The organism is Bacillus sp. ISL-77 (genome assembly GCF_018613105.1).
Map to the genome: position 1 here is coordinate 115,344 of NZ_JAGGQY010000043.1, position 51,619 is coordinate 166,962.

Sequence of the window (51,619 nt, forward strand, 5' to 3'; positions counted from 1 at the left end):
TTTCAAAAATGGGGGCAAATGAGTTAGATAATCGAAACTCTTTTTTGCAATCACAAATGATTAAACAAGGTATCACCTTTACTTTGTATAATGAAAATCCGAATGATTCATCATTAGAAAGAACCATTCCCTTTGATATGATTCCTAGAATTGTAACATCAGATGAATGGTCACTTTTAGAAAAAGGATTAAAACAGAGAATTTGTGCATTAAACCAATTTATTTATGATGTGTACCATGAACAAAACATACTTAAAGACAATATCATTCCAAGGAACATGGTTATTACTAACCCTTATTTTTGTAAAGAAATGACAGGAATGAATATTCCAAATAACGTTTATATACCAATATCCGGTATTGATTTAATTCGGAGTGAGACTGGAGATTTTTATGTATTAGAAGATAATGTAAGAACTCCTTCAGGGTTGTCCTATGTTTATAAAAACCGTTCCCTCATGGTAAATCTTTTTTCAGAATTATATTTTAATCACCATGTTAGAGATATTGATCAAAGTTTAAATATTTTATTAAGTAGTTTACGAAGCCTTGCTCCCCAGTCAAAAAAAAATCCTACTGTTGTTTTACTTACACCAGGAATCCATAACTCTGCCTATTTTGAACATACGTATCTCGCTCAAGAAATGGGAATTGAACTCGTAGAAGGGAAAGACTTAATTGTTCATGACCAAAGGGTTTATTTGAAAAGCTTAGATGGACTTCATCAAGTTGATGTAATTTACCGACGTATTGACGATGAATACCTTGATCCCCTTACTTTCCGTCCAGATTCATTGCTTGGGGTTCCAGGACTAATGAATGTTTACCGTGCTGGCCATGTCGCTATTGCCAATGCCCCAGGAACTGGCATTGCCGATGATAAAGCCATCTATAATTTTGTACCAGAGATGATCCGTTATTATCTAAACGAAGAACCAATTTTAAAAAATGTTCCTACCTATATTCTTTCCAATCAAGTTGATAGAGAGTATGTTCTCAATCATTTGCCTGAAATGGTTGTCAAGGAAAGGTCACTTTCCGGTGGATATGGCATGTTAATTGGACCAACTGCCTCTGAACTGGAAATTAGCTCATTTGCTAAAAAGATTATCCGAACACCTGAAAAATTTATTGCTCAGCCCACAATGAAGTTGTCCACTTCTCCATCCGTTACAAATAAAAATATAGCACCCTGCCATATTGATTTACGGGCATTTGTCTTTATGGGGAAAGATGTACATGTTGTTCCAGGAGGACTTACACGGGTAGCTTTAAAAGATGGTTCACTTGTGGTGAATTCATCCCAAGGTGGGGGTACGAAGGATACATGGATATTGGAAAGCCTTAGCAATGATGAAAATAAAAATGAGGTGAAAGAAAAATGATGAATCGTACTGCTGAAAATTTATTCTGGATAGGCCGATATTTGGAAAGAGCAGAAAATTACACGAGAATAATTGATGTAAATTACCATATGCGTCATGAATTAAAAAGTCATGATAATGAATATATATGGGAAAGGCTTATTGCCTCAATTGGTGACATTCATTTTTTTAAAGAACACTTTGAACATGCTAATGAAACGACTGCTCTTCAATTTTTAACGTTTGAGCCGATCAATCAAAATTCCTTGTTTTCTTGTGTTTATTTTGTAAGAAATAATATGCGTGCTTTACGGCAGCTTTTGCCCGGTGAATTATGGGATATAATGAATGAGTTTTATCTTTGGTTAAATGAGCAAGACTTAAGTAGCATGATGATGCAGTCACCGTATAATTTTTTTCAACATTCAAAAGAATGGTTATCCCTTTTTAACGGAACTGCCTATTCCACAATGGTTCGGAATCATGAATGGAATTTTTTTCAATCTGGTAAATCTCTTGAGAGTGCTGAAAACACTGTCCGTATTCTACAAAGCATCTATACTAATTTTACAAAGGACTCCCTTCCTCTTTGTAATCATGCCAAGTATAATCGATTAATTGTATTATTGAAGTCCGTTGGTGGATATGAAGCCTTTCGAAAAGTTTATGCTGATGACGTTACCTTAGCAAAAGTGATTGAATTTTTAATTTTAAATCCTACTTTCCCTCGTTCAGTAAGATATTCCTTGTCTACTTTGGAAATCTTTTTAATGAAGATTAAAAAACAAGACTATCAATTTGATTTACTTGCAGAGAAAGCTATAGAGCTTGTCACAAAATTAAAGCAGAATCTTGCAGGTTTAGATGGTGAAAATTATGAATCTGTTGGATTAGAACTGATTCTTGACATGCTGGAATCTATTAATAGACTCGGAGTAATCATTACAAAAACATTTTTTCAAGAGGAGTTTGTTTAAGCGTGAAATTAAAAATTACTCATCTTACCCAATATACATACAAAGATCCAGTAGTGGCCAGTGTCAATGAGCTCCGGCTTTCTCCCATAAACGATGGACGTCAATCATGTTGTGAGCATACCATTATGATTGACCCGGCCGTTTCATTATTCCCATATACTGATTATTTTGGGAATCTGGTGCATTATTTTACTATTAATTCCCCACATCAACATCTGACAATTAAAATGGATTCCATTGTGGAGACAACTGTGACGGAGCAACGAGAAAGAAGTCAGCTAACCTATGAGGAAGAACGTGCCATCCTTATCAATAAAAAATTCCAAAATAAGTTTGCAGATTATTTAATGGAAACTCCCTATTCTATCATAACACCTGAATTAAAAAAATTCGTTTATACATTTATTGATGAAAATCAATCAAAAAGTATTTATCAATTGCTTGAACAAATTTCAAATGCAATCTATTCAAATTTTACCTACGATCAAAAAGTAACGAACGTAAATACAACCTTAGAAGAAACATTAAGATTAAAACGAGGGGTTTGCCAAGATTATGCCCATATTATGATAGCAACTTGTAGAATATTCAATATTCCATCACGATATGTAAGTGGATATCATTTTATTGGTGATATAGAAAGTAATCAATCTCATTTTCAACACGCTTCCCATGCTTGGGTAGAAGCATACGTACCATCATTCGGATGGGTAGGACTCGATCCAACCAATAATGGTAAAATTGACTTGCGATATGTAAAGCTCTCTTATGGGCGTGACTATAGTGATATCGTCCCAGTAAAAGGTGTTTATAAAGGTTCTAGTAATCAAAATTTAAAAGTTTTCGTTGATATACAATATATACAAGAAGAAGGGAAAAATCTCTGTTAAATTTAAAAGTGTGCTGATTCCTGATTTATATTTAAAAGTAAATATGTTATTTTACTTGCTACTTAAAGAATGATCCGCAACCTTTTCTTTATACACAAAAGTTATTTATAAATAGTTAATAGTGATTTATTAAAAATTTTTCTCAAAAACTGAAAAGAACCAATTACTTTCAAATGCCTTATCCCTACTTAGGTTAGGCTAGAATGTTATCAATGTCTGCTTTTATAACGGAAAAACTAACCCTTTATTTTACATATGCACATTTCAAGGGTTAGTCTGCGTATTATAATTTATTATAAAAAAAACCGCCGCTACTTATGGTAAGGTTCCCCCCGATTAATCCGAAACGCTCTATATATCTGCTCAACGAGAATGAGCCTCATCAATTGGTGGGGGAAGGTCATCCGCGAAAAAGAAAGCTGCTCATTAGATCTTTTTATGACCTCCTCACTCAAGCCCAATGACCCGCCGATCACAAAGGCAATCTTACTTTTTCCATAGGTAGCTAGCTTATCTAGTGAATCAGCAAGTTCCTCGGATGAGCCTAATTTTCCTTGAATCGCTAAGGCAATTACATATGTATCTTGGCTAATCTTTGCTAAAATTCTTTCGCCTTCTTTTTGCTTTACCTGGACCATTTCCAACTCACTTAATATTTCAGGTGCTTTTTCATCGGCAACTTCAATGACATCAACTTTTGCATAGGCAGTCAGTCGTTTTAAATACTCCTCAATACCCTGTTTTAAATATTTCTCTTTCAATTTACCAACCGTAACAATCGAGATATTCACAATCCACAGCCCTTTTCAACTTGATTACAAACAGCTTACAAACAAGATATCCACAGAAGTTATCCACATATTCACATTTTTTATCCACATCTTGTATGGAATCATTTGTTCGCCACAACATATGTAGCCGTATTTTGACAATATTCACAGTTTGTTGATAAGTTATCCACATCTATTTTCGACAAAACGGGAAAAGTCTCAAAATCATCCACAATCGTATCTAAGGCAATATCCACATGTTCCTCACAGCAATAAATCATTTTCTACTTCACCTTTCCTACACTTATACATTTCATTAAAGCTATTGTTTACTTTATATCATCCTGTCATACGAAATAACGCAATAACTTATACATCATAACACAAATAAAAACAGGAAAGTGAACGGTTCACTTTCCTGTTTTGCCCACGCTTTTATTGAGTTGTTTCTGCTGCTAATCTTAATGTCGTTTGCTTCAACTTACCTTCACGGTAATATTTAATCTCCAATTGCTCGCCAATTTTCTTTTTCTGGTACAAATGTTTCCGAAGATCGATGACGTCGTTAATTTTTTGCCCATCCATCTCTACGATGACATCCAACTCTTGCAAGCCTGCTTGAGCGGCTGGAGAATTTGGTACGACTTGTCGTAAGGCTACACCATAATTGATTGATCGAGGCAATTTCAACGCTTCTTCTTGATAGTAGGCTGGAATTTCAGAGACTGATTTTAAATCCACTCCCATATATGGACGTTTAACCGTTCCAAACTTTTCAAGATCATCGATAATTGGCCGGGCCGAATTGATTGGGATGGATAATCCAATTCCTTCAACTGCATTTTGCGCAATTTTCATGGAGTTAATTCCAACTAGCTGGCCAGTAATATTAATTAAGGCCCCGCCGCTGTTTCCTGGATTAATGGCCGCATCGGTTTGCAGTACTTCTGCATTCCAGTCGATTAATCCATCCTGATTAATATCAACCGGAATCGTCCGCTTAAGTCCAGAGATAATTCCTTGTGTGACCGACCCTGAAAAGGTTGCGCCAAGCGGGTTCCCGATCGCGATAACGGGTTCACCCATTTTTAAACTATCGGAATCACCAAATTCAGCTACCTTTTTTATCTTGTCCGCATCGACCTCGAGGACAGCCAAATCAGTCCAGACATCACTGCCGAGCAGCTTAGCAGGGATCTTTGTCCCGTCAATCAAACTTACTTCCAGCTTTGTTGCCCCTTCAACCACATGATGGTTTGTGACAACGAAAGCTTTACCTCCAGCCTTCTTATAGACAACTCCTGAGCCCGTTCCAGCGGCTTCTTCCTCTGAATCGGCTTGATCATCAGACCAAAAGCTGGTGGACTGGATATTATTGATTCCGACCACAGCATCAGCTGCTTTTTCAACTGCCTTCGTTGTATTTGTGTTCACATCATAGGAAACCTGTTTTTGGATGATATTCTGATCATTATTATTGTTAGTTGATTCTACTGCATTGTTTTCATTTGAATCAATTTGGTAGGGGAGGAACCCACGATTGGATAAGGCTGGAATAGCAATAATTACTAAAATTGCACCAAGTATCGCACCAACTACGCTGGCTAGGAAAACTCCACCCCTGTTTCCTTTCTGTTCCCTGAAGCGGTTTTGTGAATGATCATCATAATAACCCACTTTACATCATTCCTCACTTTCCGAAAAGATTGCTACCGTTTATTTTGGCTTATAATTACAATTATACTCGTTCATCTATAAATTACTAAATAATTACCTTGTATTAATAAAAACTTACGACTTTGTTCATAGTTTTTTCATAAATATTGGCCTGTTGATTTGCGCTCCAATCAACATAGCCAATAAAAAAAGAATGAAGTGCCTATACAAAGGCTCTTCATTCTTTTAAAATATCTACACAGCCGTTAAGGCAGTAGGGATTTTCGGGTCTGTATCGTAAAGGCCAAATTGTTCGCCAACAATCAGCCCACGCTCCTGAAGGGTCTGGGCTACTGCCATTTTTGCTAAGTCCTTCATGTTATTATCCATGCTTAAATGGGCAAGATAAATTCGCTTGGTTTGATCGCCAACCACATCACTCATCGCAAAGGCTGCGTCCTCATTGGAGACATGGCCCACATCACTTAAAATTCTTCGTTTAATATTCCATGGGTATCTGCCCATCCGAAGCATTTGAACATCATGGTTGGATTCAAAAATATACACATCTGCATTGGAGATGGTCCCCTTCATCCTGTCACTGACATAACCTGTATCCGTGATTAAGACAAGTTTCTTTCCTCCATGATGAAAAACGTAAAACATGGGTTCTGCAGCATCATGTGATACCCCGAATGATTCAATATCAACAGCACCAAAGCTCTTCACAGTTTCCATATTAAAAACAAACTTTTGCTCCGTTGGAATCGCGCCGACCGAGTGTTCCATCGCCCGCCAAGTTTTTTCATTCGCGTATACAGGCAACTGATATTTACGGGCGAGAATCCCAATTCCTTTAATATGGTCACTGTGCTCATGCGTGACAAAAATCCCGGAAAGTTTACTAATATCACGGTCAATTTGTCCAAACAGTGCCTCCATTTGCTTACCGCTAAACCCAGCATCAACTAGAAACGAATGTTCATCAGACTCCACATAAAGGGCGTTCCCTGTACTCCCGCTTGCAAGAATGCTATAACTTAAAGACATGCTATTTCACTCCAATTTACTATTTTCATCGCTGTTAAATTGAATAATCTGCCCTTCAAATGCGTTCACAAACAGGCTCTCCTTACCATCGACCTCAAAGCGCCAAGTTGGTGCTAATACTTGTGAAGCAGCCAACTGGATGAGTGTGGAGTAGCCAAGCTCTACCCTGGTAATTTTACTCTTCGACTTCAACATCCCTTTCTGGTGCAAGGTTTCAATCGCCTTTAACGGCTTAAGAATTTCTTCTTTTGCTGTTAAAGTTTCCATTTCCTCCAGGAAGGTCTGTTCATAAGATACAATTTGATCAGCTTCATTCACTTTAAATGTGATCATCCCATTAATATTCTTAAACAACGGGAAATTTTCCGATCGTTGATAGTAAGTGATCGTTTGATCTTTGTTACTTTTCTCTCCAAATTGATAATCCTCTCCAAAAAGCACATTATCCGTTAAAAAGGTAGAAAGCTCTGCCGGTTCAAACTTATTAGTTAACTGCAGTGGCTTCTCTAATTTGGCATGAAGAGAGGTTGTCCCGATTCCGCTTAGAACAACAGTCTGTCCCTTAAGTTTTTTAATATCTTCTTGATTAAACATCTTTGGCTTTGCATTGAGGTATTGAGCCTTAATGGGATCCTTGGGAAGGTCCACAAATTTGATTTCATCCGCTTTCAGTTTTTCTTCAAACGAGGCCTCCGTAATCACTTCATATTTATTGGCATCACGGACTTTCATGAATTGAAATAAGAGATAAACATCTAAAATTAAGAACGTTATAATAAAAATTGTTTTAATCTTACTCCAATCCATGCTGCAATCCTCCTAGGTCTTCCATCGTAATCTGTCCCCATGTTTTATCATAGCGATAGAACCAGGCGGGTTCTAAAAGGATTAGCTTATTCTCATCTGAATCCCTTTCCATCCGATAGCCCAAGATCATTTCTTCAAGAAGACTTGGCTTAAAATTCTTTTTGTTTTGTAAAAATTCCAGTGCATCACGCCCCGATGGGCGTGTGACCTTTTTCATTTCCGTTGTAAGGGGAAGCTCCAAAGAAATATTTGGCCGAATATATTGATTGATTTCATCTCGGCCCCAAACCTCACTAATTTCAGCAATCCCGTTTCCGTTAAAGACGGGATAGCCTTCGATGCTGTATAAACGAAAGGTTACGGAGTGATTAAGTTCATTTTTATCAACATAGCGATAAGGGTCTGTCCAGCCGCCATGTTCATTCACAAAGTCAATACTCCGTTTGACTAAATCATAAGAGCTATTAACAAAATTCTCTTCCACGGTTGGATTGACATAGCGAAGGACGTTACTTTCGAAATTCAACGTCATTTTACTAGAATCGTTCGTATATTCCTCCCCTGAAGGGACGAAGCTTTTTTGCACAAAACTAGGATCGCTGAAAAGTGCTTCTTTAAATTCCTCAGAATCAAGATTAACAGGCAAATATTTATAGGTTGTCATTTCTGTTTCAGTTTCTGGAAGAAAAATCGTCCGCCATTCAGAAGCTTCATAGGCGAAATGACGTGGGAACTGCGCTGCATTTTTATAAATATTACGATTAAATTCACTTAAATGAGCAGAAGAAATATGACTTATATATACTTGCTGATGTTCAGTGGAAACAAAATAAACTATCCCATTTTCCTTTTCTGAATTCTCAACATTGACAATGATTCGATTGAAGGTGAAAGAAGGTATTTTTTTACCCTCAATATTTAAAACACTGCGATATAACTCAATCGGGACTTCTCCTGGAAAAATAATTTCCGCATTGCCGCTGCCATGGATTAATTCCTTAATGTTCTTCACTTCGTTTGTATATTTTTTTACATCAAAAAAGGCCCAACTGCTTAATTGCTTGAGAACCTTTTCGATCTCTTCTGTGTTATTGGTTCCATAATGCTGACCCTTCACGTGAAAAAACACCTGGTCAGGCCTGACGATCTTTTGGACCTCTTGTTTTTCACTTAAGGTGACTTCAGCTACCGTATTACTCTTTTCCATCGTGTCATAATTAGGCTGGTAGGTCCAAAGATTCCATGTTAAAAGAATACTAACCAGAACTAAAAAGGTTAAAATCCCTGATTTAATATTTTCGTATCTCATGACCATTCATCCTCTTCAGAACGTTCATATGGGAGCGAAAAGGAAATCTTTGTTCCTTTCCCTTCCTCACTTGTTGCCCAGATTGCCCCACCATGAGCATTAACCATTTCCTTTGCAATCGCCAGACCTAGGCCCGTACCGCCTAGTTTCCGAGTTCTTGCTTTATCGACACGATAAAAACGATCAAAAATCTTTCCAATATTCTCTTTCGGAATCCCCATGCCTTGGTCTGTTACGCTGACAATAATTTTATCGTCCATCTCTTTAATCGAAAATGTAACGTTTCCGCCTTCAGGTGAATACTTTAAGGCATTTGAAATAATATTGTATAAGACCTGTGTCATTTTATCTTCATCAATTTCAACAAATATCACATGATTCGGGAGTTTTCTTTTAAAAGTGACGTTTTGTTCCTTCGACATTTCAAACCTGTCAATGATGCGGTGGAAGAAGTCGACGAAGTTTACCCATTCGATTTTCAGCCTGTAATCCGTACTATCCATTTTTGAAAGCTGGAGCAGGTCATTGACCAAGCGAATCATTCTTTCTGTTTCGGTCCGCGTCACTTCTAAAAATTCCGGAGCAATCTCCTCATCCCGCCAGGCACCATCTGCAAGAGCTTCTAAATAACTCCTCATTGTCGTTAGCGGTGTCCTAAGTTCATGGGATACATTGGCGACAAACTCTCTTCGTTCGGCGTCAATTTTTTCTTGATCCGTGATATCATGCAAAACCGCAATTAATCCATTGACAAAGCCCGTCTCTTTTTGAATCACAGAGAAATTGGCACGCAGGAAATAACGCTCGGTTTTTGTACTGTAATCTAAAATGATCGAATCCTTTTCCTCCAATAAGTCTTCGAAGGAATTGGTATCATCTAAATCTAATAACGATACAATTGGCTGGGTCAGAACTGTTTCACGTGAAACATTCAGCATTTCTGCCGCTGGTTCATTGATTAAAATAACCCGGCCTTTCCGGTCGGTAGCAATTACACCATCCGTCATATAGGACAAAACAGATGACAGCTTCCGACGTTCCCCTTCGGTCATCGCCTGTGCTTCCTGGAGCTTTTTCGTTAAATTATTAAACGTAACGGCCAGTGTCCCAATTTCATCATTGCCATATACTTTTACTTTCCGTGAAAAATTACCCTTGGTCATCGCTAAGGCCTGCTTCTTCATATCAGCAATCGGTCTTGTGATGGTTTGGGCTAATAATATCCCTAATATAGCTGTAATCGATAAGGCAATCGCTGTCCCTGTAGCAAAAATCCCATTAATGGTTTTCATTTGTTCAAAGACATTTTCTATTTTTGCGACAAGGTAGATCGCACCAATTACTTTTTTACCAGACATAATCGGAGTAGAGAGGACCCAAATCCGATGGCCTGTTTGGGGGTCGATTAATATTGCGCTTTGATCCTCTTCTAAAACCATTGATTGTTTGATTCGGAGCTCTGTTGTCCTTTGTCCAACCACCCCTTGGTTACTGGGATGTGAGGTACCAAGAATTTTAAGGGATCTGTTTTCAATCACCCGAACTTCCGAAATATCACCTGCATCAAAGTCTCTGAGGATTTTTTTGATATCCTCTTCGAGTGTTGGATCTTCAGGCGTTCTCTCTTTCTCCATTTCCTCAACCAGATTGTAGGCAAGCAAATCAACCCGTTGCTTTATCGAAGTCTGGAAGTTTGTCCGTAATGTTTCTTCAAGCTGTTTGACAAAATAAACACCGATAATTTGCATGGCTACTAAAATAAGGAGGACATAGATGATAACGAATTTTACGTTTATAGAGCGAAAGAAACCAACCTTTCTCATTCATCTTACTCCTGTTCAGGATTCCGCAAATAGTATCCAACTCCGCGGCGAGTAACAATCCACGTTGGATGACTCGGGCTGTCCTCAATTTTTTCCCGCAATCTTCTAACCGTTACATCAACGGTCCGCACGTCTCCGTAGTAATCGTAACCCCAAACCGTTTGCAGGAGGTGTTCCCTCGTCATCACTTGACCGATATGTTTAGCCAAATAGTAAAGCAATTCAAATTCACGGTGCGTAAGCTCGATTGTCTCACCGCGTTTTGAAACGACATAAGCATCAGGATGGATGATAAGTGAACCAATTTCAATTTCATTGGTTTCGTTCTCTGCATCTGGCTGCGTCAGAATTTGCTGGTGACGGCGCAAGTTAGCTTTTACGCGCGCAATCAATTCTCTTGTACTAAACGGTTTGGTTACATAATCATCCGCACCGAGTTCAAGACCTAAGACTTTGTCAATTTCAGAGTCTTTGGCAGTCAACATAATAATCGGCATTTCATACTTCTTACGGACTTCACGGCAAACTTCCATCCCGTCTCGTAATGGAAGCATAATATCTAAGAGGATTAAGTCTGGTTGGATTTCATCAACCAACTGGAGTGCTTCGTTTCCGTCATAAGCACAATAGACAACGTATCCTTCTTTTTTCAAGTTAAACTGTAAGATATCTGCAATTGGCTTTTCATCATCAACAACAAGAATTTTCTTTTCCATACCATCTCTCCTTATCATTTAGTCGATCTAATCTATTTAACAAATGCTCTAGAAGTCATAACTATACTAGATTACTGTATCATGTTATTGGCATAAATTCACCTATAAGTAGCATTTGGCAAGATTGGAATAACAATATTTTCTATTTATAAAAAAGGCTCTGTTAAACTGGGCTGTTGATTTCCGCCCCAATCAACGTAGGCTTTAAAATCAACAATAACCTTTAACACAGCCATAAAAATAAGAAAAGTCTCTAGTATCATCTAGAGACTTACCTTTTATCTTAAATAGGAAAGTGGATTTACTAGGCTGCCATTCTTATACACTTCAAAATGCAAGTGTATACCTGTTGCATCTCCCGTAGCTCCCATTACACCTATACTAGTACCCTTTGAAACCGTCTGGCCTGCCCTAACTTTGAGCGACGACATGTGTCCATAAAGGGTACGGAAACCATTTTGATGGTCAATGACAATTTTATTCCCATAACCGCCGCCCCAGCCAGCAGAAACAACGACGCCATTATCGGCTGCCTTTATTGTTCTGTTGCTTGGTCTGGCAATATCAATGCCTTTGTGCATTCTGCCCCATCTAGGCCCTTGTTTACTGGATACATACCCACCTACAGTCGGCCAAGCAAAGTTTCCTTCCCCACGAGACGGAATGACTTTTGTTCCTTTGATAACAATCTGATTCACAGGCTGTTCAAGGACTGTCGCATTTGACTCCACTTTCTGCACTGCTACACCATTTTGTTCAGTAATTTTATAGGTAACAGACCGCGAGCCACTATTCCCCTCTTGTTTTACCTTTGTCTCACCTTTTAGCAAGGAAGAGTCTTCAACAACTGTATTTTTAAATGGAATTTCTTCCTTTTTATTTACTTCTTTATCAATAATCACTTCGATAAATGGTTTTGGAACGGTAATATTAATTTTTTCGCCGATTTTTAAGAGCGTATCCCCTTTTAGTCCGGGATTCACTGCTAAGATCTCCGCCAGTGTCAAGTCGTGGTTTTGTGCAATCATTTCGAGCACATCGCCTTCTTTAATCACATATTTCTGTTCTTCTAATGTACCTTTTTGTAAAAAGGTTACTGCTTCTTCGGCTGACATCATTTTTTCTGGAACAATATTTTCTACTGAAAAGGAAACATTTTTTGATAATCGAACGTCTAATAGACGAGACTCATTTTCTTTTAATGCTGGTAATGTCGAATTGACGGAAGCTCTTCTGGCCTTAAGTTCGGTTAATTGATCCTCCGGCACGTATTGTTGGATTAGCTTATTCATAACTTCTTCAGCTGTATTTTGATTATCTACGTAAACAACGGGCTTACCATCAATAATAATCGCAGAGGCCTCTGTTTGAAGTTGGAATATACTCTTAATAGTTCGGACTGTTTCTTGATTGTTTGCAGCAGACGGAAATACTTGATATGGAATGTTTTGCACCTGTTGATCGATATTGTTGCTGTCATCGACTTTTGCAGCAATTATTTTATTTACAACAGCTTTATCTGCAATATTTCCTATATATGTACCATCCAGATATACGTCATAATCCTTGGTTGATTTTGATGTATCTGCAAAAGCAACCGGTCCGTTACTAAATGCAATCAGCGATGATGCGATTGTAGTAGCAATCGTTGTCTTAAGAAATAACTTTTTTGTTTTTGATACCTTATTGAAAAGTAGCATTTTTCCTCCCTAAACCACGGTAAAACCCTCTTAATCTAGTGTTTACCCACTAAAGAATTCCCCAGTATTTTAGACCTTCTATACTTTAACATAATTTTTTGTAAATAGATTAATAGTCTTTATACTGTAACAAAAATGTATAATTACTGACATTTACCTACATTTACGTGAAATATTCTAATTAGATTTCCGTGTTTTTCTTTTTAAAAAGTAGGGGAAAGTCCCTATTAAATAAGGGTTTTTCTAGTTCTGAAGGAGGAGGATATAATTATTACAATAATCGACAAAAACTAATGGTTCCTTTGTAAAAAAGAGGTGGTTTTATTACACTGGGATTACAATCGCAATTTTTAACTAAAAAGAGAAGCCTGCAAATGCAAGCTTCTCTTTTTATGGCTCAGGACGGAATCGAACCGCCGACACAAGGATTTTCAGTCCTTTGCTCTACCGACTGAGCTACTGAGCCACTTATATGGCGGTCTGGACGGGACTCGAACCCGCGACCTCCTGCGTGACAGGCAGGCATTCTAACCAACTGAACTACCAGACCAATATTTAATTGATTGTCAGCAAGGAAACCGTCCTTGCCAGCCTCTTACTGACAATCAAAAGCCATGACCCCTACGGGACTCGAACCCGTGTTACCTCCGTGAAAGGGAGGTGTCTTAACCGCTTGACCAAGGGGCCATATATTAAAAGTTATTTTGCAAAAGCAAAAAACTTTGGTGAGCCATGAAGGACTCGAACCTTCGACCCTCTGATTAAAAGTCAGATGCTCTACCAACTGAGCTAATGGCTCGTACTAAAATGATTCTCTAATCCATTAATTCGCCGGATGCCCACGCCTCAGGAAGCTTATTCAAGTAGCAGCTCGGCGTGTGCCCTGATGCTATTTCAAGGAAGCTTATTCGATCGTGCTCTACCAACTGAGCTAATGGCTCGTACTAAAAACTTTGTCGTATTGTGACGACGCTTTTTATAATATCACGGACTATCTATTCAACGCAATACTTTTTTTAAAAAAACTTTTTAAAAGATTTGAAGCCCTCTAAATCGAGGGCTTCATTTTATCAATTAGATCTATATAACTCCAGCGCCAAGGCGCTTCCGCTTTTAGATTTGTCTCCATGGGCTGCGGACTACATTTGTTTGATTACGATCTGGTCCAACAGAGAACGTAGTTAACGGAATTCCAGTAAGCTGTGTTACACGTTCCACGTAATGACGTGCATTTTCAGGTAATTCATCTAATGTTTTAACTCCAGTAATATCCTCACTCCAGCCAGGTAATTCTTCAAAGACAGGTTCGCACTGTGATAAAACCTTTAAGCTTGCAGGATATTCTGTAATCAATTCATCTTTATAACGATAGGCAGTACAAATCTTTAATGTCTCTATACCCGATAGTACATCAATCGAGTTGAGGGACAGGTCGGTTAAGCCACTTACACGGCGAGCATGGCGAACTACCACACTGTCAAACCAGCCAATTCGACGAGGACGCCCAGTTGTTGTGCCATATTCACGACCAACTTCGCGGATGCGATCGCCGATTTCATCATTTAGTTCAGTAGGGAAAGGTCCATCACCAACACGAGAAGTGTATGCCTTACACACTCCAACCACATGAGTGATTTTAGATGGTCCGACACCAGACCCAATCGTCACACCGCCGGCTACTGGGTTAGATGAGGTCACGAATGGGTATGTACCTTGGTCAATATCAAGCATGACACCCTGTGCGCCTTCAAAAAGAACCCGTTTGCCTTCATCTAAGGCATCATTCAATACAACTGATGTATCACAAACATATTGTTTAATTTGCTGACCATATTCATAATACTCTTCTAGGATTTCTTCCTTCGTAAATCCTGTAGTCTCATAAATACGTTCGAACAAACGATTTTTCTCTTGTAAATTACGATCAAGCTTTTCTTCAAATACATCGTGTTCGAGCAGGTCAGCGATTCTAATCCCCACGCGAGCTGCCTTATCCATATAGGCAGGTCCAATCCCTTTTTTAGTCGTTCCAATTTTATTAGCGCCCTTACTTTCCTCTTCCACTGCATCAAGTTTTAAATGATATGGAAGGATGACATGGGCACGGTTACTGATACGAAGATTATCGGTTGTAACGCCCTTTTCATGTAAGTAGGCAAGTTCGGTTACAAGTGCCTTTGGATCAACAACCATACCATTTCCAATTACACAGACTTTTTCCTTATAAAATATTCCTGATGGAATTAGATGTAATTTGTATGTTTCTCCATTGAACTTAATGGTGTGTCCTGCATTGTTTCCTCCCTGGTAACGGGCAATTGCCTCGGCATTTTCTGAAAGGAAATCGGTAATTTTACCCTTTCCTTCATCTCCCCATTGCGTCCCAACCACTACTACTGATGACATATAAGGCACCTCCAAATTAAATGCGATTTTCTATTTTCCATACACAAGTTTACCAACTTTCATGGCTAAAAGCAAACAAAACACGAACGTTTTATATAAGTACATATTATTATGTTCGTAAAATATTAATTTAGGAATCTATCAATATCGCATCTTGCAAATTTGGATATTTTTCCATAAAATAGAATTATAGTTTCGTAAAATAATAATAAGGATGTGGAATATGATTATTAAACATCGGCAAGAGCGATCGGAAATAATAATTTTAAGATCATTAAATGTTCGAATGAGTTTATCAGATAAGGAAGTAACTAACTATTTAAATCTTAAAAAAGGATACGAAGGGGAGAAAAAGAGTGATGTATGGTTAGAAGGGCTTTCCGAGGATTGGCTTATTATCCATGATTTATTACTTGAGTATAACAATTCTAAATTTCAAATTGATACCTTACTTATTTCGCAGGACACCATTTACCCTTTAGATGTGAAAAATTATGAAGGTGACCACTATGTTGAAGGTGATAAATGGTATATTAGCGCTAAAAAAGACGGAAAGAATCCGTTACACCAATTGAGCCGTTGTGAAACTTTGCTTCGATCCTTGCTCCGCGACCTCGGATATCATTATCCGCTGGAATCCTACCTTATCTTCATTAACCCCGAGTTTCATTTATATCAAACCTCAATAAATCCTTCTATTGTTTTTCCAACACAGCTGAACTGCTTTTTGAAAAAGTTAAATACGAAGCCGGCAAAATTGAATAAAAGACACTTCAAATTAGCTGAGCAATTAGTAGCTCTTCATCTAATCGACCTACCGTACCCGCGCTTACCAGCTTACGCTTATGGCCAATTGGAAAAAGGGACCCTTTGTCCGAAATGCTACTCCTTTTTTTCTGATCTTAAGGGAACGAAATTGGTGTGTGGCAATTGTGGCTGCACGGAGGGAGTAGAGTCGGCTGTTTTACGGAGTGTAACTGAATTGATGCTTCTTTTTCCTGATCGAAAAATTACCACAAAGGCTATTTTTGAGTGGTGTAAGATTATTAAGTCGGAGAAAACTATTAGGAGGATTCTTGCTAGGAACTTTAAATACATAGGGCACGGTAAATCAGCAAATTATGTCTTTTCGAATGATTAGTCAGTCCTAAGTGATACCTTTTATTAAATCATGTGCACTATGTAAATGAATTTAACTCAAAGGGGCGGGAGAGTATCATAAGCTCCTTTGATTAACGTTGAGTCACTTTTTCAACCTCAAAAGGCATCACGCACTTCCTTTGGTTACCGTTCCTCCTCTTGTTCTACTCCAACGGGCACCATAACGCTCCTATGGTTACCGTTCCTCCTCTTTTTTTAATCCAATGGGCACCATACTACTCCTATGGTTACCGTTCCTCCTCTTTTTTTACTCCAATGGGCACCATACCACTCCTATGGTTACCGTTCCACCTCTTTTTTTACTCCAATGGGCACCATACCACTCTCAGGGTTCCGGTTCCACCTCTTTTTCTGCATCCACGGGCATTAGTCGCTTCCACTAATCACCGCTGATCCATTATCTAAGCCTCCACGACCAATAGTCGCTATTAATCTACACACAAAAAAGGCTAGCCAAAAAAACTTGGCTAGCCTTAATCTATGCACCCGGCGGATCATTATACCGTGTCTCGAGGTTGACGAACTTATTATATTCCTTAACAAAGGCTAACGACACTGTTCCGGTCGGGCCGTTACGCTGCTTGGCAATAATGATCTCGATAATATTCTTATTCTCTGATTCCTTATCATAGTAGTCATCACGATACAAGAACGCCACGATATCGGCATCCTGCTCAATACTTCCGGATTCACGGATATCGGACATCATCGGGCGTTTATCTTGTCGCTGCTCGACACCACGGGAGAGCTGAGAAAGAGCAATAACAGGAACCTTTAATTCACGTGCTAATTGCTTTAGGGAACGTGAAATCTCAGAAACTTCCTGCTGACGGTTTTCACCAGATCGTCCGCTTCCTAAGATCAGCTGCAAATAATCAATTAAAATCATGCCTAAACCATGCTCCTGCTGGAGACGGCGGCATTTGGAACGGATATCACTGATTCGAACCCCTGGAGTATCATCGATAAAAATCCCTGAACTCGACAAGCTGCCCATCGCCATCGTCAGCTTACCCCAGTCTTCATCCGTCAGGGAACCTGTACGAAGCCTTTGCGCATCGATATTCCCCTCAGAACAAAGCATACGCATAACCAGCTGTTCGGCACCCATCTCCAGACTAAAAATCGCGACATTTTCATTCGTTTTCGTCGCCACATTGGCTGCAATATTCAAGGCAAACGCTGTTTTACCCACGGAAGGACGAGCTCCAACAATAATTAAGTCATTACGCTGGAATCCTGCTGTCATTCGGTCCAGTTCCGCAAATCCTGTTGAAATACCCGTAATGTCCCCAACACGGTTATGCATTTCCTCAATATTGTCATACGTACGCACAAGTACATCCTTGATATTATGGAAAGCACCGGCATTCTTTCGCTGCGCCACTTCCATAATACTTTTCTCCGCTTCACTTAAGAGAGCTTCCACTTCATCTTCGCGGGAATATCCATCCGAAGCAATGCTTGTTGCGGTACGAATTAATCTTCTAAGTAATGACTTTTCTTCTACTATTCTTGCATAATACTCAATATTTGCTGCTGTCGGAACAGAGGCGGCCAATTCCCCTAAATAACTAACCCCGCCTGTATCCTCAATCAGTTTGGCAGCTGCAAGCTCCTCAGTTACCGTAACTAAGTCAACTGCTTTCCCTTGATCATTTAGACTAAGCATGACATTAAATATTTTTTGGTGGGAAGCACGATAAAAATCCTCAGGAATTAATATTTCTGAAGCTAAAATCAAAGAGGCAGGTTCTAAAAAAATCGCCCCTAACACAGCCTGTTCGGCCTCTATATTTTGCGGCGGCATCCGGTCCGCATATAAGTCATTCATCTATCAAAAACCTCCTATCATGAAGAGGATGATTTATATTAAAATAGCAAAAGCTCAGCAATTATCAAAGTTCTAAACTATCATATCAAATCCAAAAAAGAAAAAAGTGACCAGTTAAGACCGATCACATGGTGTTGATTACATTTTATATTCTATCATGTTCCGCAGCGATTTCGCACTGGGAAAATTTTTATTTTACTTCGGTAACAGAAACGGTTAACGTTGAGACTACTTCATGATGAAGCTTTACTGGAACCTTTGTGTGGCCAAGCGTACGAATCGCATCCGCTAATTCCATTTTGCGTTTATCAATTTTAATACCATGTTTCTTTTGTAATTCTTCAGCAATCTGCTTTGTTGTAATCGAACCAAATAAGCGGCCGCCTTCACCAGCTTTAGCAGTTAATTCCACCGTAATTTGATCCAATACCTCTTTTAATTTTTGTGCTTCCGCTAATTCTTCGGCAGCTGCTTTTTCTTCCTTCTTCTTAAGTGCATCCAGCGTACTAATATTCGCGTTATTGGCTTCCTTTGCTAAACCTTGTTTAATTAAAAAGTTATGGGCATAACCATCAGCTACATTCTTGACTTCGCCCTTTTTCCCTTTACCTTTCACGTCTTTTAAGAAAATTACTTTCATTCTTTTTTCACTCCTTCAAAATATTCATCAATTGCTAGCTTTAATTTACTTTCCGTTTCTGCGATCGATAAACCACTCAGCTGTGTGGCGGCGTTAGTCAGGTGCCCTCCGCCTTTTAAGGCTTCCATAATCACTTGGACATTGATGTTTCCGAGTGACCTTGCACTGATGCCAATGACCCCTTCGCTGCGCTCGGAGATAACAAAGGAAGCAAGCACTCCGTCCATTGTTAACAATGTATCCGCTGCTTGGGCAATAATCACTTGATCATTAAAGTCATTTGCAGTTCCTTTTGCAATGGCAATCCCATCACGGTAAAAGGTAACAGACTCAATTAACTTGGACCGTTTGATATATGTATCAACATCTTCTTTTAAAAACTTTTGAACGAGGATCGTATCTGCTCCATGTGCTCTTAGATAGGAGGCCGCATCAAACGTTCTTGAGCCTGTTCGTAGCGTAAAACTTTTTGTATCGACGATGATACCCGCCAAGAGAGCGGTGGCTTCAATCATTTCGATTTTACCCCGTTTTGGCTGATATTCAAGAAACTCAGTCACCAGCTCTGATGTCGATGAAGCATAAGGTTCCATGTAAACAAGTAAAGGATTAGCAATAAAATCCTCACCGCGGCGATGATGGTCAATCACAACGACATGATCAATTTTATTAAGAAGCCGTTCTTCCATGACCATGGAAGGTTTATGGGTATCGACGACGACGAGCAGGGTTTTATCAGATGCGATTTCAAGCGCCTCTTCCGGACCAATAAAATGTGAAAATAATTGCTCTTGATTGCGGATTTCCGACATGAGCCGTTTGACACCATTGTCGATTTCCTGCATGTTAACAACGATATAAGCATCTTTCTGATTCATTTGGGCTACTTTATAAATGCCAATGCTAGCGCCAATCGAATCCATATCCGGATGTTTATGGCCCATAATGATCACTTTATCACTTGCCATAATTAAATCCCTTAAGGCATGCGAAATGACCCGTGCCCTAACTCTGGTTCTCTTTTCGATTGGATTCGTTTTACCGCCATAGAACTTCACCTTGCCACTTGCCAATTTAATGGCCACTTGATCGCCGCCTCTGCCTAAGGCTAAGTCCAAGCTTGATTGGGCTAAAACCCCCAATTCTGGCAGGGAAGAAACGCCTGTTCCGACGCCAATACTTAAGGTAAATGAGACGTTTTGTTTGGAAGTCATCTCTCTTACTTCATCAAGAATCGTAAATTTACCTTTTTCCAACTTCTGAAGAATTCCTTCACTAAACACAGCCATAAATCGTTCAGATGAAATTCTTTTTAAAAAGATCCCATTATCCTGCGCCCATTTATTCAGGATTGACGTCACCAAATTATTGATGCTGCCACGCATCTGGTCATCCATCCCTTGGGTAAGATCATCATAATTGTCTAAAAAGATAATCGAAATGACAGTTCGGTCATTTTGATACATTTTTTCGATTTCCTTTTGTTCCGTCACATCGAAAAAGTATAAAAGCCGTTCTTCCCGTTTATGAATCACACGGAATTTTCGTTCATGGAGCGTAATGATTTCTGTCTCTACTTCCTGTTTAATTAACGGGATCAGCGTATCTGCGACATCATAAAGTGATCTTCCGACCAAGGTATCCTCATCGAAACAAGAGGCTAGAAATGGATTTGTCCATTCGATATAATACTCATCATTAATAAGCATAATCCCGATTGGCATTTCCATCAATGCTTCTTCGCCCACTCTTTTAACCCGGTAAGAAAGGGTCGCGATGTACTCTTCCATTTCTTTTCTTTGGCGGCGGTCAACAACAAACATATAGTAGAGCGGGAAGAGCATGATAAACAGCCCGGCTGCACTAATGGTCCAATTATAGAAGGACAAGGCAATGATCAATACCACTGTAACGCCTATTAACCCATAAAAAGGGTAACGAATCGACCGCTTTTCTAAAAATGCAGGCAATATTTTCAGCTCCTAGTCGTGAATCTTACTCTTTCATTTCAAATCGCTTTCGAAAATCAAAGCCTAAATCAGTAATGCCTAATAACATTATTATATAACGGACTATTGGAATCATGAAAGTAAGAATTACAACTAACACAGCAAGTCCCTTTGCAACCGACTTTTGGTGGAAAATAAAAAATAAAAGAGCCAGACCCTGAAGCATGATAAATGTCTCTAATATGTACCTGGCGTTAATTAAAATAGAATATAAGTAAGTTCCCTCTTGCGGATGAAAGAGCAGCATCATCCCTAAGGCAATTAAATAATACCATAAAAGGCTTTTAGGCAGGACAAGGTTGCGAAAACTGCCCCATGGCTGTACGTTCACCCCAAACCTCTTCGCAATTGGAAAGCAAATCCATTGAGTAATAAAAGAGGAAAGGATGGAAGCGAAAATCAGAGCACTTGGTGCAAGCGTTACGATTTGCTTAAGCATTAAGGCATTTTGCTCTTTTAAGAGTTCAACTTGGTCTTCTCTTCCCATTGCTTTAAGCATTACCTCAGAGCTTTTAACTGATTCATTTAACGCTACAGTAAGTTCATGGATAATATCGATTTTCATAAAAGCAACCATGACAACATATGAAATCACAAGGCCAGCCATAAATGTAAGGGAACTAGCTATTAATATGAACGTCCGGCTCTTGCCTTTTTGGAGCAAATAGCCAATAACAGCACCAACCGAACCATAAATCAGCATTAAGCCAACTCCCATTAAAGAGCCTGCAATAAATGCAATAAATATGGCGGCTACTAAAAAGGCGGCAATCAGTTTCAGATTATTTTTAACAGAAAACATGATAAATGGCAGCGGCAGTACCAGGTTTAGGATTGATCCAACGACAGGAACATAAATCGTTATTAATAATAGCGCAGCAAAGGCCGCCAAAAGAACAGCACCCTCTGTAAGCTTGCGTACATCTTTCACTACTTCACCCCTAATTTTACAAAGCTATTCTTTATTTTAGCGATATAAGGTGTTCTATTCAACTCTAGAGTATAACAAAAAGGCAGCAGGGATAACCCTAACTGCCTTTTTACTTATCTATTTTTATTCACCTGAAACAAATGGAAGTAATGCCATTTGACGTGAACGTTTGATTGCAACTGTTAATTTACGTTGGTATTTAGCGCTAGTACCAGTTACACGACGTGGTAAAATCTTTCCACGCTCAGAGATAAATTTCTTAAGTAAATCCACATCTTTATAATCGATGCGAGAGATACCGTTTGCTGTGAAATAACATACTTTACGGCGTTTTGCGCGACCGCCTTTACGTCCTCCTGCCATGAAAATTCCCTCCTTTATCATTTTTAGTTTATCGTTCATTTAAGGTTGTTTAGAATGGAAGGTCGTCATCGGAAATATCAATTTGACCATTACCTGCAAACGGATCCTCGTCCATTCTTTGGAAACCATTATTCGTGTTTTGGTTTTGACGTTGTTGATTCTGATTGCCGCCGCCATAAGGATTCCCTTGAGGTTCCCTTGGTGGAGCACCGAATTGATTGTTGTCGTTTCTACCATTTCCGCCTGAAGAACCCCTAGGCTCAAGAAATTGAACATTATCTGCCACAATCTCAGTAAAATACTGACGTTTTCCATCCTGCTCGTAAGTACGAACTTGAATTCGACCATCAACACCTGCTAAGCTGCCCTTTTTCAAGAAGTTGGCAACATTTTCAGCAGCCTTACGCCAAACTACACAGTTAAGAAAGTCTGCTTCACGTTCCCCTTGGGGATTTGAAAATTGACGATTTACTGCAAGAGTAAATGTAGCAACTGCAATGCCATTTGGTGTATATTTCAGTTCAGGGTCTTTGGTTAAACGGCCAACAAGAACAACACGATTTATCATCAGAATCAACTCCTTTTTTTTCAGAAAATGTTTCACATGAAACATTTTCAAATCTATTATTAAGCTTCTTCTCTAATTACTAGATGGCGAATGATATCTTCGCTGATTTTTGCAAGACGAGAAAATTCTTGTACTGCAGCAGCTGAAGATGTTGTTTTAGTGATTTCGTAGTATCCGTCGCGGAAATCGTTGATTTCATATGCTAAACGACGCTTACCCCAATCCTTTGTTTCAGCAGTTTCCGCTCCGTTATCAAGAAGAATTGTATTAAAACGCTCTACAAGAGCCTTTTTAGCTTCATCTTCAATATTTGGGCGGATGATGTACATGATTTCGTACTTATTCATCACAGTCACCTCCTTTTGGTCTAACGGCCCATTTGGGCAAGGAGCAATTATTCATTACTCACAAGTTGAAATTATAGCATAGTTATTTAACAAAAGCAATCTCATTCACAGGATTGAGATTTTTTCCAACTAGCGCTGTTAAACTTGCCTGTTGATTTCCGCTCCAGGCGCTTCGCTTTCCGCGGGCGGTTCGGGGAGCCTCCTCGTCGCTTAAGCGACTGCGGGGTCTCCCCTGCACCGTACTCCCGCAGGAGTCTCGCGCCTTCCACTCCAATCAACATAGTGCCAAAATCAACAATGAGCTTTAACATAGCCTTTCCAATTAAAAAAAGCTCTGCAAATCCTGCAGAGCTTGAAATATTATACGTTGAAACGGAAGTGGATGACGTCGCCGTCTTTTACTTCATATTCTTTACCTTCTAAACGGACCTTGCCCGCTTCTTTTGCTGCGGTATGACTGCCAGCTGCTAATAAATCTTCATAAGAAACGGTTTCGGCGCGAATAAAGCCGCGTTCAAAATCAGAGTGAATAACTCCCGCACATTGCGGTGCCTTCATTCCTTTTCTGAAGGTCCAGGCCCGAACTTCTTGAACACCTGCTGTGAAATAGGTCGCTAAGCCAAGCAAGTGATAGGCCGCACGGATTAATTGGTCAAGGCCGGATTCTTCAATGCCTAACTCCGATAGGAACATTTGCTTTTCTTCACCTTCTAGTTCAGCAATTTCCTCTTCAATCTTCGCACAAATCACGATCACTTCTGCATTATCTGCAGCAGCAAATTCGCGTACCTTTTGAACATATTCATTGTCAGAAGGATCGGCAATATCATCTTCACTCACGTTGGCTACATAAAGAACAGGCTTGATTGTTAACAGATGCAGACCTTTAACAAGTTTCATTTGTTCATCCGTAAAATCAACGGTACGAGCTGGTTTCTCTGCTTCAAACGCATCTCGGAGCATGGAGAGGACTTCAAATTCAGCCGCTGCTTCCTTATCTTTTTGCTTAGCCAATTTTTCAACACGGTTAATCCGCTTTTCAACCGATTCCATGTCAGCAAGAATTAACTCCAAGTTAATGACTTCAATATCATCGATAGGATCGACTTTACCAGATACATGGGTAATGTTATCGTCTGCAAAACAGCGGACTACTTGGCAAATCGCATCCACTTGGCGAATATGTGAGAGGAACTTATTTCCGAGTCCTTCACCTTTACTTGCGCCTTTAACAATCCCGGCAATATCGGTAAATTCAAAAGCGGTGGGAACCGTCTTTTTTGGTTGAACAAGTTCAGTTAATTTTTGCAGACGGGCGTCAGGTACTTCAACGATTCCGACGTTCGGGTCAATCGTACAGAAGGGGTAATTGGCCGATTCTGCCCCTGCCTGGGTAATTGCGTTAAATAAAGTAGACTTACCAACGTTCGGCAAACCTACGATACCAGCTGTTAATGCCATTTATTTCACTCCTCAAAAAATAAGATCTATTTTAAATAAAATTAGTTCTGATAATAAAAAGACAAGTCTTTCACAATTATAGGCATTTCAATGTAAAAAGACAAGAATGATTAATGGTAACGACAATAACAGAAATCAGGTACAAAGATTTGTTTTTATGTCAACAAATGCCAAATATAGATAAAAAGAGACCGAAATTTCAAACTGATCCCCCCTCTTTCTACAAATTTCCCTATATTATTTAGTAAATATGGTAAAATTTAATACAAACATTACTTGATAGTTTAACTAGAAAAATAGACTAATAGATATTTGGAGGAGGAGTAATGAAAAAGACAAACACACAACAAGTACCTAAAAAGTCAGATGGACCCTGGATTTCAGGAAGTATTGTAAAAAAAGCCTTACTACCGAGTTTTTGTTTTGCAGTGCTGTCTACCGTTGCTTTTGAGGAAACAATTTTTGCCGAAAAAACAAGTTCTACACAAATCAGTGGTAATAGTGTTCAGACTACCAAGTATGTAAATGTCACCAGCGGGACATTAAATTTGCGGAAAAGTACTTCAACTAGTTCAGCTATCATTGCTACTCTATCAAAAGGGAAGGCTGTAACCGTCTATTCTGAAACAAAGGGCTGGGCCAAGGTAAACGTGAACGGTAAAACTGGCTATGTCAGCTCGGGCTTTCTATCATCCAAAAGTCCGACCAATATCCCCTCATCATCGACGACAACCGCCAAAACTAAATACGTAAATGTAAAAAGTGGCACGTTAAATATGCGTAATGGTACTTCAACAAGTGCATCGATTATTGTAAAACTTGCAAAAGGGACGGCGGTAATGGTTTATTCTGAAGCGGGTGGCTGGGCGAAAATTAAGGTTTATGGAAAAACGGGCTATGTAAGTTCTGCTTTTCTATCTGGTACGAGTCCAAGCAAAAATCCTAGTACGGGTACATCAGCTTCTCCCCCTGTGAAAACCACAAAAAAGGTTGTAAATGTTGGTGCTAGCTCTACCTTGAACCTAAGGAAAGGTCCATCAACCAGTTCAACAGTTCTTGAAAAATTAAAAAATGGAACTGAAGTAGAGGTCTATTCCGAGTCAAAGGGCTGGGCTAAAGTAAAATTCAATGGGAAAGAGGGGTATGTAAGTTCTAGATATCTTTCTACTACGAAAGTAAGTTCTACTCCTGTGAACGAAATACCGGATAAACAAACGACCATAAACAAATATGTAAATGTCAACCTAGGCTCCACTCTAAATATGCGCAAAAGTGCCTCATTGAATACATCCATTTTGATTAAATTAGCTCGTGGGGTGAAAGTCATCGTTCATTCTGAAGCAAAGGGCTGGGCTAAAATAGAAGCATATGGGCAAACGGGCTATGTCCAAGCTCACTATTTATCTGAAACTACTCCCCCTGTTGGATCGGATACTGCGAACAATAATTCGGAACCGAGTAAAGAAACTACGAAGACAAAATATGTGGATGTTATATATGGTTCCAGCTTAAATATGCGTTCTAGCGCTGCTGGGAGCGCCTCTATCGTTACAAAGTTATCAAGAGGAACCCTTGTCACGATTCTTTCCGAAGGAAATGGTTGGGCTAAAGTAGCGGCCAATGGAAAAACGGGATATGTCAGCACGCAATACTTGTCAACAACTCCGCCCTTTAATCCCAATACCACTGATGGAACCATTGATAAGGTTATTGAAAGCTATGACATTCCCTTATCTGATTTGGTACAAAAGCAGATGGCAGTTAATCCACAAACAGACAAGTCATATGATACGTACATCAGAGCTGATGGCTTAACATTAACTAGTGAAACAAGCGGGACAGTCAATGGATCGAGTTGGGATGTAAGAGGTGGAGCTGGTCCTGCCTATTGGGTAGTCGGCCAAGTGAAGAAGCAGGATACTCTACAAATTCTTGGTAAACTAAAGGGGACAGATGGGTATAACTGGTACCAAGTAAAATTTAATAAAACCTGGGTAAATGCGAGTACGGAAGATATTACCTATTATGTGGATCCAAATAATTTCCAAAAGAATACGGTCGATTCCCTGCAATTTCTTAAACTGTCAGTGACAGCCAATATAAGTGCTAAAGAGGTTAATGAAAGAATTCTGTCTGGAAAAGGTAGTTTGCAAGGATTAGCATCCACCTTTATCAAGGCTGGAAATACATATGGAATAAATGAACTTTACTTAATATCCCATGCTTTATTAGAAACAAATAAAGGTAAATCACAACTGGCTCAAGGCGTCCAAATTAATGGAAAAACTGTTTATAATATGTTCGGAATTGGTGCTTATGATCAAACTGCGGTCACCAGTGGGGCCCAATTTGCTTATAATGCTGGTTGGTTTACTCCTGAGAAGGCTATTCTCGGCGGTGCACAATTTATTGCCAACGGATATATTAACGCAGGGCAGGATACCCTCTATAAAATGAAATGGAATCCAGGTTCAACAGTAACAAGCGGTCGTGCAACACATCAATATGCGTCAGATATCGGCTGGGCTGCCAAGCAAGTCCACCAAATATACAATTTATATAATTTAATAGATTCTTATAAACTAGTACTAGAGATCCCGAAATATAAATAAGTCTAGTTATGAGAAAGGGGGCCGCTGAGCAGCCACCTTTTCTGTTATAAATTAATGGACCTTTTCAATATTCACGAGACAATCATATAAGGTGCTCCCGAGGCCATTATCAGATGCACCGCTCGAGGTCAGGTGATTAACGGACCCGCCAAACTGCTTCCAAATTCCTTCATCGATATTAATGGTATTCGGATGGACAGCCGCTGCTATCGAAATATAACCCTTTACTTCGCCGCGGTCATTCCAGACCCTTACAAAATCATCCTTTTGCAACCCGAGAACCTCAGCAATATTTTTGGCAACCTCCACCTTCACTTTTGGTATCACTGGGTAAAGGTGGTAGTTCTGCGAGTGATTGGAGCGCATCGGATGAATGGTCAACAGACTGTATGGATATTTTTCAGCAAGCTTCCGATTTTCCCATTTAGACTCTGCGGGTACGGCTAAGGTTAACCGTCCAGCGCTGCCGTTACGTTGACCTAACTGTGCAGTGAATTCAAACTTACCGGATGGTGTTTTAAACTTTCGGTCCTGCCATGGGATGGCGAGTACCGGCAATTCTAATGTATGCTTCTCCATTAAAGTTTCTAGAGATGCACCCTTTTCTTCCAATGCTTGAAAGGCCATTCTTAGGAATTGCTGTCTTGTAAAATCAAAATCCTCACCAAAGCCAAGTCTTTTCGCTAATTCAGTCCAGATCCATAAATCTGGTTTTGCTTCACCCGGTGCTTCTACAAGCTTAGGACCATAATTCACATAATGGTGATACATCGAAGAATAATAAATATCCTCTTCCTCAAAGGCAGTTGTGGTCGGCAACACATAATCCGCGAGTTGCGCGGTGTCCGTCATAAATTGCTCAATCACCACCAGCGTCGCTACGGAAGAGAAGGCTTTTTCAACCACTTGGGTGTCAGGCACCTGGGTCAAGGGGTTCCCACACGTCACAACAATCATCTGAATTTCTGGGTCTATTGCCTTTAACACTTCTTCTGCCTGTTTCATAATTGAAAATTGGCGCTGCTTTTGTTTGCGAGTTGGCAGGGTCAACTCCTCAAACACGAAGCTCTGCCCAACTTGAAGGTTGGCATAATTGGCGCCGCCGCCCGCAATGCCAATATTCCCGCTGCATGCAACAAGGGCATCAATGAAGCGAATCGTATTGCCCCCATTTTTATAGCGTTGTAAGCCAAGCCCCATAAAGGTAGAAGTTGGTTTGTCCGCATAAACATGAGCTAATTTAGTGATCACTTCACAAGGGACTTCCGTCATTTCACTAATTTTTTCGATCGAGATGCTGTTAAGGAGCTGTTCAACCTCATCAAAGCCAGCGGTAAATTGCTCAATAAAGCTGCGGTCTTCCACTCCTAAGCGGAGCATTTCCTTGATAATTCCCGCCGCTAATAGTCCGTCCATCCCAGGTTTAATTGATATATAGTCATCGGCAATTTTCGCCGTTGCATTAAAGATAGGGTCAATGACCACTAGTTTCGCGCCACGCTTTTTCGCTTCTAAAAGCTTTTCGTAAAAGTGCATATTTGTGCGGGCAACATTTCGTCCCCAGACAATAATATTTTTGCTGTTGTAAAGATCATCTGGTTCGTGGCTGTAAGCATCACCAAAGTCCCACTTTTGTGCTTCAATTCCTGCTCCCCAGCAGAGCGAGCCGTAAAGCTCGGTCACACCGCCATAGCAATTAAAGAAACGCTGGTCGAGGTTTTTCAATAAGCCATTATTCGCATAGTCATGGCTGTGTAAAACAGCAGTAGAACCGTACTGTTCTTTTATTTGTATTAATTTATCAGCGATCTCATTGAGTGCCTGTTCCCAGGAAATTTGCTCAAATTGACCGTTTATCTTTTTTAATGGATGCAACAACCGTTGCGAGGAGTTTGTCCTTGTTTCGAGCATCCGTCCCCGTCCGCAAATTTTCCCTTGTGTGATTGGATGGGAGGGATCTCCTTCTACTTTAGTAACCCGGTCATTTTCGACTGTCACATTAAAACCGCAGCTATCCCAGCAATTTAACGGACATGCTGCCTGACGTATTTGTACCAATTTCCCCACCCCCTATGTGCAAAATTCTATTTCTACTTTTCTAATAAGAATAATATAGTTTGGCAAAAAAAAGAAGCAAGAGTTACTCCTCATGCTTCACCAAAATTTTCTTCATTTTCCTTGAAAATTCTCTCCTTGGTATGAGGACACTGTGACCACAGCCCTCACATTTGATCCGAACGTCCATCCCCATGCGGATCACCTTCCAACGATTTGTTCCACAGGGATGCTGTTTCTTCATCTCGACAACATCATTTAAGGCAAATTCTTTTTCTTCCATTGCAAAATCTCCCCTTATTTAGGTTGTTCAGACCCATACATGACCACTCTTGGATTTGGAGCTTTAATGCCATTCTCGTCTAATTGTAGCTTGATATCCCTGCGAATATTTCGAGAAACGGCCGCTTGCTTCATTGGCTGTGTTTCTGCGACAACCCGTAAAACAACCTCGGTCGCACCCATTGTTTGAATCCCTAATAGCTCAGGGGCTTTAACTAACTCTTCATATTGGGCAGGCATAAACTGAATGGTATCCTCAATTACCTTTTCCGCCTTCGCTATGTCCTCACCATAGGCGATGGCAATATCAACAACAGCGATACTATTATTTATTGAGAAATTGGTTACTTCGATGATACTGCCATTTGGTAAAATATGCAGTTCCCCGGTCCAACTTTTTATTTTTGTGGTTCTTAACCCTATAGTTTCGACATTACCTTCATATTGTCCTATGCGAACATGATCACCGACTGAAAATTGATCCTCAAAAATAATAAAAAAGCCAGAAATAATATCCTTCACTAAACTTTGTGCACCAAAACCAACGGCTAAACCAACAACCCCCGCCCCCGCAATCAGTGCTTTTACATCAATTCCTAACACAGAAAGGATCATCATAAAGGCGATAAAATAAACAACATAAGAAAGGACATTATCGAGCAGCCTTGAGAGCGTTTCTTCACGCCGATCTGATGTATTGAGCGGAGAGAGGTTTCTAATTTTAAAGATATTATGGATCATCAATTTTCCAATTCGAATTAAGATATTGGTAATGACCAATATCGCAAGGATTTTTAGAAGGGCTTCCCCCATATTCAACCATGTATCTTCATTTTGAAATTTATCGATTAATTTTTGCATTCCCTTTTGTGTGAGACTCATTCAGACACCATCCTCTAATAACTTCATAATCCACATCTATTTTAGCAATTATTCTGCGCAGTTAATAGCATAATGAATTTTCCTTTTTCTCCCCAGTTCATGTATAGATTTACTGAAAATTCCGTATACTAATAAGACTATTTACTGTGAGGGAGTGACTTAATGAATCTGAAGACCAGTTTTTTTGACAGGAGGGCTAAGACGCGAATCAGCCACGATGATTTGCATGCGGCTGAAAATCTAGCTGAAGAGTTACTTGCTGTGATTCCCAGTCTGACCAAGCGCCCAATTGTCTTTGTATGTATTGGTACCGACCGCTCCACAGGGGATTCATTAGGACCACTTGTTGGGACACTGCTGGAAGAAAAGGGTATAAGGTCGTTTTATGTATACGGAACATTAGATGAACCGATTCATGCCGTCAATCTTTCTGAAAAACTAAAGGAAATCCATGCAAAACATGATGACCCCTATATTATTGGGATTGATGCTTGTTTGGGCAGGATTAAAAATGTCGGAGTCATTCAATTAGGAAATGGTCCTGTCAAACCAGGAGCTGGAGTAAACAAAGAACTACCAGCGGTCGGAGATATACATATCACCGGCATCGTCAATGTCAGCGGATTTATGGAGTTTTTTGTCCTGCAAAACACCCGCTTAAATCTTGTCATGAGAATGGCAAAAACGATTGCCAATGGGATCTATCAAGCAAGCATTTTATACCCTAAACAAACCTGGACGGAATTAAACTTAAATTGGCTCGAAGAAGAGAAAACAAATTAAAAGAGCAAACGGTGTTATATCCGATTGCTCTTTTTTTCCATTGATTACAAATAGTGATGGTAATAATAAAGAACGGTTACAATCAGTCCCGTTACAACAATGCCTGGCAGCAGATTGGCTACTCTAATTTTCACCATTCCGGTTAAATTTAGGCCAATCGCAAAAATCATGATCCCACCCGTGGCCGTCATTTCAACAATAAACTGATCCATTAATGCTTGGGGAACAAATTGGTCAATCTGGGTAGCAAACAGGGCAATCAACCCTTCATAAAGGACAACCGGAATCGCAGAAAAAATAACGCCTATCCCTAAAGTTGTCGTTAAGATTAACGCCGTAAATCCATCGATCAATGATTTGGTGTACAAGACAGCATGATCGCCGCGGATGCCGCTATCAAGTGCACCAATAATCGCCATCGCCCCAATCACAAAAATGAGTGTAGCAGTGACAAACCCTTCTGAGATACTCCCTTTTCCATTGTTAGAGCCGACTTTCTGCTCAAGCCATATACCTAAGTCATTTAATTTATCCTCTAATTTGAGAGCCTCGCCGGCTACAGCTCCAACCACCAAACTAATAATAACAATGAGAAAGTTTTCACTCTTCAAGCCCATTTGCAACCCTAAAACCATGACGGACAACCCGATGGCATACATGACAGTAACCTTCATTCCTTCTGGGATGCGGTTTAACAACTTCCCAAGAAGCGTTCCAATGACTATTAACAGCCCATTTACAAGTGTTCCTAAAAAAAACATCCTATTTCACCTTTTTCTTCGACCTTCGAAATATATACCTAATAAACTATCATATTTACCCAAAAAAATAAACCATCGAAAGGATGGTTATAAGGATTCATTTTGATCAAGCATTTCCAGAATTCGTTCAAGATCATCTTGTGAGAAAAATTCAATTTCAATTTTCCCTTTATTTTTATTCTGCTTAATGTTTACAGTGGTTCCAAACCGTTCACGAAGGGTGTGTTCACGTTCCTGGATAAACACATCCTTCTTCTGTTCTGGCTTTTTTGTTTCACGTGAAACATTTTCATTTAAGTGCTGAATCAGTTTTTCTAACTGACGGACACTGAGCGCTTCCTTGATGATCTTTTCCACTAATGCAGGAACTTTTGCCTTTTCCCTGAGTCCTAACAAGGCACGGCCATGTCCCATTGATATCTTAGCAGTGGATATTAACTCTTGAATGTTCGGAGGGAGGGAAAGCAGACGAACATGGTTCGCTACATGCGGCCGGCTTTTGCCTAATCGCTTCGCTACCTCTTCTTGGGTTAGCTTTAACTTTTCCATTAATGTTTGATACGCTAAACCCTCTTCGATGGGATTTAAATCTTCCCGCTGTAGATTTTCAAGAACGGCCAATTCCATCATTTGCTGCTCTGAAAGGTCGCGGACAACAGCTGGGACTGTTTCAAGCTTTGCTTCCCTTGCAGCCCGAAAACGTCGTTCACCGACAACAATTTCATACCCTCTAAGGCTTTTTCTAACCACGATTGGCTGTAAGATTCCATGTTCTAAAATAGAATCTTTTAATTCATCAATTGCCTCTTGTTGGAAGGTTTTTCGCGGCTGGTAAGGGTTGGGACGCAGTTCCTTAAGCTTGATTTCTTGAACTGTTTCTTCCTTGCCAACATCCGTAAAAATTGCGTTTAGTCCCTTTCCTAAACCTTTAGCCATTTGAGACCACTTCCTTCGCTAAATCTAAATACACCTCAGCACCACGGGATTTCGAATCATAAGTAATGATTGGTTCCCCATGGCTTGGTGCTTCACTTAGACGGACATTCCTTGGAATAATGGTTTTATACACTTTATCTTGAAAATACTTTTTTACTTCTTCAATTACTTGAAGTCCGAGATTGGTTCGAGCATCAAGCATCGTTAATAATACGCCTTCAATTTTCAAATCCTGATTCAAATGCTTTTGAACAAGTCTGACTGTACTTAATAATTGGCTTAAGCCTTCTAACGCATAGTACTCACATTGAACAGGAATTAAGACAGCATCAGAGGCCGTTAATGCATTGATTGTCAATAAGCCTAACGATGGCGGACAGTCGATAATAATATAATCAAATTGGTCTTTGACTTCTCCAAGTGCACGTTTCAAACGAACTTCTCTTGAAATAGTCGGAACCAATTCAATTTCTGCCCCAGCCAGTTGAATTGTTGCTGGTATCACATACAAATTTTCCACTGATGTCTGTTTAATAACATCCTTTGCTTCTACATCATCTACTAAAACATCATATATGCATTGGTCAACTTCTGCCTTTTCAATACCAATCCCGCTTGTTGCGTTTCCCTGCGGGTCCGTGTCGACTAGCAGGACACGTTTCCCAATATATGCTAAGCAGGCCCCTAGGTTGACAGAGGTAGTCGTTTTACCGACTCCGCCTTTTTGATTCGCGATTGCAAGAATTTTGCCCACGATGTCACCTACCCTTTTATTCTCTCAAAGTTTTATTCTATGTTTCTATTAAATTCTATTAAAATACTAGTCATTTGGCTAATCTAAACTGAATTTATGATAGGAAAAATTCCATTCCTTTATTTTATCATGAAACAGAAGGGTTGTTGGATTTTTTCTAAAAATATTCAAATGTTCAATTAGTTTATAACTGTAGCCAAAAAAATAAGAACCAAACATTTGTATATGTCTGGTTCTAGCATCTATTATTCTATTGATCTTACTTTTTCTTTGGTATGCGAATCGTAAATTGGTAGAATTCATCAAATTCTTCTTCTTCAGCATTGAGATTAATCCCGCTGTCCGTTACCATTGTTAATGATTGACGAATGGTATTTACGGCGATTCTCATATCTTTACTGAAAGCCTTCCGTTTCGACTTTGGCTTTTCGCTTTTTTGTTCAAGCAGTTTGACAACACGTTCCTCTGTCTGCTTGACATTAAAATTCTTATCAATAATTTCAGCCAATAGCACCACTTGTTTTTCTGGATCCTTGAGAGGGATCAGTGCACGAGCGTGGCGCTCTGTAATAACTTTATTTAACAATGCCTCTTGAATGGGCTTCGGTAATTTAAGAAGACGAAGCTTGTTAGCAACGGTTGACTGCCCTTTCCCAAGGCGTTGTGCTAATGCTTCTTGGGTTAAGTTGTGCAGTTCCAGCAATTTACCATACGCCATCGCTTCTTCAATCGGCGACAGCTCTTCCCGTTGTAAATTCTCAATTAAAGCAACAGAGGCAGTTTCAGTATCTGATAAATTTTTTATAATGGCTGGTGCTTCGGTCCAACCGAGCTTTTTCATCGCACGAAAACGGCGTTCCCCAGCAATAATTTCATATTGGTCAATGGCAAACTCTCTAACGACAATCGGTTGAATGATCCCATGAATGTGAATTGTTCGCGCTAATTCTTCAATTTTCTCTTCATCAAAAACCGTACGAGGCTGAAAACGGTTTGCAACAATATGATCAATTGGTATCTTTTTTATTTCCTCGTTTTTTTCTACAATTAGCTCTTTTTCAAGCGCAACCTCTTGTTCTCCCTTATCGCCGAGGCCAAAAAAGCGTGTAAACGATTGCTTCATCCCCAACACCACCTTTACGAAACTCCCTATTACTTATTCTCTGAATACAGACTTTCTTCCTGCCTAGAATAACATGTTTATTGAAAAATTGTTAGCATTCCAAATCCGTTTTTCTTACAATACACCGCGCAAAGGAAGCGTGCTTTTCTTATTCAATCGGTGTCTTTCCTGGTGTCCCAGGCTTGCGCGGGTATTTCTTTGGTGTTTGTTTTTCCTTTTTAATGATTAAAATATTCCGCTCGCTTTCTTCCATTGGCAGTGTAAAGGTGTGCATCTCTTCCAACCTTCCGCCAAGAGTGGTAATTGCCTTTTGACCAATCTCTAATTCATCTTTCGCATGGGCAGCCTTCATCGCAATAAAGTGTCCGCCTACTTTAACAAGCGGCAGGCAAAGTTCACTCAACACAGACATTCTTGCCACGGCCCTTGCCGTTACGACTTCAAAATTTTCGCGGAAATTTGGATTTACCCCAAAGGTTTCGGCGCGATCATGAATAAAATGAACATTTTCCAATTTTAATTCCTTCGCGAGATGATTTAAAAACGAAATGCGCTTGTTTAGTGAATCAACAATCGTCACTTCGATATGTGGGAAAACAATTTTTAGCGGAATACTAGGGAACCCCGCTCCCGCCCCCACATCACAAAGATGGAAAGGCTTTGTAAAATCAAAATAGAATGAAGCCGTAATCGAATCATAAAAATGCTTTAGATACACTTCAGCTTTATCCGTAATGGCGGTTAAATTCATTTTTTCATTCCACTCGACCAATGTCTCAAAGTACATTTCAAATTGGCCGAGCTGTTCACTTGAAAGGGAGATCCCTTTTTCCCTTAGGTTTGCTGCAAATTGTTCAATGATCATTCAATAATCTTCCTCACATAATTATTCATTTGAAACTCTAGCTATTTTGCCTTGTTCTAGATACACAAGCAGGATCGAAACATCCGCTGGATTCACCCCTGAAATCCGGGATGCCTGGGCAATTGATAGCGGTTTGACTAGTTTTAGTTTCTGTCTGGCTTCTGTCGCAAGGCCTGACACCGTGTCATAATCAATATTCTCAGGGATTTTCTTATCTTCCATTTTCTTTAAGCGGTCAACCTGTTGTAGTGACTTGGTAATATAGCCCTCATATTTTAACTGGATTTCAACCTGTTCCTTCACATCTTCATCAAGGCTGACATCACTAGGAAAAATGGTTTCAAGAAGATCATAGTTCATTTCTGGTCTTTTTAATAAATCAGAAGCGCGGATTCCATCCTTTAATTCACTGCCGCCAATGCTTCGAATTAGCTCTTGAACCTCAGCAGTCGGTTTCAAGAACGTCGACTCTAAACGCTGCTTTTCAGCCTCAATTGCGTCTTTCTTTGCTAAAAATCGTTCGTATCGGTCGTCACGAATCAGTCCAATTTGATGGCCTATTTCAGTTAAGCGTAAATCAGCATTATCATGTCGTAACAGTAGGCGATACTCTGCTCTTGACGTTAACAAACGGTATGGCTCATTTGTTCCTTTAGTGATCAAATCATCAATTAAAACTCCAATATAAGCATCAGAACGACTTAAAATTAACTGGTCACGGCCAATCGCTTTCAGTCCTGCATTGATACCAGCCATGATTCCTTGTCCTGCTGCTTCTTCATAGCCGGATGTTCCATTAATTTGACCCGCTGTATACAGTCCTTCAACCACTTTTGTTTCCAGGGTTGGCCATAACTGTGTTGGCACAATCGCATCATATTCAATCGCATATCCAGCTCTCATCATTTGCACATTTTCGAGTCCTGGAACGGTTTTAAGAATTTCCTGCTGTACATCTTCCGGTAGGCTCGTGGATAGACCCTGTACATAGACTTCCTTTGTGTGTCTTCCTTCAGGCTCAAGGAAAATCTGATGGCGCGGCTTATCATTAAAGCGGACGACCTTATCTTCAATCGATGGACAATACCTTGGTCCTGTTCCTTTAATCATTCCGGAATACATTGGAGAACGATGTAGATTGGCGTCAATTAACTGATGGGTGCGTTCATTTGTATAGGTCAACCAGCATGGCAGTTGGTCCGTAATATATTTCGTTGTTTCATAGGAAAAAGATCGTGGAACTTCGTCGCCAGGCTGGATTTCTGTTTTACTATAATCAATCGTATTACTATTAACACGTGGCGGAGTTCCAGTCTTAAATCGGACAAGGTCGAAACCAAGCTCCTCTAAATGTTCAGACAGCTTAATGGATGGCTGCTGATTATTTGGACCACTTGAATATTTCAACTCACCAAGGATAATTTCCCCACGCAAATAGGTTCCGGTTGTAATGACGACCGTTTTTGAGCGGTAGACCGCACCTGTCTTTGTGATAACCCCTTTAGAAACTCCATCCTCGACAATCAGTTTCTCGACCATCCCTTGGAGTAATGTTAGATTCGGTTCTTCCTCGAGTGTTTTTTTCATTTCATGCTGGTAAGCATATTTATCAGCCTGCGCTCTTAACGCGCGGACAGCTGGACCTTTTCCCGTGTTCAGCATTCTCATTTGGATATAGGTTTTATCAATATTTCGACCCATTTCCCCGCCCAGAGCATCTATTTCACGAACGACGATCCCCTTAGCTGGTCCGCCAACGGATGGGTTACATGGCATAAAGGCAACCATATCAAGATTGATGGTAATCATTAATGTTTTGGCGCCAAGTCTCGCAGCCGCAAGGCCCGCTTCACAGCCGGCATGGCCTGCTCCAACGACAATGACGTCATAATTTCCTGCTTCGTATTGCATGTTGTCACTCCTCTTTCTATTTCCCTAAACAGAATTGTGAGAAAAGTTGGTCGATCAGGCTTTCGTGGACACTCTCGCCAATGATTTCGCCAAGTAATTCCCATGTTCTTGTTAAATCTATTTGAACAATATCAATTGGGGTACCCATTTCGACCCCGTCAATCGCTTCTTCGATTGTCTTTAAGCTTTGGTGCAATAGTGCAATATGACGACTGTTTGAAACATAGGTCATATCGCCTGCATCAATCGAGCCTGCAAAAAATAACGAAGCGATCGCTTCCTCTAACTCATCGACGCCACGGTCCTCAAGGAGTGAAGTAGTGACAACCTTATGCTCTTTTGCTAACTCATTCACTTTCTCCAGGTCAATTTGCTGCGGCAAATCTGTTTTATTGACGATAACGATAACATCCATCCCTTTGACCACTTCAAAAAGCTGCTCATCTTCCATGCTTAACTTGTCAGCGTAATTTAAAACAAGCAAAATCAAATCCGCGTCTTGTAAAACTTGGCGGGAACGCTCAACCCCAATTCGTTCGACAATATCCTCTGTTTCCCTAATTCCCGCCGTGTCCAAAAGTCGCAATGGGACACCGCGAACATTCACGTATTCTTCAATTACATCCCTTGTGGTTCCAGGAATATCTGTCACAATCGCCTTGTTTTCGTGAACTAGACTGTTTAATAGCGAGGATTTTCCTACATTCGGACGGCCAACAATCGCAGTAGACAGTCCTTCTCGTAAAATTTTCCCCTGTTCCGACGTTTGCAATAGCTTTTTGATCTCTTCCCGAACAAAATGGGCCTTCTCTGCTAACATCTTATGAGTCATTTCTTCGACATCGTCATATTCTGGATAATCTATATTCACTTCCACATGGGCAAGGATTTCTAAAATTTCCTGCCGTAGTCTTCGAATTAATTTCGACAGGCGCCCTTCCATTTGTCCCAAGGCGACGTTCATCGCGCGGTCCGTTTTTGCCCTGATTAAATCCATTACCGCTTCCGCTTGGGATAAATCAATCCGTCCATTTAAAAATGCCCTTTTTGTAAACTCTCCCGGTTCCGCGAGTCTCGCTCCATTCGTTAACACCTGCTGAAGAACTCTATTCACAGAAACAATCCCGCCATGGCAGTTTATTTCAACAACATCCTCTTTTGTAAAAGTTTTTGGCCCTTTCATGACAGACACCATAACCTCTTCAACCACTTGCCCCGTATTAGGGTCTATCAAGTGTCCATAGTGGATCGTATGGGTTGCTGCTTCAGTCAGCCTTTTCCCACCGATACTCCTAAATAGCTTGTCTGCTATCGGGAATGCTTCATCCCCACTCAAACGCACAATCGCAATCGCACCCTCGCCCATTGGAGTCGATATTGCCGCAATCGTATCAGATTCCATTTCCTTCACCTCACATTTAAAAAATCGGTTCATCTATATAAAAAATATTTTTTCTCCAAAACAATAGAATACCACATCATTTTCTGTGGAAAAAGTAAACCCTCTTCCAAATAATTAATCCACAATTCACTTCTATCTCATTATTATTTTAACTTATCCACATGTGAATAACAATAAAACGAAAAATGTGAAAAAATTGAATGTTATCAACAGGCTAATTTTTTTAAAATTCGACAAAAAAAGACACCCTATCATTCAATAGGATGCCTTTGTGATTTTGTTTTTAAGTTTAAATCCTTATCTTTTGGATGCTGGAGTAATCACAATAAAGCGATGTGGCTCCGATCCATCAGAAAGTGTTTTGACGCGTTTATTATCAGATAAAGCAGCATGAATCACTTTTCGCTCATAGGAAGGCATCGGTTCTAAGGTTACATCTTTTCCTGACTTAACCACCTTTTGGGCGAGACGATGAGCTAATTGAATCAGCGTTTCATTTCTTCTTTTTCGGTAATCCTCCGCGTCCAAGATCACGGTTAAATACTGATTCGAAAAACGATTTAGCACTAATTGCGTCAAATATTGAAGCGAATTTAATGTTTGACCTCTTTTTCCAATCAATAACGCAATCTTTTCACCCGTCATAATAAAATGAACATGTTTACCGTCGCGTTTGATTTCTATTTCTGCGGGCGCTCCCATCTGTTCACTTACTTGAGTAAGAAATTTCTTTGCTTCTTCAATGGGATCAATGATGACGGTTACTTTTACAACAGCCGGACGTGAACCAAAAATACCGAAAATCCCTTTTTTCCCTTGATCAATAATATCAATATCTGTGCGGTCTTTGCTGGTTTGTAATTGAGCTAAAGCTGATTTTACTGCTTCTTCGACAGTTTGTCCTGTAGCAGTTACCTGTTTCACTTTTTTGCTCCTCCCGCATTACCGGATGCTTTTGCCATTTTCAAATCCGGTCCTTTAATAAAATAGGTTTGCACAATCATAAAAATATTTCCTACTACCCAGTACAACGAAAGCGCGGCAGGGAAACTAAAGGCAAAAACAACAATCATGATTGGCATCATCCAAAGCATCATCGCCATTTGTGGATTCTGATCTTGTCCAGCCATCATAATTTTTTGCTGAATAAACGTGGTTATACCTGCCACTATCGGCAAAATATAGTAAGGATCTTTATCACCAAGGTCAAACCATAAGAAATTATCGTTTGCAATTTCCCTTGTTCGTGAGATGGCATGGTAAAAACCAATTAAAATTGGCATTTGTACAATTAATGGAAAACAGCCAGCCATTGGATTTACACCATGTTTTGAAAAAAGTGCCATGGTTTCCTGTTGCAGCTTTTGCTGTGTTTTTTGATCTTTAGAACTATATTTCTTTTTCAGTTCGGCCATTTCTGGCTGCAATGCCTGCATCGCTTTTGAACTTCTTGTCTGCTTGATCATTAGCGGCAAAATCGCAAGGCGGATCAGGATAGTTACGACAATAATTGATAACCCAAAACTGCCCCCGAGAATAAGCGCCCCTTCTTTGATCAACCAGGATAAAGGATAGACAATGTACTCATTCCAAAAGCCTGAACTCTCCGATGTGATTGGCTTCTTAATTTCACTGCATCCTGTCAGGAACATAAATACAGAAAGTAAACCAATACCTAGTAATATTCGTTTTTTCAACCAAATTTTCCTCCTTACAATAAAGATAATGAACAGTTTAGAATCAAATCTATGTACAATTTATTTTGGATGATTTCAAAGGTATTTTAGCACTTAGGCAAAGGAATTGTCTTCAATAGGATATAAATATTCAACGAATTCCTTTGCAAATTATGTCCTTAAAGTCACTTTTTCAAAACCTTCCCAACTTTAAGTACATGGGTTAAACTTTTTTTCACCTCAAAAAAATCCATTTCAGCTGCTGGTTTCCTGGCAATAATCACGTAATCATTCCCTGGTGCTAACTGTTCGTTCAGTTCAAAAATGGATTGTCTTACATACCTTTTAATTCTGTTCCTTGTCACAGCATTTCCAATCTTCTTACTCACCGACAGGCCAATTCGAAAATAGTCTTGTCCCTCTTTTTTTAATGAATAGACGACAAACTGCCTATTTGCAAATGATTGGCCCTTTTGAAATGCCGCTTGAAATTCTTTATTTTTTTTAATACGCAGCTCTTTTTTCATAAAAACACCTTCAGTCGGATTAGAAAAAAGACCACTGACTTTGCAGTGGTCTATGCTGATAATACTTTTCTTCCCTTTAGACGACGACGAGCTAGAACCTTACGGCCATTAGCTGAGCTCATACGACTACGGAAGCCATGAACTTTACTGTGTTTACGGCTATTTGGTTGATATGTTCTTTTCATTATATGACACCTCCCTGAGGAATAGCTATCAAGTTTAAATGACAGTCTTACTTATTATAAAGACCTCACCATAAAATTGTCAACTACTCTTCACTATTGTTTCCATTTCCAAATTTTATTGAACATGAATTTGCTAATTTCCAGAAATTCTATAGCTATAAGAAATGATCTTAACCATGAAAGTGGAATTCTTATTTTTACTCCCATAATTCATCCAGCCCTTTCTCCTGGAAGGTACGAATATCCTGTGGATAAATTTTCGACATTTTTTTCACATTCTACACAAGATATTGACAGGTTTTGCACAAAATATCTACTTGTGGACAATTACTGTGCACATATTGTTACAGTTGTGGATAAACTGCGAAAAGGCATTGCATATCAAGCAATAATTTGATATCATATTTGTGTTTTCACTCTGAATAACTTTATCCACAACAATACGTTATCCACAAATTGTGGATATCATGTGGATAGTTTATCCGAGGGTACTGCAGAAAGTTGTCCACAAGAGGTGGATATTGTCGAAACTCCATTTTACTTCCTTATTATTTATTATCCACATTCACTATTTCGTATATTTATAAATTAATAGGTTGTACTGACGGTATAATTACGAAAAGCGCGTTATTTTATAAAAAAAAACACAACAAAGGAGGGATATTATTTGGAAAATATTGCGGATCTTTGGCATGCTGCATTAGCCAATATAGAAAAAAAAATAAGCAAACCAAGCTTTGATACCTGGCTTAAGTCCACAAAGGCCCATTCCCTTCAAGGCGATTTGCTAATCATCACTGCTCCCAATGAGTTTGCTCGTGATTGGCTGGAAGAGCGTTATTCGCAGCTAATCTCTGGGATCCTCTATGAAATTACCGGAGAAGAGCTTTCTGTTAAGTTTATCATTCCGCAAAATCAAAACGAGTCAGAAAGTGATGTCCTGCTGCCACCAAAAAAGGTAAAAAAGGACGATGACCATGGGGAATTTCCTCAGGGTATTTTAAATCAGAAATACACTTTTGATACGTTTGTTATTGGCTCAGGCAACCGTTTTGCCCACGCTGCATCACTGGCAGTTGCCGAAGCACCAGCCAAAGCATACAATCCCCTCTTTATTTATGGAGGAGTTGGATTAGGGAAAACGCACTTAATGCATGCAATTGGCCATTATGTCTTAGATCATAACCCTGCAGCAAAAGTGGTTTATTTATCATCTGAAAAATTTACAAATGAATTTATTAACTCGATTCGTGATAATAAAGCAGAGAGTTTCCGCAATAAATATCGAAATGTCGATATTTTACTTATAGATGATATTCAATTTTTAGCTGGAAAAGAATCAACACAAGAAGAATTTTTTCATACCTTTAATGCTCTTCATGAGGAAAGCAAACAGATTATTATCTCCAGCGACCGGCCGCCTAGAGAAATTCCAACGTTAGAGGACCGGCTCAGGTCACGGTTTGAATGGGGATTGATTACAGATATTACACCGCCCGATTTGGAAACGAGAATTGCCATTCTTCGCAAAAAAGCTAGAGCTGAAGGATTAGATATACCTAACGAGGTTATGCTTTATATCGCCAATCAAATTGATACAAACATCCGGGAGCTAGAAGGAGCACTGATCCGAGTGGTCGCCTATTCTTCCTTAATCAATAAAGATATTAATGCTAATTTAGCAGCAGAGGCATTAAAAGATATTATTCCAAGTTCAAAGCCTAAAGTAATAACCATTCTGGATATTCAGAAGACAGTCGGGGAACTCTTTAGTATAAAACTCGAGGACTTTAAGGCAAAAAAGCGGACAAAGTCGCTTGCCTTTCCTAGACAAATTGCGATGTACCTATCACGGGAATTAACCGATTATTCTTTGCCAAAAATAGGAGAAGAATTTGGGGGCCGCGATCATACGACTGTCATACATGCACATGAGAAAATTTCCAAACTTCTTCAGACCGATGCCCAGCTGCAAAGGCAAATGAAAGAACTGCATGAACTATTAAAAGTTTAGGCAGTTATTGGTGTTTTTTTCTTTCAAATATGTGAATAACTTCTTTGCATTTACACACAGTCTGTCCACATGTGGATAGGCTGTGTTTCCGTTGAAATAATCCAGTTATCCACATATCAACAGGCCCTACTAGTACTTCTACTCTTTTTTTAAAAAAATATATTATGTTATAGCTATAAAAAATATGCTTAAAACGGAGGAATACATGCGATGAAATTTATCATCCAAAGAGATCGGTTAGTTCAGAGTGTTCAAGACGTTATGAAGGCTGTTACTTCAAGAACAACAATCCCTATCTTAACCGGAATTAAAATCACAGCTACATCAGAAGGTGTTACCCTAACAGGAAGTGATTCCGATATTTCCATTGAATCCTTTATTCCAAAAGAGGATGCTGGTGATGAAATTATTGAATTGAAACAAGCAGGAGCGATCGTTCTCCAAGCAAAGGTATTTAGTGAAATTGTCAAAAAGCTCCCGACTGATTCGGTTGAAATTGAAGTCTTAGGCTCGCTTCAAACGGTCATTCGTTCTGGAAAATCTGAATTTAACTTGATTGGCCTGGATGCTGAAGAGTATCCTCACCTTCCACAGATCGAAGAAAATAATAAATTTCATATTGCAACAGATCTTTTAAAAGCGATGATTCGCCAAACTCATTTTGCAGTGTCCTCCTCAGAAACACGCCCCATCTTGACAGGTGTAAACTGGAAGGTTGAAAACGGGGAACTAAACTGTATTGCAACAGATAGTCACCGGCTCGCGCTTCGAAAGGCGAAGATCGAAATAGCGAACAACGAAAATTATAATGTGGTCATTCCAGGGAAAAGCTTGAATGAGTTGAGTAAGATTATTGATGACAGCCATGACTTAATTGATATTGTTATTACCGAGAATCAAATATTATTTAAAGCGAAGCACTTATTATTTTTCTCCAGATTGTTAGAAGGAAATTATCCGGATACCTCTCGTTTAATTCCCAATGAAAGTAAAACGGATGTGACGGTAAATACAAAGGAATTTTTACATGCAATTGATCGGGCCTCATTATTAGCAAGAGAAGGCAGAAACAATGTTGTCAAATTTTCGACAATTGAAGGCGGAATTATTGAAATTTCTTCAAATACTCCTGAGGTTGGGAAGGTAGTCGAGGAAATTCAAAGCGAAGCCATCGAGGGTGAAGAATTAAAGATTTCTTTTAGTGCCAAATATATGATGGATGCATTAAAGGCGCTTGAAGGAACAGATGTTAGGGTAAGCTTTACTGGAGCCATGCGCCCGTTCGTCATTCGCCCGCTTCATGATGAAACGATTTTGCAATTAATATTACCCGTTCGAACATACTAAATTTATAGAGCCTAAACCCATATGCCACCACACATTGGTGGCTTTCTTTTAGTTTCCTTTGTATCTCTGTGAAATATTTAGTAAAATAAAGTATTGAGACCATTTTAGAAATGAGGGTGACGATTTGCCTGAAAAAATTAAGATCAATACTGAATTTATTACGCTGGGTCAATTTCTTAAATTGGCTGAAGTAATACAATCAGGCGGCATGGCAAAATGGTTTTTAAGTGAACATGATATATTGATTAATGGCGAACAAGATCAAAGAAGAGGAAGAAAGCTGCGCACCGGTGACAAAATCCAAATTGCTGGTTTTGGTGAGTTTGTGATTACCGAGTAATTATCAAAATAATTACCGAGTAGCAAGGCTAAAGGATGTCGTTTGCATGTATATCGAAAAATTAGCGCTAACAAATTATCGAAACTACGAAGAATTGTTCGTAGAATTTGAAAATAAAGTAAATGTCATCCTGGGTGAAAACGCCCAAGGTAAAACAAACGTCATGGAATCTATTTATGTTTTGGCCATGGCGAAGTCGCACCGAACCTCCAATGATAAAGAACTTATTCGCTGGGACCAAGAGTATGCTAAAATAGAGGGTAGGGTTCAAAAACAACACAGCTCATTGCCGCTGCAATTAATTATTTCTAAAAAGGGCAAAAAAGCAAAATGCAACCATATTGAGCAGCAAAAATTAAGTCAATATGTAGGCAATATGAATGTGGTTATGTTTGCTCCTGAGGACCTTAACTTAGTGAAAGGCAGCCCGCAGGTCCGAAGGCGATTTATTGATATGGAAATTGGACAGGTATCGCCCATTTATTTACATGATATGAGTCAATATCAAAAAATTCTCCAGCAGCGTAATCATTTTTTGAAAATGTTACAGATCAGAAAACAGACCGATCAGACCATGCTTGAGATATTAACGGAACAATTTATCCAGATGGCTGTGAAAATTGTGGCGAAAAGGTTTGAATTCCTGCGCTTACTTCAGAATTGGGCAAAACCGATTCATCAAGGGATTTCAAGAGGCTTGGAAACGCTCGAAATTACCTATAAACCGTCAGTAGAGGTATTAGAAGCTCAAAATTTGTCGAAGATGATAGCATGCTTTGAAGAAAAATTCAGCAAGGTTAGAACAAGGGAAATTGAGCGAGGTACTACGCTTTTCGGTCCCCATCGTGATGATCTGCTTTTTTATGTGAACGGTAGAGACGTTCAAACATTTGGATCACAAGGTCAGCAGCGTACCACAGCACTTTCAGTAAAGCTTGCTGAAATTGAATTAATTTCTGCTGAAATTGGTGAATATCCCATTTTACTGCTAGATGATGTTTTATCGGAATTAGATGACTATCGGCAGTCTCACTTGCTTAATACCATCCAAGGAAGAGTTCAAACCTTCGTGACTACCACAAGTGTCGAGGGTATTGACCATCAAACATTAAGGGAAGCTTCAACGTTTATCGTTGAAGCTGGTGTCATAAAGAAAATTAATTGAGGTGAACCATGTATATCCATATCGGGGAAGATATTAATATTAGGGCAAGAGATATTATTTCTATCTTGGATAAAGAGAGTGCAAACAACTCGCCGCTTGTAGAGGAGTTCATCAGTCAACGTAAAGAAAAGGTAATCAATCTGTCGAAAAACCCCTTTAAATCAGTCATTATTACATATGACAATGTTTACTTATCCCCGATTTCTTCAGGAACTTTAAAGAAACGATCAACTCAAATGAATATACATGAATTTTGATATTTATTTATTTTTTAATTAACGATATAGATATATTTTTGTCAGAAGGTGCAGGTGAACAAGCATGACTTTGGAACAAAAAGCAGTCGAAGAAGCATATGGTGCGGATCAGATACAGGTTCTTGAAGGACTTGAAGCTGTTCGAAAAAGACCCGGTATGTATATTGGTTCAACAAGTGGTAAAGGTCTTCATCATCTTGTTTGGGAAATTGTTGATAACAGTATTGACGAGGCGCTGGCTGGTTTCTGTGATGAAATCAATGTCATTATTGAAGAAGACAACAGCATCACGGTAAAGGATAATGGCCGTGGAATCCCAGTCGGAATTCAGGAAAAAATGGGTAGACCAGCGGTTGAAGTCATTATGACTGTGCTGCACGCCGGCGGTAAATTCGGCGGCGGAGGATATAAGGTATCCGGAGGACTGCATGGTGTTGGTGCGTCAGTAGTTAATGCCCTTTCCACGGAACTTGAAGTATATGTACACAGGGATGGTCAAATTTACTCAATCAAATTTGAACGCGGCGCGGTAGTTCAAGAATTAGAGGTCATTGGAACAACTGATATCACAGGTACAGTTACGCACTTTAAACCAGATGGTGAGATTTTTACTGAAACATTGGTCTATGAATATGACATTCTTGCCACTCGCCTTCGCGAACTTGCCTTCCTAAACAGAGGAATAAAAATCACGATTGTGGATAAGCGTGTTGAAAATAAACGCAATGAATACTACTACGAAGGCGGAATTAAATCGTATGTTGAGCATTTAAACCGCACTAAAGAAGTGGTTCATGAAGAACCGATTTACATGGAAGGAGAGCGTGACGGCATTAGTGTTGAAGTCGCACTCCAATATAACGAAGGGTATACAGATAACATTTACTCTTTCGCAAATAATATCCACACCTATGAAGGTGGAACGCATGAATCCGGTTTTAAAACGGCGTTAACAAGGGTTATAAATGATTACGCTCGGAAAAATAGCTTAATCAAAGAGAATGATACCAATCTTTCTGGTGAAGATGTTCGTGAAGGTATAACAGCAATTGTCTCCATTAAACATCCTGATCCCCAATTTGAAGGTCAAACAAAGACAAAGCTTGGAAACTCTGAAGTCAGAGCAATTACGGATACTGTTTTTGCCAGTACTTTCGATAAGTTTCTATTAGAAAACCCAACCGTAGCTAGAAAAATTGTTGATAAAGGTTTAATGGCCGCACGTGCAAGACTAGCTGCTAAGAAAGCAAGGGAATTAACACGCCGGAAAAGTGCCTTAGAGGTTTCCAGTTTACCTGGAAAATTAGCTGACTGTTCATCGAAAGATCCTGCGGAAAGTGAAATTTATATCGTTGAGGGTGATTCTGCCGGTGGTTCAGCGAAGCAAGGACGTGACCGTCATTTCCAAGCCATTTTGCCGTTAAAAGGGAAAATCCTTAATGTTGAGAAAGCTCGTCTTGATAAAATTCTTTCTAACAATGAAGTTAGGGCAATGATCACGGCGATTGGAACGGGAATTGGGGAAGAATTTGATATTTCTAAGGCTCGTTATCATAAAGTCGTTATCATGACGGATGCCGATGTTGATGGTGCACATATTAGAACACTTATTTTGACGTTCTTTTATCGTTATATGAGACAACTGTTAGAGGCTGGTTATATCTATATTGCTCAGCCGCCGCTATATAAAGTCCAACAAGGTAAACGAATTGAATATGCCTATGATGACAAAGAACTTGACCGGATATTCGCGGAGCTTCCAAGTACACCGAAGCCTAATATTCAGCGTTACAAAGGTTTGGGAGAGATGAACCCTGAGCAATTATGGGAAACAACCATGGATCCTGCTAGACGAAGTATGCTTCAGGTTAATCTTGATGACGCTATTGAAGCGGATGAAACTTTTGATATGTTAATGGGTGAAAAAGTAGAACCACGCCGTAATTTTATTGAAGCAAATGCGCAGTACGTGAAGAATTTAGATATTTAAAGAAAAGGTGAAAGGAGGTAACAAGTATGGCTGACACACCAAATCCTCAAATAAAAGATATTAATATTAGTCAAGAAATGAAAACTTCCTTCCTTGACTATGCGATGAGTGTTATCGTTTCTCGTGCCCTCCCAGATGTTCGGGATGGGTTAAAACCAGTTCATCGCCGTATTCTATATGCTATGCATGATCTTGGCATGCATTCAGACAAACCATATAAAAAATCAGCCCGTATCGTTGGGGATGTAATCGGTAAGTATCACCCGCATGGTGACTCTGCCGTATATGAAACGATGGTTCGGATGGCACAAGACTTTAACTATCGTTATATGCTTGTAGATGGACATGGAAACTTTGGCTCTGTCGATGGTGACGCGGCGGCAGCAATGCGTTATACAGAGTCGAGAATGTCTAAAATCTCAATGGAATTATTAAGAGATATAAACAAAGATACGATTGATTATCAAGATAACTATGATGGTGAAGAAAGGGAGCCGGTTGTTCTCCCAGCAAGATTCCCTAACCTTTTAGTAAACGGTACAACGGGAATTGCAGTTGGTATGGCTACCAATATCCCGCCACACCAGCTTGGAGAAGTTATAGATGGAGTCTTGGCAATTAGTCATGACCCTGAAATTACGACGCAAGAGCTCATGGAAATTATCCCTGGTCCAGATTTCCCAACAGGCGGAATCATTTTGGGCAGGAGCGGTATTCGTAAGGCGTATGAAACAGGCAGAGGATCAATAACTGTTCGTGCTAAAGTAGTAATCGAACAAAAAGCAAATGGTAAAGAAGTTATCATTGTTAATGAATTACCATACCAAGTAAATAAAGCGAGATTAGTTGAAAAAATCGCTGAATTAGCGCGCGATAAAAAAGTTGAAGGCATTACAGACCTCAGAGATGAATCCGATCGTAAAGGTATGCGGATTGTTATTGAGGTTCGTAAAGACGCGAATGCCAATGTCCTTTTAAATAATTTATATAAACATACAGCTCTTCAAACTAGCTTTGGAATTAACACACTGGCCCTCGTAAATGGACATCCGAAGGTATTGACTCTTAAGCAATGCTTAGTTCATTACTTAGATCATCAAAAAGTCGTTATTCGCAGAAGAACTGAGTTTGAATTACGTAAGGCAGAAGCACGTGCCCATATTCTAGAAGGATTAAGAATTGCACTCGACAATTTAGACGCTGTCATTACGCTTATCCGTAACTCGCAAACAACTGATATTGCCCGCGAAGGCTTAATGACAGAATTTAACCTCTCTGAAAAACAAGCCCAGGCAATTCTTGATATGCGTTTGCAACGTTTAACAGGCTTGGAAAGAGAAAAGATTGAGGATGAATATCAGGCCCTCATGGCACTTATTGCTGAGTTAAAGGCAATTTTAGCGGATGAGGAAAAGGTCCTTGAAATTATCCGTGAGGAAATGACTGAAATAAAAGAACGTTTCAATGACAAGCGCCGTACAGAAATTGTGACAGGCGGAATTGAAAATATTGAGGATGAAGATCTAATTCCTCGTGAGAATATCGTCATTTCTTTAACCCATAACGGTTATGTTAAACGTCTCCCTGTTTCCACCTATCGTGCCCAAAGACGAGGCGGACGGGGAATCCAAGGAATGGGTACAAACGAGGATGACTTTGTTGAACACTTGATCACCACTTCAACACATGATACGATCCTTTTCTTTACAAATAAAGGGAAGGTATACCGTTCTAAAGGATATGAAATCCCTGAATACAGCCGAACAGCGAAAGGGATACCAATTATCAATCTCCTTGGTGTCGAAAAGGGAGAATGGGTCAATGCAATCATTCCCGTTGAGGAATTTGTAGATGATTGGTTCTTATTCTTTACGACTAAAGAAGGGATTTCAAAACGGTCTCCGTTAACATCGTTTGCACATATCCGCAACAACGGCCTAATTGCTCTAAGTTTGCGTGAAGGGGATGAACTAATCTCTGCCCGCTTAACTGATGGCACAAAGCATATGATTATCGGTACGAAGAAGGGTATGCTGATTCGTTTCCCGGAAACAGATGTTCGATCAATGGGACGAACAGCCACTGGTGTGAAAGGCATTACGCTCGATAGTGACGATGAAGTTGTCGGAATGGAAGTATTAGAGGAAACGAATGATGTGTTAATTGTAACGAAAAATGGTTACGGTAAACGTACCAAAGCGGAAGAATACCGGATCCAAGGCAGAGGCGGTAAAGGGATTAAAACCTGCCATGTTACAGAAAAAAATGGCGACCTTGTTTCGATGCGTGCGGTAACAGGTGAAGAGGACCTGATGCTTATTACCACAGGTGGTGTCCTCATCCGAATGGATGTTGGCAGTATTTCCAAAATGGGACGAAATACTCAAGGTGTTAAGCTTATTAGTATGAAGGAAAGCGAAGATGAATATGTTGCCACTGTGGCAAAAGTAGAGAAAGAAGAAGAAGAAGAAGAGGAAGAAATCCTTGAAAATGATTCAAATGAAGCTGAAGGAGTCTCTCCTGAAGAAAATCATGAGGTTGAAACAAACGAGGATGTAGAATAAAAAAGTAGAGGGGGCACACAATAAATGTGCTCCTTTTCTTATGTCCATGAATTCTAAAATAGAGATGTAATAGTAAGAAAGAGTTATTATATTGTTCATAGTAAAAAAAGATAGAAAAACTGTTGACTTTAATTTTTACAGATGGTATATTAATTAAGTCGCTTACGGGCGATAGAGAAATTGTTCTTTGAAAACTAAACAAACAAAATTGTGCAAACAAACAAAAATTTTAGTTTCAATTACGAAACTAAGCCAACGTAACAAAATGAGCTAATCAACTTTCTTGGAGAGTTTGATCCTGGCTCAGGACGAACGCTGGCGGCGTGCCTAATACATGCAAGTCGAGCGAATCAATAGGAGCTTGCTCCTGTTGATTAGCGGCGGACGGGTGAGTAACACGTGGGCA

Annotated in this window: 45 protein-coding genes, 4 tRNA genes and 1 rRNA gene (1 of these 50 running past the window's edge); 14 read left to right on the forward strand and 36 right to left on the reverse strand. The window is 39.6% G+C overall.

The window, feature by feature from the left end:
* The 3 genes in view from J7E77_RS18160 to J7E77_RS18170 are tightly spaced (at most 2 nt apart) and all read left to right on the forward strand, a layout consistent with a single transcriptional unit that may run on beyond the window.
* On the forward strand, positions 1 to 1,385 hold the 3' portion of the coding sequence (locus J7E77_RS18160; RefSeq protein WP_214716217.1) for a circularly permuted type 2 ATP-grasp protein. The gene continues 130 nt to the left of window position 1, outside the view; 1,385 of the gene's 1,515 nt are visible here — the last part of the coding sequence; its start codon lies beyond the left edge, outside the window; it ends in the stop codon at positions 1,383 to 1,385.
* Complete coding sequence (locus J7E77_RS18165; RefSeq protein WP_214716219.1) at positions 1,382 to 2,341, forward strand: alpha-E domain-containing protein; 960 nt, start codon at positions 1,382 to 1,384, stop codon at positions 2,339 to 2,341. The genes J7E77_RS18160 and J7E77_RS18165 overlap by 4 nt, the downstream gene beginning before the upstream one ends.
* Positions 2,342 to 2,343: 2 nt before the next feature.
* Positions 2,344 to 3,231 carry a transglutaminase family protein gene (locus J7E77_RS18170; protein WP_214716221.1) on the forward strand — a complete coding sequence of 296 codons (888 nt, stop codon included), beginning with the start codon at positions 2,344 to 2,346 and terminating at the stop codon, positions 3,229 to 3,231.
* A 311-nt stretch (positions 3,232 to 3,542) separates the two neighbouring features.
* Here J7E77_RS18170 and rlmH read toward each other — a convergent pair whose 3' ends face one another.
* From rlmH to J7E77_RS18240, 14 genes are all read right to left on the reverse strand, one after another.
* A complete protein-coding gene (gene rlmH / locus J7E77_RS18175) occupies positions 3,543 to 4,022 on the reverse strand; it encodes a 23S rRNA (pseudouridine(1915)-N(3))-methyltransferase RlmH (protein WP_214716222.1) in 480 nt (159 codons plus the stop codon).
* A gap of 101 nt (positions 4,023 to 4,123) precedes the next feature.
* Positions 4,124 to 4,282 (reverse strand): CxxH/CxxC protein, encoded by a 159-nt coding sequence (locus J7E77_RS18180; RefSeq protein WP_088084854.1) that lies wholly within the window; start codon positions 4,280 to 4,282, stop codon positions 4,124 to 4,126.
* Positions 4,283 to 4,436: 154 nt separating this feature from the next.
* Positions 4,437 to 5,678, reverse strand: coding sequence for a S1C family serine protease (locus J7E77_RS18185; protein WP_214716223.1), 1,242 nt, complete (start codon positions 5,676 to 5,678; stop codon positions 4,437 to 4,439).
* Positions 5,679 to 5,912: 234 nt separating this feature from the next.
* Positions 5,913 to 6,707, reverse strand: coding sequence for an MBL fold metallo-hydrolase (locus J7E77_RS18190; protein WP_214716224.1), 795 nt, complete (start codon positions 6,705 to 6,707; stop codon positions 5,913 to 5,915).
* A 6-nt stretch (positions 6,708 to 6,713) separates the two neighbouring features.
* Positions 6,714 to 7,514 (reverse strand): two-component system regulatory protein YycI, encoded by an 801-nt coding sequence (locus J7E77_RS18195; protein WP_214716225.1) that lies wholly within the window; start codon positions 7,512 to 7,514, stop codon positions 6,714 to 6,716.
* The gene (locus J7E77_RS18200; protein ID WP_214716226.1) at positions 7,501 to 8,823 is read right to left on the reverse strand and encodes a YycH family regulatory protein; all 1,323 of its coding nucleotides are present in this window, start codon (positions 8,821 to 8,823) and stop codon (positions 7,501 to 7,503) included. The genes J7E77_RS18195 and J7E77_RS18200 overlap by 14 nt, the downstream gene beginning before the upstream one ends.
* Positions 8,820 to 10,646 carry a cell wall metabolism sensor histidine kinase WalK gene (gene walK / locus J7E77_RS18205; protein WP_168241411.1) on the reverse strand — a complete coding sequence of 609 codons (1,827 nt, stop codon included), beginning with the start codon at positions 10,644 to 10,646 and terminating at the stop codon, positions 8,820 to 8,822. The genes J7E77_RS18200 and walK overlap by 4 nt, the downstream gene beginning before the upstream one ends.
* A 5-nt stretch (positions 10,647 to 10,651) precedes the next feature.
* On the reverse strand, positions 10,652 to 11,362 hold the full coding sequence (gene yycF / locus J7E77_RS18210) for a response regulator YycF (protein WP_214716227.1): 711 nt from the start codon (positions 11,360 to 11,362) through the stop codon (positions 10,652 to 10,654).
* 278 nt (positions 11,363 to 11,640) lie between these two features.
* A complete protein-coding gene (locus tag J7E77_RS18215; protein ID WP_214716228.1) occupies positions 11,641 to 13,062 on the reverse strand; it encodes a peptidoglycan DD-metalloendopeptidase family protein in 1,422 nt (473 codons plus the stop codon).
* Positions 13,063 to 13,455: 393 nt separating this feature from the next.
* Positions 13,456 to 13,528, reverse strand: a tRNA-Phe gene (locus tag J7E77_RS18220).
* 7 nt (positions 13,529 to 13,535) lie between these two features.
* Positions 13,536 to 13,612 (reverse strand) — tRNA-Asp (locus tag J7E77_RS18225).
* Positions 13,613 to 13,677: 65 nt separating this feature from the next.
* Positions 13,678 to 13,749: transfer RNA gene (locus J7E77_RS18230), tRNA-Glu, on the reverse strand.
* 36 nt (positions 13,750 to 13,785) lie between these two features.
* Positions 13,786 to 13,861: transfer RNA gene (locus J7E77_RS18235), tRNA-Lys, on the reverse strand.
* Positions 13,862 to 14,175: 314 nt separating this feature from the next.
* Positions 14,176 to 15,468: an adenylosuccinate synthase gene (locus J7E77_RS18240; protein WP_214716229.1), complete on the reverse strand. Its 1,293-nt coding sequence runs from the start codon at positions 15,466 to 15,468 to the stop codon at positions 14,176 to 14,178.
* A gap of 223 nt (positions 15,469 to 15,691) precedes the next feature.
* On the opposite strand from J7E77_RS18240, the gene J7E77_RS18245 reads away from it, so the two are divergent.
* The gene (locus tag J7E77_RS18245) at positions 15,692 to 16,609 is read left to right on the forward strand and encodes a nuclease-related domain-containing protein (RefSeq protein ID WP_214716231.1); all 918 of its coding nucleotides are present in this window, start codon (positions 15,692 to 15,694) and stop codon (positions 16,607 to 16,609) included.
* 498 nt (positions 16,610 to 17,107) lie between these two features.
* Here J7E77_RS18245 and dnaB read toward each other — a convergent pair whose 3' ends face one another.
* From dnaB to ychF, 8 genes are all read right to left on the reverse strand, one after another.
* Entirely contained in the window at positions 17,108 to 18,463 is a 1,356-nt protein-coding gene (gene dnaB / locus J7E77_RS18250; protein WP_214716232.1) for a replicative DNA helicase, read from the reverse strand.
* A 190-nt stretch (positions 18,464 to 18,653) separates the two neighbouring features.
* Positions 18,654 to 19,103 carry a 50S ribosomal protein L9 gene (rplI, locus tag J7E77_RS18255; protein ID WP_214716233.1) on the reverse strand — a complete coding sequence of 150 codons (450 nt, stop codon included), beginning with the start codon at positions 19,101 to 19,103 and terminating at the stop codon, positions 18,654 to 18,656.
* Positions 19,100 to 21,073 carry a DHH family phosphoesterase gene (locus J7E77_RS18260; protein ID WP_214716234.1) on the reverse strand — a complete coding sequence of 658 codons (1,974 nt, stop codon included), beginning with the start codon at positions 21,071 to 21,073 and terminating at the stop codon, positions 19,100 to 19,102. Before J7E77_RS18260 ends, rplI begins: the two co-directional genes overlap by 4 nt.
* Before the next feature lie 25 nt (positions 21,074 to 21,098).
* Positions 21,099 to 22,043, reverse strand: a complete 945-nt coding sequence (locus J7E77_RS18265; protein ID WP_214716235.1) for a YybS family protein — start codon at positions 22,041 to 22,043, stop codon at positions 21,099 to 21,101.
* A 123-nt stretch (positions 22,044 to 22,166) separates the two neighbouring features.
* Complete coding sequence (rpsR, locus tag J7E77_RS18270; RefSeq protein WP_214716236.1) at positions 22,167 to 22,406, reverse strand: 30S ribosomal protein S18; 240 nt, start codon at positions 22,404 to 22,406, stop codon at positions 22,167 to 22,169.
* 49 nt (positions 22,407 to 22,455) lie between these two features.
* Complete coding sequence (gene ssb, locus J7E77_RS18275) at positions 22,456 to 22,974, reverse strand: single-stranded DNA-binding protein (protein ID WP_088084869.1); 519 nt, start codon at positions 22,972 to 22,974, stop codon at positions 22,456 to 22,458.
* A 59-nt stretch (positions 22,975 to 23,033) separates the two neighbouring features.
* Positions 23,034 to 23,321 carry a 30S ribosomal protein S6 gene (rpsF, locus tag J7E77_RS18280; protein ID WP_088084870.1) on the reverse strand — a complete coding sequence of 96 codons (288 nt, stop codon included), beginning with the start codon at positions 23,319 to 23,321 and terminating at the stop codon, positions 23,034 to 23,036.
* Positions 23,322 to 23,681: 360 nt separating this feature from the next.
* Positions 23,682 to 24,782: a redox-regulated ATPase YchF gene (gene ychF / locus J7E77_RS18285; protein ID WP_214716237.1), complete on the reverse strand. Its 1,101-nt coding sequence runs from the start codon at positions 24,780 to 24,782 to the stop codon at positions 23,682 to 23,684.
* Between the two features lie 326 nt (positions 24,783 to 25,108).
* On the opposite strand from ychF, the gene J7E77_RS18290 reads away from it, so the two are divergent.
* The gene (locus J7E77_RS18290) at positions 25,109 to 27,394 is read left to right on the forward strand and encodes an SH3 domain-containing protein (RefSeq protein WP_214716239.1); all 2,286 of its coding nucleotides are present in this window, start codon (positions 25,109 to 25,111) and stop codon (positions 27,392 to 27,394) included.
* Between the two features lie 51 nt (positions 27,395 to 27,445).
* Here J7E77_RS18290 and J7E77_RS18295 read toward each other — a convergent pair whose 3' ends face one another.
* The 3 genes from J7E77_RS18295 to J7E77_RS18305 form a co-directional block, all read right to left on the reverse strand.
* Positions 27,446 to 29,452, reverse strand: a complete 2,007-nt coding sequence (locus J7E77_RS18295) for a molybdopterin-dependent oxidoreductase (protein ID WP_214716241.1) — start codon at positions 29,450 to 29,452, stop codon at positions 27,446 to 27,448.
* A gap of 82 nt (positions 29,453 to 29,534) precedes the next feature.
* Entirely contained in the window at positions 29,535 to 29,732 is a 198-nt protein-coding gene (locus tag J7E77_RS18300) for a DUF951 domain-containing protein (protein ID WP_026568062.1), read from the reverse strand.
* Between the two features lie 14 nt (positions 29,733 to 29,746).
* Positions 29,747 to 30,613, reverse strand: coding sequence for a mechanosensitive ion channel family protein (locus J7E77_RS18305; protein WP_168241419.1), 867 nt, complete (start codon positions 30,611 to 30,613; stop codon positions 29,747 to 29,749).
* A 162-nt stretch (positions 30,614 to 30,775) separates the two neighbouring features.
* On the opposite strand from J7E77_RS18305, the gene yyaC reads away from it, so the two are divergent.
* Positions 30,776 to 31,396, forward strand: coding sequence for a spore protease YyaC (gene yyaC / locus J7E77_RS18310; protein ID WP_214716243.1), 621 nt, complete (start codon positions 30,776 to 30,778; stop codon positions 31,394 to 31,396).
* Positions 31,397 to 31,440: 44 nt separating this feature from the next.
* Here yyaC and J7E77_RS18315 read toward each other — a convergent pair whose 3' ends face one another.
* The 11 genes from J7E77_RS18315 to rpmH form a co-directional block, all read right to left on the reverse strand.
* Complete coding sequence (locus J7E77_RS18315) at positions 31,441 to 32,157, reverse strand: DUF554 domain-containing protein (RefSeq protein ID WP_214716245.1); 717 nt, start codon at positions 32,155 to 32,157, stop codon at positions 31,441 to 31,443.
* Between the two features lie 87 nt (positions 32,158 to 32,244).
* Entirely contained in the window at positions 32,245 to 33,093 is an 849-nt protein-coding gene (locus J7E77_RS18320) for a ParB/RepB/Spo0J family partition protein (protein WP_214716247.1), read from the reverse strand.
* The gene (locus tag J7E77_RS18325; RefSeq protein ID WP_214716249.1) at positions 33,086 to 33,847 is read right to left on the reverse strand and encodes a ParA family protein; all 762 of its coding nucleotides are present in this window, start codon (positions 33,845 to 33,847) and stop codon (positions 33,086 to 33,088) included. The genes J7E77_RS18320 and J7E77_RS18325 overlap by 8 nt, the downstream gene beginning before the upstream one ends.
* A gap of 259 nt (positions 33,848 to 34,106) precedes the next feature.
* Positions 34,107 to 34,970: a nucleoid occlusion protein gene (noc, locus tag J7E77_RS18330; RefSeq protein ID WP_214716251.1), complete on the reverse strand. Its 864-nt coding sequence runs from the start codon at positions 34,968 to 34,970 to the stop codon at positions 34,107 to 34,109.
* A gap of 148 nt (positions 34,971 to 35,118) precedes the next feature.
* The gene (gene rsmG / locus J7E77_RS18335) at positions 35,119 to 35,835 is read right to left on the reverse strand and encodes a 16S rRNA (guanine(527)-N(7))-methyltransferase RsmG (protein ID WP_214716254.1); all 717 of its coding nucleotides are present in this window, start codon (positions 35,833 to 35,835) and stop codon (positions 35,119 to 35,121) included.
* Between the two features lie 21 nt (positions 35,836 to 35,856).
* The gene (gene mnmG, locus J7E77_RS18340) at positions 35,857 to 37,746 is read right to left on the reverse strand and encodes a tRNA uridine-5-carboxymethylaminomethyl(34) synthesis enzyme MnmG (RefSeq protein WP_214716256.1); all 1,890 of its coding nucleotides are present in this window, start codon (positions 37,744 to 37,746) and stop codon (positions 35,857 to 35,859) included.
* Between the two features lie 16 nt (positions 37,747 to 37,762).
* The gene (gene mnmE, locus J7E77_RS18345) at positions 37,763 to 39,148 is read right to left on the reverse strand and encodes a tRNA uridine-5-carboxymethylaminomethyl(34) synthesis GTPase MnmE (protein ID WP_214716258.1); all 1,386 of its coding nucleotides are present in this window, start codon (positions 39,146 to 39,148) and stop codon (positions 37,763 to 37,765) included.
* Between the two features lie 297 nt (positions 39,149 to 39,445).
* On the reverse strand, positions 39,446 to 40,072 hold the full coding sequence (gene jag / locus J7E77_RS18350) for an RNA-binding cell elongation regulator Jag/EloR (protein WP_088084883.1): 627 nt from the start codon (positions 40,070 to 40,072) through the stop codon (positions 39,446 to 39,448).
* On the reverse strand, positions 40,069 to 40,845 hold the full coding sequence (gene spoIIIJ / locus J7E77_RS18355; RefSeq protein WP_088084884.1) for a YidC family membrane integrase SpoIIIJ: 777 nt from the start codon (positions 40,843 to 40,845) through the stop codon (positions 40,069 to 40,071). The genes jag and spoIIIJ overlap by 4 nt, the downstream gene beginning before the upstream one ends.
* Before the next feature lie 164 nt (positions 40,846 to 41,009).
* On the reverse strand, positions 41,010 to 41,351 hold the full coding sequence (gene rnpA, locus J7E77_RS18360; protein WP_168241427.1) for a ribonuclease P protein component: 342 nt from the start codon (positions 41,349 to 41,351) through the stop codon (positions 41,010 to 41,012).
* Between the two features lie 50 nt (positions 41,352 to 41,401).
* Entirely contained in the window at positions 41,402 to 41,536 is a 135-nt protein-coding gene (gene rpmH, locus J7E77_RS18365) for a 50S ribosomal protein L34 (protein WP_035446353.1), read from the reverse strand.
* Positions 41,537 to 42,203: 667 nt separating this feature from the next.
* On the opposite strand from rpmH, the gene dnaA reads away from it, so the two are divergent.
* The 8 genes from dnaA to J7E77_RS18405 all read left to right on the forward strand — a co-directional run.
* Positions 42,204 to 43,550 (forward strand): chromosomal replication initiator protein DnaA, encoded by a 1,347-nt coding sequence (gene dnaA, locus J7E77_RS18370; protein WP_214716260.1) that lies wholly within the window; start codon positions 42,204 to 42,206, stop codon positions 43,548 to 43,550.
* A 210-nt stretch (positions 43,551 to 43,760) separates the two neighbouring features.
* The gene (gene dnaN / locus J7E77_RS18375) at positions 43,761 to 44,897 is read left to right on the forward strand and encodes a DNA polymerase III subunit beta (protein ID WP_214716262.1); all 1,137 of its coding nucleotides are present in this window, start codon (positions 43,761 to 43,763) and stop codon (positions 44,895 to 44,897) included.
* A gap of 124 nt (positions 44,898 to 45,021) precedes the next feature.
* Positions 45,022 to 45,237: a S4 domain-containing protein YaaA gene (yaaA, locus tag J7E77_RS18380; RefSeq protein ID WP_214716264.1), complete on the forward strand. Its 216-nt coding sequence runs from the start codon at positions 45,022 to 45,024 to the stop codon at positions 45,235 to 45,237.
* Between the two features lie 46 nt (positions 45,238 to 45,283).
* Positions 45,284 to 46,402 (forward strand): DNA replication/repair protein RecF, encoded by a 1,119-nt coding sequence (recF, locus tag J7E77_RS18385; protein WP_214716266.1) that lies wholly within the window; start codon positions 45,284 to 45,286, stop codon positions 46,400 to 46,402.
* An 8-nt stretch (positions 46,403 to 46,410) separates the two neighbouring features.
* Positions 46,411 to 46,659 carry an extracellular matrix regulator RemB gene (remB, locus tag J7E77_RS18390; protein WP_088084890.1) on the forward strand — a complete coding sequence of 83 codons (249 nt, stop codon included), beginning with the start codon at positions 46,411 to 46,413 and terminating at the stop codon, positions 46,657 to 46,659.
* A 64-nt stretch (positions 46,660 to 46,723) separates the two neighbouring features.
* The gene (gyrB, locus tag J7E77_RS18395; RefSeq protein ID WP_374102986.1) at positions 46,724 to 48,649 is read left to right on the forward strand and encodes a DNA topoisomerase (ATP-hydrolyzing) subunit B; all 1,926 of its coding nucleotides are present in this window, start codon (positions 46,724 to 46,726) and stop codon (positions 48,647 to 48,649) included.
* Between the two features lie 26 nt (positions 48,650 to 48,675).
* Positions 48,676 to 51,213 (forward strand): DNA gyrase subunit A, encoded by a 2,538-nt coding sequence (gyrA, locus tag J7E77_RS18400; RefSeq protein ID WP_214716268.1) that lies wholly within the window; start codon positions 48,676 to 48,678, stop codon positions 51,211 to 51,213.
* Positions 51,214 to 51,493: 280 nt separating this feature from the next.
* Positions 51,494 to 51,619 (forward strand): 16S ribosomal RNA (locus tag J7E77_RS18405); the annotation flags it as partial.

Excerpts from the sequence above, each read along its gene's own strand:
- mnmE (WP_214716258.1), bottom strand. The coding sequence starts at position 39,148 with ATGGAATCTGATACGATTGCGGCAATATCGACTCCAATGGGCGAGGGT.
- yycF (WP_214716227.1), bottom strand. The coding sequence starts at position 11,362 with ATGGAAAAGAAAATTCTTGTTGTTGATGATGAAAAGCCAATTGCAGAT.
- yyaC (WP_214716243.1), top strand. The coding sequence starts at position 30,776 with ATGAATCTGAAGACCAGTTTTTTTGACAGGAGGGCTAAGACGCGAATC.
- dnaB (WP_214716232.1), bottom strand. The coding sequence starts at position 18,463 with ATGAATGACTTATATGCGGACCGGATGCCGCCGCAAAATATAGAGGCC.
- gyrB (WP_374102986.1), top strand. The coding sequence starts at position 46,724 with ATGACTTTGGAACAAAAAGCAGTCGAAGAAGCATATGGTGCGGATCAG.
- J7E77_RS18195 (WP_214716225.1), bottom strand. The coding sequence starts at position 7,514 with ATGGATTGGAGTAAGATTAAAACAATTTTTATTATAACGTTCTTAATT.
- recF (WP_214716266.1), top strand. The coding sequence starts at position 45,284 with ATGTATATCGAAAAATTAGCGCTAACAAATTATCGAAACTACGAAGAA.
- rplI (WP_214716233.1), bottom strand. The coding sequence starts at position 19,103 with ATGAAAGTAATTTTCTTAAAAGACGTGAAAGGTAAAGGGAAAAAGGGC.
- noc (WP_214716251.1), bottom strand. The coding sequence starts at position 34,970 with ATGAAGCAATCGTTTACACGCTTTTTTGGCCTCGGCGATAAGGGAGAA.
- J7E77_RS18190 (WP_214716224.1), bottom strand. The coding sequence starts at position 6,707 with ATGTCTTTAAGTTATAGCATTCTTGCAAGCGGGAGTACAGGGAACGCC.
- gyrA (WP_214716268.1), top strand. The coding sequence starts at position 48,676 with ATGGCTGACACACCAAATCCTCAAATAAAAGATATTAATATTAGTCAA.
- J7E77_RS18245 (WP_214716231.1), top strand. The coding sequence starts at position 15,692 with ATGATTATTAAACATCGGCAAGAGCGATCGGAAATAATAATTTTAAGA.
- J7E77_RS18215 (WP_214716228.1), bottom strand. The coding sequence starts at position 13,062 with ATGCTACTTTTCAATAAGGTATCAAAAACAAAAAAGTTATTTCTTAAG.
- rpmH (WP_035446353.1), bottom strand. The coding sequence starts at position 41,536 with ATGAAAAGAACATATCAACCAAATAGCCGTAAACACAGTAAAGTTCAT.
- rsmG (WP_214716254.1), bottom strand. The coding sequence starts at position 35,835 with ATGATCATTGAACAATTTGCAGCAAACCTAAGGGAAAAAGGGATCTCC.
- J7E77_RS18315 (WP_214716245.1), bottom strand. The coding sequence starts at position 32,157 with ATGTTTTTTTTAGGAACACTTGTAAATGGGCTGTTAATAGTCATTGGA.
- rnpA (WP_168241427.1), bottom strand. The coding sequence starts at position 41,351 with ATGAAAAAAGAGCTGCGTATTAAAAAAAATAAAGAATTTCAAGCGGCA.
- J7E77_RS18240 (WP_214716229.1), bottom strand. The coding sequence starts at position 15,468 with ATGTCATCAGTAGTAGTGGTTGGGACGCAATGGGGAGATGAAGGAAAG.
- rpsF (WP_088084870.1), bottom strand. The coding sequence starts at position 23,321 with ATGAATAAGTACGAAATCATGTACATCATCCGCCCAAATATTGAAGAT.
- J7E77_RS18165 (WP_214716219.1), top strand. The coding sequence starts at position 1,382 with ATGATGAATCGTACTGCTGAAAATTTATTCTGGATAGGCCGATATTTG.
- mnmG (WP_214716256.1), bottom strand. The coding sequence starts at position 37,746 with ATGCAATACGAAGCAGGAAATTATGACGTCATTGTCGTTGGAGCAGGC.
- ychF (WP_214716237.1), bottom strand. The coding sequence starts at position 24,782 with ATGGCATTAACAGCTGGTATCGTAGGTTTGCCGAACGTTGGTAAGTCT.
- dnaN (WP_214716262.1), top strand. The coding sequence starts at position 43,761 with ATGAAATTTATCATCCAAAGAGATCGGTTAGTTCAGAGTGTTCAAGAC.
- J7E77_RS18290 (WP_214716239.1), top strand. The coding sequence starts at position 25,109 with ATGAAAAAGACAAACACACAACAAGTACCTAAAAAGTCAGATGGACCC.
- ssb (WP_088084869.1), bottom strand. The coding sequence starts at position 22,974 with ATGATAAATCGTGTTGTTCTTGTTGGCCGTTTAACCAAAGACCCTGAA.
- J7E77_RS18200 (WP_214716226.1), bottom strand. The coding sequence starts at position 8,823 with ATGAGATACGAAAATATTAAATCAGGGATTTTAACCTTTTTAGTTCTG.
- J7E77_RS18305 (WP_168241419.1), bottom strand. The coding sequence starts at position 30,613 with ATGAGTCTCACACAAAAGGGAATGCAAAAATTAATCGATAAATTTCAA.
- remB (WP_088084890.1), top strand. The coding sequence starts at position 46,411 with ATGTATATCCATATCGGGGAAGATATTAATATTAGGGCAAGAGATATT.
- J7E77_RS18320 (WP_214716247.1), bottom strand. The coding sequence starts at position 33,093 with ATGGCTAAAGGTTTAGGAAAGGGACTAAACGCAATTTTTACGGATGTT.
- J7E77_RS18180 (WP_088084854.1), bottom strand. The coding sequence starts at position 4,282 with ATGATTTATTGCTGTGAGGAACATGTGGATATTGCCTTAGATACGATT.
- walK (WP_168241411.1), bottom strand. The coding sequence starts at position 10,646 with ATGAGAAAGGTTGGTTTCTTTCGCTCTATAAACGTAAAATTCGTTATC.
- rpsR (WP_214716236.1), bottom strand. The coding sequence starts at position 22,406 with ATGGCAGGAGGACGTAAAGGCGGTCGCGCAAAACGCCGTAAAGTATGT.
- J7E77_RS18300 (WP_026568062.1), bottom strand. The coding sequence starts at position 29,732 with ATGGAAGAAAAAGAATTTGCCTTAAATGATGTTGTCGAGATGAAGAAA.